At 61.0% G+C, this 41878-nt stretch carries 35 protein-coding genes; 30 read left to right on the plus strand and 5 right to left on the minus strand.

The features are described from left to right. The coding region (locus tag RWM61_RS12315; RefSeq protein ID WP_314001126.1) for a ComEC/Rec2 family competence protein at nt 1-2611 on the plus strand (2611 nt) is incomplete at its 5' end. Nucleotides 2612-2780: 169 nt separating this feature from the next. On the opposite strand, the gene RWM61_RS12320 is transcribed toward RWM61_RS12315, so the two are convergent. Then, on the minus strand, nt 2781-3500 hold the full coding sequence (locus RWM61_RS12320; protein ID WP_314001128.1) for a 3-ketoacyl-ACP reductase: 720 nt from the start codon (nt 3498-3500) through the stop codon (nt 2781-2783). Nucleotides 3501-3775: 275 nt separating this feature from the next. Between RWM61_RS12320 and RWM61_RS12325 the strand changes: the two genes are divergently transcribed. The 3 genes from RWM61_RS12325 (at nt 3776) to holA (ending at nt 6858) form a co-directional block, all read left to right on the plus strand. Continuing rightward, on the plus strand, nt 3776-4324 hold the full coding sequence (locus RWM61_RS12325) for a sigma-70 family RNA polymerase sigma factor (protein ID WP_314001130.1): 549 nt from the start codon (nt 3776-3778) through the stop codon (nt 4322-4324). Next, nucleotides 4321-5610 carry a zf-HC2 domain-containing protein gene (locus tag RWM61_RS12330; protein ID WP_314001132.1) on the plus strand — a complete coding sequence of 430 codons (1290 nt, stop codon included), beginning with the start codon at nt 4321-4323 and terminating at the stop codon, nt 5608-5610. Before RWM61_RS12325 ends, RWM61_RS12330 begins: the two co-directional genes overlap by 4 nt. A gap of 228 nt (nt 5611-5838) precedes the next feature. After that, nucleotides 5839-6858, plus strand: coding sequence for a DNA polymerase III subunit delta (gene holA, locus RWM61_RS12335; RefSeq protein WP_314001134.1), 1020 nt, complete (start codon nt 5839-5841; stop codon nt 6856-6858). A 119-nt stretch (nt 6859-6977) separates the two neighbouring features. Here the strand turns inward: holA and rpsT are convergent, their stop codons facing one another. Beyond that, nucleotides 6978-7250 (minus strand): 30S ribosomal protein S20, encoded by a 273-nt coding sequence (gene rpsT / locus RWM61_RS12340; protein ID WP_314001137.1) that lies wholly within the window; start codon nt 7248-7250, stop codon nt 6978-6980. Between the two features lie 225 nt (nt 7251-7475). On the opposite strand from rpsT, the gene gpr reads away from it, so the two are divergent. The 18 genes from gpr (at nt 7476) to deoC (ending at nt 25151) form a co-directional block, all read left to right on the plus strand. Continuing rightward, complete coding sequence (gene gpr, locus RWM61_RS12345; RefSeq protein WP_314001198.1) at nt 7476-8483, plus strand: GPR endopeptidase; 1008 nt, start codon at nt 7476-7478, stop codon at nt 8481-8483. Nucleotides 8484-8660: 177 nt separating this feature from the next. Next, complete coding sequence (locus tag RWM61_RS12350) at nt 8661-9965, plus strand: stage II sporulation protein P (RefSeq protein ID WP_314001139.1); 1305 nt, start codon at nt 8661-8663, stop codon at nt 9963-9965. A 6-nt stretch (nt 9966-9971) separates the two neighbouring features. Beyond that, nucleotides 9972-10403, plus strand: coding sequence for a hypothetical protein (locus RWM61_RS12355; RefSeq protein ID WP_314001142.1), 432 nt, complete (start codon nt 9972-9974; stop codon nt 10401-10403). Nucleotides 10404-10642: 239 nt separating this feature from the next. After that, nucleotides 10643-12457, plus strand: coding sequence for a translation elongation factor 4 (gene lepA / locus RWM61_RS12360; RefSeq protein WP_314001143.1), 1815 nt, complete (start codon nt 10643-10645; stop codon nt 12455-12457). A gap of 84 nt (nt 12458-12541) precedes the next feature. Then, a complete protein-coding gene (hemW, locus tag RWM61_RS12365; protein WP_314001145.1) occupies nt 12542-13717 on the plus strand; it encodes a radical SAM family heme chaperone HemW in 1176 nt (391 codons plus the stop codon). A 107-nt stretch (nt 13718-13824) separates the two neighbouring features. Continuing rightward, nucleotides 13825-14286 (plus strand): N-acetyltransferase, encoded by a 462-nt coding sequence (locus RWM61_RS12370; RefSeq protein WP_314001200.1) that lies wholly within the window; start codon nt 13825-13827, stop codon nt 14284-14286. Nucleotides 14287-14430: 144 nt separating this feature from the next. After that, entirely contained in the window at nt 14431-15456 is a 1026-nt protein-coding gene (gene hrcA / locus RWM61_RS12375) for a heat-inducible transcriptional repressor HrcA (protein WP_314001147.1), read from the plus strand. Between the two features lie 45 nt (nt 15457-15501). Continuing rightward, nucleotides 15502-16119, plus strand: a complete 618-nt coding sequence (grpE, locus tag RWM61_RS12380) for a nucleotide exchange factor GrpE (RefSeq protein WP_314001149.1) — start codon at nt 15502-15504, stop codon at nt 16117-16119. A 53-nt stretch (nt 16120-16172) separates the two neighbouring features. Beyond that, on the plus strand, nt 16173-18008 hold the full coding sequence (gene dnaK / locus RWM61_RS12385) for a molecular chaperone DnaK (RefSeq protein WP_314001151.1): 1836 nt from the start codon (nt 16173-16175) through the stop codon (nt 18006-18008). Between the two features lie 110 nt (nt 18009-18118). After that, nucleotides 18119-19246 (plus strand): molecular chaperone DnaJ, encoded by a 1128-nt coding sequence (gene dnaJ / locus RWM61_RS12390; RefSeq protein ID WP_314001154.1) that lies wholly within the window; start codon nt 18119-18121, stop codon nt 19244-19246. Between the two features lie 154 nt (nt 19247-19400). Next, entirely contained in the window at nt 19401-19562 is a 162-nt protein-coding gene (locus RWM61_RS12395) for a YfhD family protein (protein ID WP_314001156.1), read from the plus strand. A gap of 18 nt (nt 19563-19580) precedes the next feature. Continuing rightward, nucleotides 19581-19781 carry a hypothetical protein gene (locus tag RWM61_RS12400; protein ID WP_314001158.1) on the plus strand — a complete coding sequence of 67 codons (201 nt, stop codon included), beginning with the start codon at nt 19581-19583 and terminating at the stop codon, nt 19779-19781. 196 nt (nt 19782-19977) lie between these two features. Beyond that, complete coding sequence (gene prmA, locus RWM61_RS12405) at nt 19978-20952, plus strand: 50S ribosomal protein L11 methyltransferase (RefSeq protein WP_314001160.1); 975 nt, start codon at nt 19978-19980, stop codon at nt 20950-20952. Nucleotides 20953-20956: 4 nt separating this feature from the next. After that, on the plus strand, nt 20957-21631 hold the full coding sequence (locus RWM61_RS12410; RefSeq protein ID WP_314001162.1) for a site-2 protease family protein: 675 nt from the start codon (nt 20957-20959) through the stop codon (nt 21629-21631). A 66-nt stretch (nt 21632-21697) separates the two neighbouring features. Further along, nucleotides 21698-22471: a 16S rRNA (uracil(1498)-N(3))-methyltransferase gene (locus RWM61_RS12415; RefSeq protein ID WP_314001164.1), complete on the plus strand. Its 774-nt coding sequence runs from the start codon at nt 21698-21700 to the stop codon at nt 22469-22471. A gap of 2 nt (nt 22472-22473) precedes the next feature. Then, complete coding sequence (mtaB, locus tag RWM61_RS12420; protein ID WP_314001166.1) at nt 22474-23835, plus strand: tRNA (N(6)-L-threonylcarbamoyladenosine(37)-C(2))-methylthiotransferase MtaB; 1362 nt, start codon at nt 22474-22476, stop codon at nt 23833-23835. 154 nt (nt 23836-23989) lie between these two features. Beyond that, the gene (locus RWM61_RS12425) at nt 23990-24427 is read left to right on the plus strand and encodes an NUDIX domain-containing protein (protein WP_314001168.1); all 438 of its coding nucleotides are present in this window, start codon (nt 23990-23992) and stop codon (nt 24425-24427) included. Then, nucleotides 24420-25151 carry a deoxyribose-phosphate aldolase gene (gene deoC, locus RWM61_RS12430; protein WP_314001170.1) on the plus strand — a complete coding sequence of 244 codons (732 nt, stop codon included), beginning with the start codon at nt 24420-24422 and terminating at the stop codon, nt 25149-25151. The genes RWM61_RS12425 and deoC overlap by 8 nt, the downstream gene beginning before the upstream one ends. On the opposite strand, the gene RWM61_RS12435 is transcribed toward deoC, so the two are convergent. Further along, nucleotides 25075-26067, minus strand: a complete 993-nt coding sequence (locus RWM61_RS12435) for a Na/Pi symporter (protein ID WP_314001172.1) — start codon at nt 26065-26067, stop codon at nt 25075-25077. The genes deoC and RWM61_RS12435 overlap by 77 nt on opposite strands. Nucleotides 26068-26244: 177 nt before the next feature. Between RWM61_RS12435 and RWM61_RS12440 the strand changes: the two genes are divergently transcribed. Continuing rightward, the gene (locus RWM61_RS12440; protein WP_314001175.1) at nt 26245-27657 is read left to right on the plus strand and encodes a class I SAM-dependent rRNA methyltransferase; all 1413 of its coding nucleotides are present in this window, start codon (nt 26245-26247) and stop codon (nt 27655-27657) included. A 92-nt stretch (nt 27658-27749) separates the two neighbouring features. On the opposite strand, the gene RWM61_RS12445 is transcribed toward RWM61_RS12440, so the two are convergent. Further along, nucleotides 27750-28685 (minus strand): glycerophosphodiester phosphodiesterase family protein, encoded by a 936-nt coding sequence (locus RWM61_RS12445; RefSeq protein WP_314001177.1) that lies wholly within the window; start codon nt 28683-28685, stop codon nt 27750-27752. A gap of 194 nt (nt 28686-28879) precedes the next feature. Between RWM61_RS12445 and addB the strand changes: the two genes are divergently transcribed. The 3 genes from addB (at nt 28880) to RWM61_RS12460 (ending at nt 37483) form a co-directional block, all read left to right on the plus strand. Next, nucleotides 28880-32485 (plus strand): helicase-exonuclease AddAB subunit AddB, encoded by a 3606-nt coding sequence (addB, locus tag RWM61_RS12450; protein WP_314001180.1) that lies wholly within the window; start codon nt 28880-28882, stop codon nt 32483-32485. Next, nucleotides 32469-36644, plus strand: coding sequence for a UvrD-helicase domain-containing protein (locus RWM61_RS12455; RefSeq protein ID WP_314001202.1), 4176 nt, complete (start codon nt 32469-32471; stop codon nt 36642-36644). The genes addB and RWM61_RS12455 overlap by 17 nt, the downstream gene beginning before the upstream one ends. Nucleotides 36645-36763: 119 nt before the next feature. Beyond that, nucleotides 36764-37483, plus strand: coding sequence for a hypothetical protein (locus RWM61_RS12460; RefSeq protein ID WP_314001182.1), 720 nt, complete (start codon nt 36764-36766; stop codon nt 37481-37483). A 101-nt stretch (nt 37484-37584) separates the two neighbouring features. On the opposite strand, the gene RWM61_RS12465 is transcribed toward RWM61_RS12460, so the two are convergent. Then, nucleotides 37585-38916 carry an FAD-dependent oxidoreductase gene (locus RWM61_RS12465; protein ID WP_314001184.1) on the minus strand — a complete coding sequence of 444 codons (1332 nt, stop codon included), beginning with the start codon at nt 38914-38916 and terminating at the stop codon, nt 37585-37587. 244 nt (nt 38917-39160) lie between these two features. Between RWM61_RS12465 and RWM61_RS12470 the strand changes: the two genes are divergently transcribed. From RWM61_RS12470 to RWM61_RS12485, 4 genes are all read left to right on the plus strand, one after another. Continuing rightward, nucleotides 39161-39517, plus strand: coding sequence for a histidine triad nucleotide-binding protein (locus RWM61_RS12470; protein WP_314001186.1), 357 nt, complete (start codon nt 39161-39163; stop codon nt 39515-39517). 86 nt (nt 39518-39603) lie between these two features. Next, on the plus strand, nt 39604-39777 hold the full coding sequence (gene rpsU, locus RWM61_RS12475) for a 30S ribosomal protein S21 (RefSeq protein ID WP_005547957.1): 174 nt from the start codon (nt 39604-39606) through the stop codon (nt 39775-39777). Nucleotides 39778-39792: 15 nt separating this feature from the next. Next, a complete protein-coding gene (locus RWM61_RS12480) occupies nt 39793-40236 on the plus strand; it encodes a GatB/YqeY domain-containing protein (RefSeq protein WP_314001193.1) in 444 nt (147 codons plus the stop codon). A gap of 158 nt (nt 40237-40394) precedes the next feature. After that, the gene (locus RWM61_RS12485) at nt 40395-41822 is read left to right on the plus strand and encodes a nodulation protein NfeD (RefSeq protein WP_314001196.1); all 1428 of its coding nucleotides are present in this window, start codon (nt 40395-40397) and stop codon (nt 41820-41822) included. Nucleotides 41823-41878: the final 56 nt, after the last annotated feature.

Genomic DNA, 41878 nt, shown 5'->3' on the forward strand with positions numbered 1-41878 from the left:
GGCCTACGCCGTCGCCGCCGGGCAGCGGGCGTGGACGGACGCCCGCAACGTCACCGCGCTCGCCGACCTTGCGGAGGCGGCGGCAAGCGGCGGGCGCGCGCCGATGGTCGTGGCGGTGGGCACGATCGTGTCCGCGGTCGACATCGACGGCGACCGCGTCAGCTTTCGCGCGGACCTGGCGACCGTCCGCGTACAAGGCGCCGCGCCGCGCGGGCTCCGCGAGCGCGTGCAGGTGCAGGTCCGGCTCGCGGAGCGGCCGGAGCTGCAGACCGCCGCCCGCTGGAAGCGCGGCGACAGGCTGCGGCTGTCCGGCATGCTGGAGCGTCCGGCGCAGGCGACCAACTTCGGCGGCTTCAATTACCGCCGCTACCTGTACGGGCAGCGCATTCACTGGCTGCTTAAAGCGGACGGCGCCAAGTCGGTCGCTATCGCCGGACGGGAGCGTTTGTCGACGGCTGCGCTGCTGCGGCCGTTCGATGCAGTCCGGGCCCGACTTGGCGCGGGCATGGATGTTTTGTTTCCGGTGGAACAATCCGGTTACATGAAGGGACTTGTGCTGGGCGTGCGGGCCGATATCGATCCGGAGCTGTTCCGGCAGTTCTCGCAGCTTGGGCTCACGCATATATTGGCGATCTCGGGCTTGCACGTCGCCGTTTTTCTTTTTGGACTGGGCGGCTTGCTTCGCTTTATGCGGCTTTCCCGTGAAGCCGTTTATGAGCTGCTCTGTTTTGCCGTGCCGGTATATGTTCTGCTGTCCGGAGCGTCCCCGTCGGTTGTCCGAGCCGGCGTGATGGCCGTTCTCGGACTTACTGCGGCACGCTTCAACCGCCTGAAGGACGGTCTGCATGTGCTGTGCGCCGCCGCGCTTTTCATGCTGATCTGGAATCCCTACTACCTGACCGACGTCAGTTTTCAGCTTTCGTTCGCAGTGACTGCGGGACTGATCCTCGGCGTTCCGCCCGTCCGCCGTATGCTGCCGAGGCCGAAGCGGGGCGGGGCGCTGCTTGACCTCATCGCCGTATCCGCGGTCGCCCAGGCCGTGTCTTTTCCGCTGTCCATTTATTATTTCAATCAATTTCATTTGCTTTCGCTTCCGGCCAATATCGTGCTGGTGCCGTTCATCAGCTTTATCGTCATGCCGGTCGGCGCCGCGGCTTTGTTTGTCTCTTATGCGTGGCTGCCTGCGGGGAAACTGCTTGCCTTCGGCGCCGATGCGGCAAACGCGGCAACCTTTGCTTTTACCGATTGGCTGTCGCGTACCGAGTCTTTGCGGACCATCTGGCCTTCGCCGCCCGTGTGGTGGATTATTGCTTGGTATGCGGGACTAGGTATTCTGCTCCGGCTGCTTCCGGCATTACCGCTCGAACAGCAGAATCCCGGGACGGATAACCCGAAAAATCCGGCAGGAGACACAGAAACGCAGCCGCTTGGCTCGCAAAGCCGTCCGAATAGTCCGCCACATGTACAGCCCTGCAGCCTGTACACATTGCCGGACAGAGTCCATGCTTCCGATTCAGGTTGGCGCGGCTTGTTGAAGCCCATCATGGCCACGGCAGCGCTCGCCGGCTTGCTCATATACGCTTATGCACCCGACCGGTTCGACCGCTCCGGTCGGGTGCAGTTTCTGGACGTGGGCCAAGGCGATGCGATTCACATCCGTACGCCGGGCGGCAAGCAGCTGCTCATCGACGGCGGCGGCGCGATCCGTTATCGCAAACCGGACGAGGCTTGGCGGGAGCGGCGGGATCCGTTTGAAGTCGGAAGAAAAACGGTCGTTCCGCTTCTGTTAAAACGCGGCGTTCATGCCATCGATTTGCTTGTCGTGACGCATCTGGACGCCGATCATATCGGGGGGTTGAAGGAGGTGCTGAGATCGATTCCGGTTAAAGCGATATTATGGAACGGCACGCTGAAGCCCGGTGCCGAGTCGAAAAATCTGCTCCGCGAGGCGGCCCGGCGGAAAATCCCGGTCATAGCGGCCGACTCCGCTTTGCCGGTTTACCGCCCGGACGCCGATACGTCGCTGCGCATCCTTTGGCCGCGTCCGGCCGCGCCGGCGCGTACGGGAGGGCTGCCTGTCCTGGAAAAACAGAATGATCTAAGCGTGGCCGTGCAGCTCACGATGTATGAACGCACGTTTGTGCTGGCCGGCGATATGGGATCGACGACCGAGCGGTCGATTCTGGAAAGCTTTCCGGATACAAGCATGCTTGATTCCGGGGACGATGACGAATCTGGCCGTTCCGCCGTCGACGGCAGACGGCCCCCGTCGTCCGCGTACCCCGCCGTCGCCGATGCCGCCGATGTCGCCGTCACAGCCCCGATCGACGTGCTGAAGCTGTCGCATCACGGCAGTAAAAACTCCTCAAGCGCGGAGTGGCTCTCCTACTGGCGTCCCCTGGAGGCGGCCGTCTCGGTGGGGCGAAACAATTTCTACGGCCATCCGAATCCCGACACGCTGCAACGGGCCGCCAGGATCGGCGCGACGGTGCGCCGCACCGACGAGGACGGAGAAATCCAATACGACGTCGGCCGCGGCTACCTGCGCGTTCGCACGAAAATCACAAGGCCGCAACGGGCAAGCGGTAATAAGGCCATGATACAACGCTAATACGGCGTGGAGGGGATTATGCTGTCGGCTATCTTAATATTCGGCCTCGTTTCCTGATAGTTGCAGCCGCAGTTGCGAGTAAAGCCGAAGGGGCCGGCCCTGAGTCATCCGCGATGACCAAGGGCCGGCCCCTGCTTTTTTCACATTTCATGATCCATACTGCCAGCGGCTATTGAGGGTTCGTGGTCCAAATCCCCGCAGTCTTCAGGAACACCCTTGGCGGCAGCTTCAAGCCTGCCAGGATCAGCTCGGCCACATCCTCGGGCTGCATCATCCGGTCCTCGTCGCCGATCGGCAAGCCCGCGTTCGCGGCAAGCTCCGTATTTACCGTGCTCGGCGACAAAGCCGTGACCCGAATGTTCGATTTCCGGACCTCCTGCATCAGCGCCTCCGTCATGCCGAGCACGGCAAACTTGGAGGCGCAGTAAGCGGAGCCCCTGGCGAAGCCGCGTTCGCCGGCGGTCGACGCGACATTGACGATGGAGCCTGCATTCTGCTCAAGCATGGTCGGCAGAACGGCCCGGGTGACGTAATACGTGCCCATGAGATTGACCTGAATGATCCGCTCCCATTCGGCGGGATCCATCTCGAGCAGCGTGCCGAATGTGGCCGTGCCGGCATTGTTGACCAGAATATCGACGGAGCCCAGCCGGCCGATGAGCGCTTCGACCGCCTTGCCGACCTCGCCCTGGCTGGTGATGTCGGCTTCGGCCGCATGCACCCGAACGCCGAATTCGCCGGACAGCTGCTCCTGCACCGCTTTAAGATCCGCGCCGCTTCTGGCGATCAGGCCCAGATGCACGCCTTCCCGCGCCAGAGCGGCAGCCGTCGCTTTGCCTATGCCTTTTCCGCCGCCCGTAACGATTGCCGTTTTGTTCGTTAACGACATTCTCTCATTCACTCCTCTTCGAAAACCATTTTTACTAACTTCATTATAGTCAACCTGCCGGCGCCGCACAAATCACAAATTACGAGCAAAACTACCAGGCCGGAATCCGTATACGCCCCGACCGATTTCTGTTATCCTTAAGACTGGACTACTTTGGTCTTTTGTCCTATATTTCTTATCCGATTCTTAAAATTTCCTAAAATAAGCCGACGGAAAAAGTGCAACCTTTCCCCCGACAATCACGTCTGGAAGGTTGCAAGAGAGGGGGATCCTTCGTGGTGGAGCCTGGTCTCATACGAGCCGCTCAATCGGGCGATCGCGACGCCCTAATCACTCTATTGCGCGAAATAGAAACCCACGTGTACCGAACCGCCTACTACATTCTCAACAACGAGCAGGACGCGATGGACGCGGCGCAGGAAGCGCTCATCCGCATATACACCAGAATCAATTCCTATGAAGAAAAGGCTCAGTTCAAGACGTGGGTGCAGCGGATCGTTACGAATATCTGCATCGACAAGTTTCGCCGCAGCAAGCCGACCGTATCGATCGAGGAGCACGATATGGTATTCCGCGAGAAGCAGAGTGTGGAAGAGGAAGTGCTGTCCACTTATGCGGCGAAGGATATTCGGGAGGCCATCGAGAAGCTGCCCGAGCATCATCGGGCGGTTGTGGTGCTTCGATACTTGCAGGACTTTTCGTATAACGAAATTGCGGATTCGCTCGACCTGCCGTTAAACACGGTGAAATCTTATTTATTCCGGGCAAGACAACAGCTTCAATCGCTGCTTCAAGATTATCAGAAAGGGGGTGTCCGAGGATGACATGTCAAGAGGTGATGGACTATATGCAACGCCATTTGGATGGCGATCTAGACGAATACGAAACCGAAATCCTGAAGGAGCACACCAGGCATTGTCCCGATTGCGCGGCCATGTACGAACGGCTGAAGCTTCTGTCCGCCGAGCTGGAGAGCTTGCCGAAGGTCATGCCGCAATACAGCCTCGTTGACGCCATCCTGCCGCAATTGGAGCGAATCGAACCGGCCGTCCACGCCGATCCGCATTCCGGACCTTCCAAGCCGGTGCCGCTCATGCCTGTCGTGCTTCCCGGTGACCTCGATCCGCGCCGGGCCGCGAAGCGGCCGACGCGGCGCTGGACGGAACGCATCTCGGTGCGGGCGCTCGCCGGCGTCGTCGCCGCCGGCCTGGTCGTCGGCCTGTTTCTGGTCACGTACAATCCGAATGCGGCGAACGATCTGTTTACCGGCGGCGCCGCGATGGATTCCGCGGATTCAAGCTCGTCTTCGGACGCGGCCGGTGACGCCGCCGCGACCGATCAAGCCGGCCCGCTGTTCAACAAGGAAACAACCGGCAAGAACGATGCCAGCCCCTCGTCTTCTTCCGGCAACGACGCATCCGCAAATTCTGCGGATACGGCTGACCCTGCGCTGGAGATCGCCCAGCCGGCGCCGTCCGATAACGGCGCGGAGCGGGCGGACAACGGCAGCGGTCAAGCGCCCGAGCGTCGGAGCGGGCAGAGCGAGCCTGCGCCGGCTTCGCCCCCGAAGAAGGAGCAGGAGAAAAGCGCCGCCGCGGTTGTGCCGGTCGAGCCGGACAATGACGGCGCTTCGAGCTTCTCTGCAGGCGCCGCGGACGGTTCGGCCGACGGTTCGGCGAACGGCAACGGTTCCGCCGGTTCGGGCAATGCCGCAGACAGAAATACCGGTGCGGCAGATGCAAAGGCGGATAACCGAACGCCTGCGGGGGAGAACCGATCCGGCGCCGAGGAAAACGTCCCGGCGGGGGAGTTGGAAGATTCCGCAGAGAGCCAGAGAGACAAAATGGGAACCATGACGGCACCTTCCTCCGCGGAGCATTCGGTTTCGCCGGACGGCGCGTATTCGGCGCATGTTGCGGAGTCGAAGCTTACCGTCTATGACGGGGCAACCGGCGCAATCCTGTTCCAGAGCCGGGAATGGACCGGGGAAGCGGTTCTGGGCGTCTGGTCGGATGACGGCCGGTTTATCGAATACGAGGTTCACCGAAGCGACGGCACCGTCGAGCGGTTCCGGGTGAACGTCGAAGAAGGCACCGAAACGAAAATTTAACGTAAATTAACGAAAAACGACCCGATCTCCGCACACTTTCCGCTCTGCCGCGTACATTATAGAAGCAGGGGTTACAGAGCGAGAAAGCCTTGATCTTCGTATGACCGTCCGCGGCAGGCGCCATGGACCTGCGGCCGACGTTTATATAGATCATCGAGGACAAAGGGATGAAGCCTTCCCGGGCATCATCCCTTTGTTGCGCGTTTGGCGGGCGAAGGGAGCGAGAGCATGAACCCGAGCGTTGCGGCAAAAGAAATCAACAGCGGCCAGGTTAGGCCGTTCTATGTGCTGTTCGGCAAGGACAGGTACCGGATGCAGGAATTCGTTTCCTATTTGACGGAAAGACTGCTCGGCCCGGATGAGCGCGAGCTCGGCGTGGTGAAGTTCGACACGGCGGAGACGCCGGTGGAAGAAGCGGTGCTGGAAGCGGAGACAATGCCGTTCTTCGCCAGCCGCAAGCTGGTGCTTGTCCGCGACCAGTCGGTATTCGCCTCAGCGGCAAAGGAGGGCAAAATCCAGCACGACACGGATCGGCTGCTCGCTTATGTCAAACAGCCGTCGGACACGAGCGTGGTCGTGTTCGCCGTTCACCACGACAAGTTGGACGAGCGCCGCAAAATCGTCAAAACGCTGAAGGAAAAAGATGCCGTCATCGCTTTTCCGGAGCTTGAAGGCGCCGAGCTTACCCGCTGGGTCGTTCGCCGCGCCAAAGGCCAGAACCGCACGATGTCGGAAGCGGCGGCGGAGCGGCTGATCATTCGGGTCGGCTCCAACCTGCAGGCGCTCTCGCAGGAAACGGACAAGCTGTGCCTGCATGCCGGCGACGGCGGCACGATCGAAGCGGAGCAGGTCGACGCGCTGACGACTCCGACGCTGGAGGAGGATGTGTTCGCGCTGATCGACGCGATGGCGTCCTCCCGCATAGACAGGGCGCTGGCGCTGTACCGGCACCTGCTCGTCCGCAAGGAGGAGCCGATCAAAATCGCGGCGCTGATCGCCCGGCAATTCCGGATCATGCTGCAAATCAAGGAGCTGGAGCAGCGCTCCTATTCCCAGCAGCAGATGGCGTCGCAGCTTGGTCTGCATCCCTATGCGGTGAAGCTGGCGGCGGAGAAGGCGCGCGGCTGGACAACCGAGCGGCTGGGCGGCCGGCTGGAGCAGGCGGCCGAGCTCGATTACCGGATGAAAACCGGCCAGATCGACAAGGAGCTGGGACTGGAGCTGTTCCTGCTCTCCCTCGGCGCCTGAGCGGGCCGGCATAGCGGTCGGTTCACCGGATCCGCAGCGAAGCGCAAAGAAAAGCCCGCAGTCGCGATCGATCGATCGCGTGCGGGCTTTTGCATGTATACAACGGTTCCGCTCGAACCTTATGCTTGAGCCGAAAGGGCGTTAAGCTTCTTGGCAAGACGGGATTTTTTGCGGGCGGCCGCATTTTTATGGATCAGGCCTTTCGTTACGGCTTTGTCCAATTTCTTGGTAGCCGCGACGAGCGCTGCTTTGGCGGCTTCGGCGTCGGTTCCCGCGATCGCTGCGTCGGCTGCTTTAACGGCCGTACGAAGTGCGGATTTCTGCGAAGCGTTAAGCGCACGGCGTTTTTCGCTCGTTTTGACGCGCTTGATGGCGGATTTAATGTTTGGCATGTGGTTCACCTCCTGAAAGCGGAAATACCCAATACTGCTTTTAACAACAACTTGAAATATTCTATCACGGCGCAACCCAAAATGCAATAGCGTCACAGGCCGCATCACACGCCGCGCAACAGGCCGCGCAACAGGCCGCCGCTATGCCCCGGAATCGCCGCATAGAAACGTCCCCCGCCGCGCATGATAATGCAAAAACAGCCTTGGGAGGATTTGCCGGCCATGATGGAACATGAACTTGATTTACGGCAGTATAATGTACGGACGGACCTGGCGCTGGAGGCCAAGGAGCTTGCCGAAGCCTCCGGTAACGCAGCGCTTCAGGGCGTGCGGACCGAGACCGTTCAGGAAGAGGGCGTCACGATTACGCGCATGAGCATCGAGAACGAAATCGGGGCCAACGCCATCGGCAAAATGATCGGGCAGTACGTCACGCTCGAGGTGCCCGGCCTGCGCAACCAGGACACCGGGCTGCAGGATCGCGTCGCCACGCTGTTTGCCCGGGAATTTGAAGCGTTCCTGCAAAGGGTGGGCGTCGGCAAAAACGCCAAAACGCTGATCGTCGGCCTCGGCAACTGGAACGTAACGCCGGACGCGCTCGGTCCGCTCGTCGTCGAGAATACGATGGTGACCCGCCATTATTTCGAGCTCATGCCCGATCAAGTGGCCCCCGGCTATCGCCCGGTCAGCGCGGTGGCGCCGGGGGTGCTCGGCATAACGGGCATCGAGTCGAGCGAAATCGTGCAGGGCATCGTGCAGCGCACCGGGCCGGACCTGATTATCGCAATCGACGCGCTTGCCTCCAAAGCGATCGAGCGTGTGAACACGACGATCCAGATCGCCGACACGGGCATTCATCCGGGCTCGGGCATCGGCAATAAACGCAAGGGCCTTACGCAGCAAATACTGGGCGTTCCCGTCATCGCGATCGGCGTGCCGACGGTCGTCTATGCGTCGACAATCGTCAATAACTGCATCGAGCTGCTGTCCGAGCATTTCAAGCGGCAAACCGACAACGCGGGCCCGATCATGGGAATGATTCAATCGCTGCCGGAAAATGACCGGCTTCAGCTGGTGCGCGAGGTGCTGCAGCCTGTAGGCAACGATTTGCTGGTTACGCCGAAGGACGTCGACCAGTTTATCGAAGATATCGCCAACATTATCGCCAGCGGCCTGAACGCCGCTCTTCATGACGCGATCGACTCCAACAACGTCGCCGCGTATACGCACTGACCTTTTCCGCGGTTTCCTGAGAGGCTGCACGCGTATATACACTGACCTTTCTACGATTGCAATCCGCGATTCTAGCAAAACGGCTTCTATCGGTTCTAGTTCTAGCATTCCCGACTCTCTCATAAGCTGGTAGTGACCGGTGGCAAGAGAATGCGCGGAATGAGGAGGAACCGAACCTTGAAACGAATCGTCGCCCTGTTGGATGGACCACGCAGCAGTGAAGCTGTTCGACGGTTGCTCGCCAGCGGACGCGCCTTCGCGGCGCTGACCGTATGCTCAATGCTGTTCTTCGTAATCGCCGGGTTCGCCGGCTTGGCCTACAAGCAAGCCTCGTCTTCCCCCGTCACCTCGATGAAGGGGTTTGCGGCGGCCGTGTCCAGCGGCTTTTTTATCGGCATGCTCGGCATGGAGATGCCGGCCCTTCAATCGACCGATTCGGCCGGAGCCGTATCCGGCACGGAAACCGCTTCGTTTCTCGTGCGGCTGCTGACCGGGATTAACCCGAAGGACCCGCACAGCCTCCTCGCCGGGGAAATGCCGGGCTTCCAGAACGGCGACGCGATTCTGCTGCGCAGCGGCAGCGGCAGCGGCAGCGACGTTGCGGCCGGTCCGGAGGAGCACCAACCGATTCCGCAGCCCGAAGCCGTGGAGGAAACGGAGCCGAGCGGAAGCAGCGGAGCGGACGGGAACACGGATGCCGGCCCGGCGGACACGCCGGCGGACGACGGCGCCGTTCCGGAGGAAGCGGAGGACGCCGATCCGCCCGGGCAGCCCGAAGCGCCGGCGAAGCCGACGACAGGCGGTCGCAAGGTCGTGTTCATCTATCATTCCCACAACCGGGAATCGTGGTTTCCGGAACTGAAGGCGGGCACGAAAGACCCGAATTCAAGCCGGAAGAATATTACGCTCGTCGGCAAAAGGCTGGCGCAGCGGCTGGAGGCGCGCGGAGTGGGCGCGGAAAGCTCGAGCATCGATTATCCGACCGCCATCAAAGACTTCCGTTGGGAGCTGTCGTATAAGTATTCAAAGCAGACGGTCGTCGAGGCGATGGCTAAAAACGACGATTTCACGTTCTTTTTCGACGTGCACCGCGATTCCCAGACCCGTAATCTGACGACCGCCACAATCGACGGCAAAGACTACGCGCAGGTTTACTTCGTTATCGGGAACCGCAATCCGAATTGGCGCCGGAACGAGGCGTTCGCCACCAAAATCCACGAGGGGCTGGAGCGGAAATATCCCGGCATTTCGCGCGGCGTTTGGGGCAAATCCTCGAAAACGGGCAACGGCGAGTACAATCAATCGCTGTCTGCCGAGAGTCTCATCATTGAAGTCGGAGGCGTCGACAATACGCTCGAGGAATCTTACCGGACGGTCGACGCGCTGGCGGACGTCATCTCGGACATTTATTGGGAGTACGAGAAGGTTAACGCGAACCCGGCGGAGAAACCGGCGGTTTTACTGGCGGAAAGGGAAGGATGATCGGGAATGTGGAAAAAAAGACCGTGGAAATACGCGCTGCTCGGCGGCTTGGTTGTGACGGCGGTGCTGTACGGCATTGAATGGTCTTCTCAAGGGATCGGCGAAGTCTACGGACCTTTGGACGATCAGGCGGAGCTCCGGGCCGAAAGCGAAACGTCGACGCCGGAGACGGAGACCCCGCTGATGACGGACGGATACGACGAACGGATGCAGACCGCGCGGCTTGAAGCGGAACGCCGCTTGCGGGAAGCGCAGGAGGATTTGAACCGGCTGTCCGCGACGATTGAACAGAATCCCCGGGAGCTCCCCGGGGTGCCGGCGGAGTTCGAACAGCCGAGCGTCAACAAGCTGGCTGACGGCACGGCGGGCTTGCTGCGAGCCGTGGCGAACGGCGGCATCCGGTTTATCGTCTCCGTCTTCGACACGGTTACCGATTGACAGACGGACCGAGCTTCCGATCGCCCGGTCGATCGACGGACCGTTTCAAATCCGCTCCGCACTTCTTGATGCTTTCCTTTCCCGATTGGCGAGAAAAACTTTTTTACTTCCGAAGTCGGGTTGCCCCGGAATCCTGGAAGTTGTTCATCTGCGTATGTTCATCTGCGTATTGACTTCGATAGAAGTTTTTCTCATAATGGATAGAATGACTAGCATTTAGGGGCGGTGTAGGGGATAGCATGACTGACGTTCGCAAACGACAAGAGAAAATCCGTAATTTTTCCATCATTGCGCATATCGACCATGGCAAATCGACGCTGGCCGACCGTATTCTGGAGTTTACCGGCGCGCTGTCTTCCCGCGAGATGCAAGACCAGGTGCTGGACCAGATGGATTTGGAGCGGGAACGCGGCATCACGATCAAGCTGCAGGCCGTCCGCCTGAGCTACCGTGCGGACGACGGCGAGGATTATATATTGAATCTGATCGATACGCCGGGGCATGTTGACTTTACGTACGAGGTGTCCCGCAGTATGGCGGCCTGCGAAGGCGCTCTGCTCGTCGTGGACGCGGCCCAGGGCATTGAGGCGCAGACGCTGGCCAACGTCTATCTGGCATTGGACAACAACCTCGAAATTTTGCCGGTCATCAACAAGATCGATTTGCCGAGCGCCGAGCCGGAACGGGTGAAGCAGGAGATCGAGGACGTCATCGGCCTGGACGCCAGCGAGGCGGTGCTTGCTTCCGCAAAGGCCGGGATCGGCATCAAGGAAATACTGGAGCAGGTCGTGCAGAAGGTTCCGGCGCCGCAGGGCAATCCGGACGAGCCGCTTAAAGCGCTTATTTTCGACTCGCATTACGATCCGTACAAAGGCGTCATCGTGTACGTGAGAATAATCGACGGCAGCATCAAGGCAGGCAAAAAAATCCGCTTCATGGCCACCGGCGCCGAATTCGAGGTCATCGAGGTCGGCGCGTTCAAGCCGCGGATGGGGCTTGTGGACGAGCTTGCGGTCGGCGACGTCGGCTTCGTCGTCGCAGGCATCAAGAACGTGAAGGACACCCGCGTCGGCGACACGGTGACCGACGCGAAGAAGCCCGCTGCCCAACCGCTGCCCGGCTACCGACGGATCAATCCGATGGTATTCTGCGGCCTGTATCCGATCGAGACGCAGGATTACAACGACCTGCGCGAGGCGCTGGAGAAGCTGGAGCTGAACGACGCTTCGCTCCGCTACGAGCCGGAGACGTCGTCCGCGCTCGGATTCGGCTTCCGCTGCGGCTTCCTCGGCTTGCTGCATATGGAAATCATCCAGGAGCGGATCGAACGGGAATTCAACATCCCGCTCATCACGACCGCCCCGAGCGTGGTATACCGCGTTACCTTGACCAACGGAGATGTGCTCGACATCGACAACCCGTCCAACTATCCGGAAGTCGGCAAAATCGACCACGTGGAGGAGCCGTTCGTCAAAGCGTCGATCATCGTGCCGAACGATTATGTCGGGGCGATCATGGAGCTTTGCCAGGGCAAGCGCGGGGAATTCATCAATATGGAGTATTTGGACGCCAACCGCGTCACGCTTACGTACGACATTCCGCTGTCCGAAATCGTCTACGATTTCTTCGACCAGCTGAAATCGAGCACCAAAGGGTATGCGTCCTTCGACTACGAGCTGTCGGGCTACAAGTGCTCGAATCTGGTCAAAATGGACATCCTGCTCAACGGCGAGCAGGTCGACGCGCTGTCCGTCATCGTGCATCGCGACCGTGCTTATCAGCGGGGACGGGTTGTCTGCGAGAAAATGAAGGACCTCATTCCGCGCCAAATGTTCGAGGTGCCGATCCAGGCGTCGATCGGGACGAAGGTCATCGCCCGGGAGACGGTCAAGGCGATGCGCAAGAACGTGCTCGCGAAATGCTACGGCGGCGACATCAGCCGGAAGCGGAAGCTGCTTGAGAAGCAGAAGGAAGGCAAGAAACGGATGAAGCAGGTCGGAAGCGTCGAGGTGCCGCAGGAAGCGTTCATGGCGGTCCTCAAGATCGACGACTGAGCCTGACGATAATGATCGTGCCGTCCCGGGGCTTTCGCTTCGGGACGGCTTTGCTTTTTTCTACGAATGAAAGAGGGTGCAGGCATGACGAAGCGTAAACAATCGCCGAAGGCGTTATATATTCATATCCCTTTCTGCACGAACAAGTGCTACTATTGCGACTTCAATTCGTTCGTGCTGAACGGTCAGCCGGTCGACGCTTATCTGGCCGCGCTCGAGCGGGAGATGGAGCGGACCGTGAAGCTGCTTCCGCCCGAGCGGGTCGATACCGTGTTCGTCGGCGGCGGAACGCCGACGGTGCTGACGCCGGCGCAGATGAGCCGGTTCCTCGCGTCGGTGAAGCGTCATTTTCCGGTATCGGGGGATGCGGAGTTCACGATGGAAGCGAACCCCGGCACGACGGAGGCGGACAAGCTGCAGGCCATGCGGGAAGGCGGCGTCAACCGGATCAGCTTCGGCGTGCAGTCGTTCGATAACAGGCTGCTGGAGCGGATCGGCCGCATTCACAGCGTCGACGATGTGTACCGGAGCCTGGAGCTGGCTCGTGCCGCGGGCTTTGCGAATCTGTCGATCGACCTGATGTTCGGGCTGCCGGGCCAGACGCCGGAGCTGCTGGAGGGCAGCGTGGAGCGGGCGCTCGCGCTCGATCTGCCGCATTATTCGCTGTACGGGCTGAAGGTGGAGGAGAACACGCTTTTCCACACGCTGTACGAGCGCAACGAGCTGCCGCTTCCGTCCGAGGAAGACGAACTGGCGATGTATGTGCTGATCATGAACCGTCTGAAAGCGGCCGGCCGGCGGCAATACGAAATCAGCAATTTCGCTCGGCCGGGCTTTGAGAGCCGGCACAATATCACCTATTGGCGCAATGAGCCGTATTATGGGCTGGGCGCCGGCGCGCACGGCTACGCGCATGGCCTGCGCCACGTCAACATCAAGGGCGTGCAGCCGTTTATCGACGCTGCGGCAGGCGATCTGCCCCGTTTGACGGAAGAGCAAATACCGGATAACGAAGCGATGGAGGATTTCATGATGGTCGGCCTGCGGATGCTGGACGGCGTTCGGAATGCGGATTTCGCCGCCCAATTCCCGGACAGCACGATCGACGGCGTTTTCGGAACGGTTCTGCGGCCTCTGTTGGATGCCGGCCTGCTCGAGCGAGTGGAGGAGACGGACGGTTACGGCTACAGGCTTACGGAGCGGGGGGTGCCGCTCGGCAATGAAGTGTTCGGCGCGTTTATCGCCGTGGCGGAAAGCTGACGAACGCCGTTATAAATTTCCCTTGAGTGATCATACGAATTATTGTATATTTATTCATATTCAGATTGAGATCGCCGCGGGAACGAAGGGGAGCTAAGGTGAAGATCATGGAAGCGGTTTGCAGAAAAGCGACGTCCGGTGATGTTGAAGCTTTATATGCGTTAATCGAAGGCTATGCGCGGAAGGGCATCATGCTGCCCCGCTCACGGGAAACGCTGAACCGCCAGATCGACACGTTCGTCGTTGCGGAGGTGGAGAACCGGATCGTCGGATGCGGCTCGCTCTGCAGACTGGGCGGCGAGCTGGTGGAAATTCGTTCGCTCGGCATATCGGAGGGCTACAAAGGGCTCGGCATCGGAAGCAGGCTGGTGGACAAATTGGTTGACGAGGCGAAGGAGCAGGGCATCCCGAAGGTGATGGCGCTCACCTACGAGGTCGCTTTTTTTCGGAAAAACGGCTTTGAGGTCGTCGACAAAGAGATCTTTCCCGAGAAGGTTTGGACCGATTGCGTGAATTGCGCGAAGCAGCATTGCTGCGATGAGATAGCGGTGCTTAAAATGCTGAACTGACTTGACAATCGTCAAGCCGGTTTGGTATTTTTGTAGTAACGGCTAGCACTCAACGGTAACGAGTGCTAACACAACTGGGCGCCATAGGCACGCTGCTGCACGAGTTCCATCGGCAGCCTGTCAGCGCCGCGGGGAGGGTTCGGCATGTTAACGGAACGTCAGCGTATGATTTTGAATGCGATTGTGGATGATTATATTCGTTCGGCCGAACCCGTCGGCTCGCGGAGCATTTCCAAGCATGGCGGCATCGGCTTCAGCCCGGCGACGATCCGCAATGAGATGGCGGATCTTGAGGAACTCGGTTTTCTGGAGCAGCCGCATACGTCGGCAGGGCGCATTCCATCGACCAAAGGCTACCGCTATTATGTGGACCATCTGGTCAAGGTGGGCGAGCTCGGTGAAGAGGAGCTGGCGCACGTGCGCTCTTACTTCGCGAAGCGGATGAATCAGATGGAACAGATCATCCAGCACGCCGCGATGATTCTTTCGAATATAACGAATTACACGTCGATCGTGCTCGGACCGGAAATGTTCAGCAACTCGCTGAAGGCGTTTCAGCTCGTTCCGCTTAACGACCGCGCCGCCGTCGCCATCGTCGTGACGAACACCGGCCATGTCGAGAACCGGACGATCTCGATTCCGCCGGATTTCGACATGTCGGAGATGGAGAAGGTCGTCGGCATATTGAACGCGAAGCTGGCCGGCGTCCCTCTGCACCGGCTGCAGTCGAAGCTGTACAGCGAAGTAGGCGAGGAGCTCAGCCGTTATGTCGATCATTGCGAGTCGATCATCGATTCGCTCGGCAAGGCGCTCGAAACCGATCAGGAGCATCGCGTGTTTCTGAGCGGAGCTTCGAATATGCTGACACAGCCGGAGTTCAAGGACGTCGACAAGGTGAAAATGATCCTGGATTGGCTGGATGAAACGCCGACGCTCATGAAGGCTTTCGCTTCCGCGCCCGCGGGCATTCAGGTCAGGATCGGCACCGAGAACGACGACGACGCGATCCGCAGCTGCAGCCTGATCACGGCCAGCTACTCGGTGGACGGCAAGTCGCTCGGGACGATCGGCCTGCTTGGGCCGACCCGGATGGATTACGGCAAGGTGATCGGCCTGCTGGACGTGTTGTCCAAAGATCTGGCGCTCGTATTGGCGCGCTGGTACAAATAGAAGGCAATTCGGGGAATTGTACCAGCTTAAGGAGGTGAACGTTACGTGACGGCAAAAGATGCGGCTACTGAATTTACGGAAGAAAACGACAATCCCTCGTCCGGCGATCCGGAAACCGCGCAAGCGGCGGAAGGCGCTGAAGCGGGTGTGGACATAAACGGGGAAACTTCGCATGCGGAGCAGCCGGTCTTGGAAGAAGCGGAGCAGCCGGCCGGAGGGCGCGCCGCCGAACTGGAGCGTCTTCTGGAGGAGCAGCAGCAGCGTTTGCTGCGCGCACAGGCGGATTTCGACAACTTCCGCAAAAGAACGATCAAGGAGAAAGAGGAGCTCGGACAGTACGCTTCGATGAAGCTTGTCGGGCAGCTCCTGCCGATTGTCGACAATTTCGAGCGCGCCATCGGCGCATCGAAGGAAAGCGGCGATTTCGAATCGCTTTCCAAAGGCGTGGACATGATCTTCCGGCAGCTCAGCCAGCTGCTCGAGCAGGAAGGCTTGAAGCCGATGGAAACGGTGGGCCAGCCGTTCAATCCGGAATTTCATCAGGCGGTCATGACGGTGGAGTCGGATGAATTCGAGGAAGGCATTGTTGTCGAGGAGCTGCAGAAAGGTTATGTATTGAAGGAGAGGGTGCTGCGGCCCGCGATGGTGAAGGTCAGCGGCTGACGCAAGCCGTGAGTTTTGCATAAACATACGTATCGCAAAGGAGGAGCTCGCTTATGAGTAGAGTAATCGGCATTGACTTGGGTACGACAAACTCTTGCGTCGCCGTGATGGAAGGCGGAGAAGCGGTCGTTATTCCGAACCCGGAGGGCAACCGTACGACGCCTTCCGTCGTAGGCTTCAAGAAGGACGGCGAGCGGATCGTCGGCGAGACGGCGAAGCGCCAGGCGATCACGAATCCCGAGCGCACGATCATTTCGATCAAGCGCCATATGGGTACGAGCCACAAGGAAACGATCGACGGCAAGGATTATACGCCGCAGGAAATTTCCGCAATCATTTTGCAGAAGCTGAAGTCCGATGCGGAAGCTTACCTGGGCCAGCCGGTCACGCAGGCGGTTATTACGGTGCCGGCTTACTTCAACGACAGCCAGCGCCAGGCGACGAAGGACGCGGGCAAGATTGCCGGCCTCGACGTGCTGCGTATCGTCAACGAGCCGACCGCGGCGGCGCTTGCCTATGGCCTTGAGAAATCGGAAGACCATACGATTCTCGTGTATGACCTCGGCGGCGGCACGTTCGACGTGTCGATTCTCGAGCTCGGCGACGGCTTTTTCGAGGTTAAGGCGACGAGCGGCGACAACAAGCTGGGCGGCGACGACTTCGACCAGGTGATCATCGACTGGCTCGTTTCCGAATTCAAGAAGGAGCAGGGCGTGGACCTGTCCAAAGATAAGGCGGCCGTCCAGCGTCTGAAGGATGCCGCCGAGAAGGCGAAGAAAGAGCTGTCCGGCGTCATGACGACGACGATCTCGCTGCCGTTCATCACAATGTCCGACGGCGTGCCGCAGCACCTGGAGATGAACCTGACGCGCGCGAAATTCGAGGAACTGACGGCGCCGCTCGTAGAGCGCACGCTCGGCCCGACGCGACAGGCGCTCAGCGACGCCGGCCTGTCGGCAAGCCAGATCGACAAGGTCGTGCTGGTAGGCGGTTCGACGCGGATTCCGGCCGTCCAGGAAGCGATCAAGAAGCTGATCGGCAAAGAGCCGCACAAAGGCGTCAACCCCGACGAAGTAGTTGCGCTCGGCGCCGCCGTGCAGGCGGGTGTCCTGACGGGCGATGTGAAGGACGTCGTCCTGCTTGACGTCACGCCGCTGTCGCTCGGTATCGAGACGGCAGGCGGCGTATTCACGAAGATGATCGAACGCAACACGACGATTCCGACGACGAAGTCGCAGGTTTTCTCGACTTACGCCGACAACCAGCCGAGCGTGGAAATCCACGTTCTGCAGGGCGAGCGCGAGATGGCTGCCGGCAACAAGACGCTCGGCCGCTTCATGCTGGGAGACATCCCGCCGGCGCCGCGCGGCGTGCCGCAAATCGAGGTTACGTTCGACATCGATGCCAACGGCATCGTGAACGTGTCCGCGCTTGATAAAGGCACCGGCAAATCGCAAAAAATTACGATCACGTCCTCGAGCGGCCTGAGCGAGGAAGAGATCGAGAAAATGATGAGGGATGCGGAGCTGAACGCGGAGGAAGACCGCAAGCGCCGCGAGCTGGTTGAAGCGAAGAACGGCGCCGACCAGCTGGTCTACTCGGTCGACAAGACCCTGAAGGATCTCGGCGACAAAGCCGATGCCGAAGAAGTCCGGAAGGCTGAGGAAGCGAAGGAAAAGGTCAAGAAGGCGCTTGAAACCGACAATATCGAAGAGATCAATAAAGCGGTTGAGGAGCTGACGCAGGTCGTGCAGCAGCTGTCCGTGAAGCTGTATGAGCAAGCGGCGCAGCAGCAGGCCGCGGGCGCGAACGATGCGGGCGCGGGCGAAGCCAAAGGCAAGGACAATGTGGTCGACGCCGACTACGAAGTCGTCGACGACAAGAAATAAGCCGGCGGGCCATGCGCCCGGACGGAGCGGGGGTCAAAGCCGGGCTTTCCGGCTTTGGCCTTTCGTTGTGATTCCATGAATTAAGGGAGTACTACCTCGGGGGTGAAGGCGTGGCGGAGAAACGGGATTATTACGAAGTGCTCGGGATCGGGAAAGACGCCTCTGCGGAAGACGTCAAGAAGGCTTACCGGAAGCTTGCCAGGCAGTACCATCCGGACGTCAACAAGGCGGCGGATGCGGAGGACAAGTTCAAGGAAGTGAAGGAAGCCTACGATGTGCTGAGCGACGACCAGAAGCGGGCGGCTTACGACCGTTACGGTCATGTCGACCCGAATCAGGGTTTCGGCGGCGCCGGCGGACAGGATTTCGGCGGCTTCGGCGATATATTCGATATGTTTTTCGGCGGCGGGGGCGGCCGGCGGGATCCGAATGCGCCGCAGCGCGGCAACGATTTGCAGTATACGATGACGATCGAATTCAAGGAATCGGTGTTCGGCAAGGAGACGGAAATTACGATTCCGCGCACCGAATCGTGCGATACTTGCCATGGCTCCGGCGCGAAGCCGGGAACGAAGCCGGAGACGTGTTCCGTCTGCCGCGGCTCGGGCCAGCAGGAGGTCGTCCAGAACACGCCGTTCGGACGGATCGTCAACCGGCGCGCCTGCACGAACTGCAGCGGCACGGGACGCGTCGTCAGGGAGCGCTGTGCGGCTTGCCACGGCTCGGGCAAAGTGAAGAAGCAGCGCAAAATCAATGTGCGCATTCCCGCCGGCGTCGACGAAGGCGCGCAAATCCGGATTTCCGGAGAAGGGGAAGCGGGCGTCCGCGGCGGGCCTCCCGGCGATTTGTACATTGTCCTGCGCGTGAAGCCGCACGATTTCTTCGAGCGGGACAAGGACGACATTTATTGCGAGGTGCCGCTAACGTTCGCGCAGGCGGCGCTCGGCGACGAGATCGAAATTCCGACGCTGACGGAGAAGGTGAAGCTGAAAATACCGGCAGGCACCCAGACCGGCACCTATTTCCGGCTTAAAGGCAAAGGCGTTCCCCGCTTGCGCGGATACGGCCAGGGCGACCAGCACGTCAAGGTGACGGTGGTGACGCCGACGAACCTGAGCGAAGAGCAGAAGGAACTGCTGCGCCGGCTGTCCGGCTCGATGGGCGGCGGCGTGAGCGGTGAACAGGAGCATCATGAAACGATATTCGAGCGGATGAAAAAAGCGTTCCGCGGCGACTGACGGCAAGCCGGCCCGAGCGGGGGAGAACCCCGCCGTGCCGGCTTTTGCTTTTCGACGCTTCCGAACGGATTTGTATAAATCATGCCGCACGGCGAATGCTAATCTTTGAGTCGACTGCGTATGACGCTTGTTATCGAAGGAGGGATTTCATTTGGTGAATAAACGCAACCGCCCGGATGACCGGCCGGCAAGAGGGAGACTGCCGATCGGAACGAACGAGGATGTGGAGTTTTCCGAGGAGCTGGCTGACGAAGACGACCGTGAGGCCCGGCGTAGAGCGGAAGCGGCCGATTGCAGGGCGGGACTCGACGGGTAGCGGCGAGGAGGAGCCATGATGGCAGAGTTCGAATTGAACGCTTCGTTTCCCGAGGAACGGACAGCCCGCGAAGCGCAGCGGAAGCTTCAGGCTTTGCGAATTACGAGTGTGACGGCCGGTGAAGACGGCATGTCGTTCTCCGCGTGTGTGGAGGACGGCGTGATCGAGAGGGCGGCGCATCTGATTCGCGAGACGGGCGGCACGGCAAATTGGCATTGAATACCAGGGCCGATTTCTGTTAAATTGATCGGCAAAGGCATCCCGGATCGACCCTCACGCAGGCGGTGATCCGGGATGTTTTTTGTACTGCATCCGGATCTCCTTCCCGTGAACGGGAGGGAGACGTTTTTGTGCTGAGCCGCCATCTGTTGTAAAATGATTGCATGCGTTGGAGATGCAGGGGAGGCAAATATCGTTGAAATGGCATGAATGGACGATCTCGACGACCGAAGAGGCGATCGAGATGATTACGAACGTTTTGCATGAATTGGATGCGGACGGCGTGTCCGTCGAGGAATCCGGCTCGCTTAACCGGCCGCGGGACACGTCGCTCGGACAGTGGTATGAGACGCCGCTGAACGATATACCGGAAGGGCATGCGGTCATCAAGGGCTATTTTCTGGAAGGCTCCGATCCGGAGCGGATTCGCGCCATTCTGACCGCAAGAATCGATGAGCTTCGCGGCTTCGACATCGATCCGGGAGAGTACCGCATCGAAGAGGCGATCGTCGACGAAGAGGACTGGGCGAACGCTTGGAAGCAATATTTCAAGCCGATCCGGGTATCCGGGCGGCTGACGATCAAGCCGACATGGGAGGAATACGCTCCGTCGGCGGAGGAACGGATCATCGAGCTCGATCCGGGGATGGCGTTCGGAACGGGCACGCATCCGACCACCGCGCTCTGTCTGCGGACGCTCGAATCGGTTGTCCGCGGCGGTGAAGAGGTGATCGACGTGGGCACCGGCTCGGGCATATTGGCGATCGGCGCCGTCCGTCTGGGAGCGAGCCGCGTGCTTGCGCTGGACCTGGATCCGGTAGCTGTGTCCAGCGCCGCCGAGAACACCCGCTTGAACGGGCTTGAGGAGCAAATCCAGGTGCATTTGAGCGATTTGCTCGGCGTCCTCCGCAGCGGAGCGGCGGGCGAACAAGCGCTCAATGTGACCGTGCCGGTTGATGTCGTCGTGGCGAACATCCTGGCCGAAATCATCCTGTTGTTCACAGGCGACGTATACGAGGCTCTGAAGCCCGGCGGCATTTATATCGCCTCCGGCATCTACGAGAACAAGGAACGGGACGTCGCGGACGGACTGGCCGCGGCCGGCTTCGTCATCGAAAGCCGCAGCCGCGAGGACAAATGGATCGCCTTCACGGCGAGAAAGCCGGGGTGAGCGAATGGAGTGGCTGGAAAGACTTTTATGGTTTCCGCTCGATGAATTTCCGTTTGTGGTCATCAGCCTTGTGCTTGCCTTCACGATTCATGAATTCGCGCATGCTTACAGCGCTTATAAGTTCGGCGACAATACCGCGTACGATGCGGGCCGGGTAACGCTGAATCCGGCGGCGCATCTGGACGTTATCGGCACGATTCTGATTTTTCTCGTCGGCTTCGGATGGGCGAAGCCCGTACCCGTCAACCGCGGACGGTTCAAATACCCGAGGCTCATGGGGATCGTCGTTTCGGCCGTCGGGCCGCTGAGCAATTTGTTTCTCGCCGCGGTCGGGATTCTGCTCGCCGTGCTCGTTTTTCAGACCGGTTGGCTGATCGATGCGTCCATCGGCGTACAGAACGCCGTCGAAACGTTTCTTCGGTATTTGATCGTGCTCAACATCGGCCTTTTTCTATTTAATCTGATTCCGCTGCCGCCGCTCGACGGTTACCGGATCATTGAGGATCTTGTCCCGCACCGCATCCGCCTGAAAATGGACCGGAACGTTCAATGGGGCATGTTCCTTTTTCTGTTGATCGTCTTTATCCCGCCCCTGCGCGCGGTGACGCTCACTCCGCTGTTCAATCAGACCGAGGCGATCATTTCGAGCATCGCTCGTTTTTACGGTTTTTTCTATTAACGGGAAACGGCAAACACTCTGGCGATTGCGCCTTAAAACGTGTATGATGAAGGTTGGTAGACGGACATGCAGCGATATTTTGTGGCGGCGGAATCGTTCGGGGAGCACACGGTTGCGCTGGAAGGCGAGGACGCCCATCACCTGGCCAGGGTGATGCGGATGAAGCCGGGTGACGAAATCATCGTCAGCGATGGAGAGGGCCGCGAGGCCGTCGCCAGGCTGCGCGCGCTTGCGCCCGGCCGGGTCGAGGCGGATATTCTGGAGCTTCGCCCGGTATCGGGCGAGCCGGGCTGGTCGGTGACGGTCGCGCAAAGTTTGCCGAAAGGCGATAAGATGGAGCTCGTTATCCAGAAGGGTACCGAGATCGGTGCGGCCGCATTCGTGCCGTTCCAATCCGAGCGGATGGTCGTGCAGTACGACGAACGCAAGGAAGGCAAGCGTCTGGAGCGCTGGCGCAAAATCGCGAAGGAAGCGGCCGAGCAGGCGCACCGCAGCGTCATACCGGCGGTGAAGCCGGTGCTGAGCTGGAGCGGGCTTGTCGCCTCGCTGGCACAGTATGACGCCGCTTTTTTCTGCTATGAGAAGGAAGGCGGCTCATCCGGCTGCGGGCTGCGGGACGCCTTGCAGGCCGCGCTGGCGCAAGCCGTCGACCCGTCGGCGCTGAAGCTGCTGGTGGTCGTCGGCCCCGAGGGCGGTTTTACGGAACGGGAAGCGTCCGAGGCGCAAGCGGCCGGCGCCGTGACGGTCGGTTTGGGCAAGCGGATTCTGCGCACCGAGACGGCCGCCATGGTTGCGCTCGCGTGCCTCATGTACGAATCCGGAGAGATGGGAGGAAAATAACGATGCCATCCGTGGCGTTTTATACATTGGGCTGCAAAGTCAATTTTTACGATACGGAAGCGATCTGGCAGCTGTTCAGGAACGCCGGCTACGAGCAGGTCGATTTTGAGACGGCGACGGCCGATGTTTATCTGATCAATACGTGCACGGTCACGAATACGGGCGACAAAAAGAGCCGGCAGATCATCCGGCGCGCCGTACGGCGCAATCCGGACGCGGTCATCGCGGTTACGGGCTGTTACGCGCAGACGTCGCCGGCCGAAATCATGGCCATTCCCGGCGTCGACCTCGTGATCGGCACGCAGGACCGCGACAAGCTTATGACTTACATCGGGGACATTCAGAACGACCGCAAGCCGGTCAACGCGGTTCGCAACATTATGAAAACACGCGAATTCGAGGAGCTCGACGTGCCGGATTTCTCGGACAGGACGCGCGCTTTTCTGAAAATACAGGAGGGCTGCAACAACTTCTGCACCTTCTGCATCATTCCGTGGTCGCGGGGCCTCTCTCGCAGCCGCGATCCGCAGAGCGTCATTGCGCAGGCCCGTCAGCTTGCGGCGGCCGGCTACAAGGAAATCGTGCTGACCGGTATCCACACCGGCGGCTATGGCGACGACCTGGAGAACTACGATCTCGCCGACCTGCTGTGGGATCTCGACAAGATCGAAGGGCTGGAGCGCATCCGCATCAGCTCGATCGAGGCGAGCCAGATCGACGCCAAAATGATCGACGTGCTGAACCGCTCGGGCAAAATGTGCCGTCATCTGCACATTCCGCTCCAGGCAGGAGATGACACGGTGCTCAGGCGCATGCGCCGCAAATACACGGTCGACGAATTTGCGGCCAAAATCGAACAGCTTCACGAGGCGATGCCGGGCGTGGCGATTACGACGGACGTGATCGTAGGCTTCCCGGGCGAAACGGGCGAGATGTTCGAGAACGGCTACCGGTTCATGGAGCGCATGAAGTTTGCGGAGATGCACGTATTCCCTTACTCCAAACGGACCGGTACGCCCGCCGCGCGGATGGAGGACCAGGTCGAGGAAGACATCAAGAACGAACGGGTGCACCGTTTGATCGACCTTTCCGAGCGGATGCAGCTTTCCTACGCGAAGCCGTACGTCGGGCAGACGCTGTCCGTCATTCCGGAGCGGGATTACAAGGGCGCGCCGGGCACCGGCTTGGTGATGGGCTACTCGGACAACTATCTGCAGGTCGTGTTCAACGGCGACGAGTCGCTGGTCGGCCGGGTGTGCCGCGTCCGGATTACGGAAGCGGGCGTCAACGAGTGCCGCGGCGAGCTGGCCGGCGCAGAGGATTCAATCGATACGGGGGCCGATAAAACAACGGCGGCGGTCTGACCGGCCGCCGGGCAGCAGGGATTTCATCCGGCGGTTCGGTTTGCCATCGGACGAAGTCCTTGTTGCCTATCATCGGGAGTGTGTCGCTTTTTGTTCGCCGCGTTCCGGCAGGCTTAACGGCTTGAGGCGGGCAAAGCGCAAAGGGGGAGCGGTAATGAAGGAAATATCAGCGGGAGGCGTCGTCTATCGGACGACGGAGTCGGGGCTGCAAATTCAGCTTATCCAGGACCGTTACGGTAAAATCTCGCTTCCGAAGGGAAAGATGGAGCCCGGCGAGACGGTCGAACAGACCGCGCTGCGCGAAATCGAAGAAGAGACGGGCCTTACCGGGCGGATCGTCGCTCCCATCGACCAGATCAAATACCGGTATCTGCACGATTTGAAAGGTCCGGTCGATAAAGAGGTCCATTATTATCTGGTCGAAGCCACGGGAGGCACGCTCCAGGCGCAGGTGGAGGAAATCCGCGGCGTCGAATGGTTCTCTCCGCAGGAGGCATGGCGGCGGCAGAGGCAATCGGGCTACGGCAATAACGACCGCATCCTGGCGGGAGCTTTGAAACTACTTGGAATAGAGGTGGAAGGGCATGCTTGAGCATTGGAAGCAGGGCGGGAATATCGCCCGATTCATCGATCACACGATGCTGAAGGCCGGCGCCACGGAGGCCGAGATCGGAAAGCTGTGCGAAGAAGCGCTGCAATACGGGTTCTACAGCGTATGCGTCAACGGCGGATGGGTCGATTTTTGCCGGGAGCGGCTGGCCGGCTCTCCCGTTAAAATCGCAGCCGTCGCCGGCTTCCCGCTGGGCGCGAACGCGTCGAAGGCGAAGGCGTTTGAGGCCGCGGCGGCGGTGGAGGACGGCGCGGACGAGATCGATATGGTGCTGCCGGTGGGACTTGTGCTGCAGGGGCGGTTCGGGGCGGTTTCGCAGGATATTTCGGCAGTCGTCCGGGCGGTGGAAGGCCGCGCCATCGTGAAGGTTATTCTGGAAACCGGCATGCTGGACGACTTGCAGATCGCGGAAGCGTGCCGCGTATCGGAAGCCGCCGGCGCGCATTATGTGAAGACGTCGACCGGCTTCGGTCCGGGCGGCGCGACGTTGGCGCATGTGCGGCTGATGCGCGAGTCCGTGTCCAAAGGGATCGGCGTGAAGGCTTCCGGGGGGATCCGCGACGCCGAAACGGCGGTCCGCATGCTGGAGGCCGGCGCCAACCGGCTCGGCACCAGCGCGGGCGTCGCCATTACAAGCGGAGCGGCCGGCGGTTCCATACCGGCAGGTAGCAAAGCGGAAGGGCGGCAAGAGAAGACACCATATTGAAGATCGTCTGAGCGTGCGCGATCTGGGCTGCCGGCGAATCGGTAATCCAGCCTACAGCCGAGGTCAGTTCGCCGACGAACGGCGCGAACAATACGGTTCCGCCGACGTTCAGCGCGATGTGGGCATAAGCGACGAACCGGCCGGCCGGCGTCCCGCCCATGGAGGCGAGCAGCGCGGTGAAGCAGGTGCCGACGTTGGCGCCCAGCACGGCCGCGATGCCGATCTCGACCGGCACGGCCCCGAAGGCGGCGAGGCCCATCATCATGGCGATCACGGCGGCGCTGCTGTGAACGGCGGCCGTGATCGCGGCGCCCGCCGCGATGCCCCACAGTACGCTGTCTCCGGCCCGATCGATGAACCATCCGAACATCGGCATCGCTTCGACCGCCGGTGCGACCGACTGCATGACGTTCATGCCGAGCAGCAGCAGGGAGAAGCCGAAAACGGCCACGGAGCCGTAGCGCAGCGGTGTGAACCAGCCCGGTTGCGAGGCGGCGGGGCCGAGCGAGGCGGTCCGGTGCGGCGAAGCTTCCCAGAGCAAGGCGGAAGCCAGCCAGCCGATGAAGGAAAGCGCCATAAGCGGCACGGCGAGCCGGCTGAGATTGAGTCCGATGAGCTCCGTCGTCAGAACCGTGCCCACGTTCGATCCGAGCACGATACCGAGCGTTCTCGGAAACGTCAGGAGGCCGGAATTGACGAGGCCGATCGTAATAACCGTGACGGCGGTGCTGCTTTGCAGCGCCGCCGTCGTCACCGTACCGACGGCGAAGCCGCGTATCGGCGTGGCGGTCGCCCGTTCGAGGGTCGCGCGCAAGTAAGGGCCGGCCCACCGGTGCAGCGCAAGCTCCATCAGCTTCATGCCCGCCATAAAAACGGCAAAGCCGAACAGCATCGGCAGCAAAAGGTTCGCGAGCATCGTTCGTCTCCTTCCGTGGAATAGGGCGGCCGGGTTATCGGCGGTCATGACGGATAATCCCATGATATGCGGCCTCGGGGACGGGCATGACAAGCATGCCTGCGTCATACAATGAAGACGCGGGTGGTAAAGCCGCCGCCCGACTGCGCATGAACAACCCGAAAGGATGATGAATCCGTGAACGCTACCGTTTATTTACATAAAAACCGCAAAAAGCGGTTGGAGCAGGGCCATCCTTGGATTTACGGCAATGAGATCGAACGGATGGAAGGCGAGGCGCAGCCCGGCGACCTGGTAGCCGTCCTCGACCATCGGGGCAAGCTGCTGGCCACCGGCTACTGGAACCCGCAGTCGCAGATAACGGTCCGCGCAGTCGCCTTCGGCCCGCTTGAAGCGATGGACCGCGCTTTTTTCGTGCAAAGGCTCGAAGCCTGCAAGCGACACCGCGAGCGGTTCGTCGAAAACCCGCGGGATTGCCGGCTCGTATACGGCGAAGCCGATTTTCTGCCGGGACTGGTCGTCGACCGGTTCGGGGGTGTGGTCGTCGTGCAGCTGCTGACTCTGGGGATGGACGTTCGGCGGGACATCATCGTGGAAGCCCTTGTCGAGGTGTTCGCACCGCAGAGCATTTATGAACGATCCGACGTGGGCGTCCGCTCGCTGGAAGGGCTGGAGCAGCGGACCGGGACGCTTTACGGGGAAACGCCGGGCATCGTCACGATCGTTGAGAACGGCATTGCGATCGAGGTGGATGTCGCAGGCGGCCAGAAAACGGGCTATTTCTACGACCAGCGGGAGAATCGGGCGGCGATCGCCCCTTTGATGAAGGGCTGGGGAGCGCGCGGCGGCATTCGCCTCGATTGGCGGGACGCGAACGGCTTGCCTGAGGGCGTCGAACCGGTCGAAACAAGGGAAGGGCGGGCGCTTGTCCCCGTCAACGCGAACGGCAATGTCGTGACCTTCCCTTATTGGGACGGCGCGACGGTGCTGGAATGCTTTGCCCACACGGGCAGCTTTACGCTGCATGCCTGCAAGTACGGGGCGAAAAAGGTGACCTGCCTCGACGTGTCGGAGCATGCGGTCGAGACGGCGAAGCGCAATGCGGAGCGCAACGGCTTCGCCGACCGGGTGGAGTTCGTCGTTGCGGATGCGTTCGATTATTTGCGGGTGCAGGCGAAGGGGCTGGATGAGCGCGCGGAGCGGGCGCAGGCGGGAGAGGGCGGCAAGAAGATCGATACGTCGAAAAAGCTGTCCGGGCATGGCCGCACCTGGGATGTGGTCATTCTCGACCCGCCGGCGTTCGCCAAGACGAAGGGCGCGGTGCCGGGCGCATGCCGCGGCTACAAGGATATTAACTTGCAGGGCATGAAGCTGGTGAACGACGGCGGCTATCTCGTGACGGCAAGCTGTTCATATCATATGCGGCCCGACCTTTTTCTCGAGACGATCGGAGAGGCGGCGGCCGACGCGGGCAAAATGTTGCGGCTCGTCGAATGGCGCGCGGCGGGCAAGGATCACCCGCACATTCTCGGCGTGCCGGAGGGGCATTATTTGAAATTCGCGGTATTTGAGGTGCGTAACCGCGTGTAACGGGACGAAGCAACGAAACGAAATAACGAAAAGCGCTTTGGACCCTTAGGCCGAGCGCTTTTTACCGTATCGGAATTCGACGGAAGTTTTTCTCACCGTATCGCCGCCGGGCCGCCGCGCTTGTCCGCAGGCAGGTGTATGTTCCGGGGATCGGACGTAATGACGCCGTCCACGCCGGTCCGGAGCAGCGCGGATATTTCATGCTTCCCCTCGGCATCCCACGCGATCACCTTCAGGCCGTAACGATGAGCCCGCTCAACGAAAAAGCTTGTGAGTCCCGCCGCTTTCGGGTGGAGCGCGTCGGCGAATGTACGGTATTCCAGCAGGCGGTCCGCCGTTACCCGTCTCGGATTCTTGATCAGTACGGCGACGGGAATCTGCGGCATGAGTTTTTTTATTTTTTTTAATGACCGCTTGTCCGTGGATTGAATGAGAACGCCGCGTTGCCCCGGACGGTCCAGTCCCCGCGCTTTGACCGCCCGCGCTACAGCGGCCTCAATGCCTGGGTACAGCCGGGGCGATTTCAGATCGATCAGCAATCCGGTTGTGCCGCCGAATGCGGCGAGAACTTCATCCAGGGACGGAATTCTCTCGCCGCGGTAGGCGGTATCGAACCACGAGCCGGCGTCGAGCGCCCGCAGCCGGCGAAACGTCAGCCTGCGGACCTTGCCCCTGCCGTTCGTCGTCCGGTTCACTTTCGTATCGTGGATGACGACGAGCGTTCCGTCCTTGCTCATCTGAACATCGCATTCGATCATGTCGGCGCCGAGCTCGACCGCCTTGCGGAACGCGGCCATCGTATTCTCGGGCGCCCGCTTCGATGCGCCGCGGTGCGCAACGGTAATGAGGCCCGCCGAAGGCGCCGCAGCCGAGGCCGCAGCGGAAACCGTCGCGTATACGGGAGACGGTGCGCCCGTGCGGTGCGGGCCGGTTGAGGAAAGCACCGCCGCCAATGAGAGCGACAAGGCAAGGACGGCGGCGGTGAATGCGGCAACCCATATGAGGATGCGCCGGTTGTTGGATTGCATGTTGAGCCATGCCTCCTTTAAGGGAGAAGCGGCCTTTTTGGTTAGGATTTTCATGGCGGGACCGCGTTATGCGGAAGGCGCCGGCAATTTTTTCAAAAGGACGGGTAACGAACAGATGTTTGTTTTTTGGGTAGGAAGGTTAGCGGGTGTGTGATAGAATAATAGCATATACGGACTGGCGGGAGGGATGACGGATGGCGCTGCGTTTTATATTGGGACGCTCGGGCGCGGGCAAAACCCGGTTCTGTCTGGATGAGATCCGCGCCGAGCTGCGGGAGCGTCCGGACGGCGCGCCGCTCATCATGCTGGTGCCCGAGCAGGCGACGTTTCAGACCGAGTACGCGTTGGCGCGCACGCCCGGGTTCGCCGGCTCCATTCGGGCGCAAGCCTTGAGTTTCAGGCGGCTGGCGTTCCGGATCATGCAGGAGACGGGCGGCACCGCGCTAGTGCCGATCGGAGAGAACGGCAAGAGCATGATGCTGTACAAAATCGTGGAACGGCTCGGCGCGCGGCTGCAGCTGTTCCAAGGCGGCGCGGCGCGGCACGGCTTCATCGAACGGTTGAACGAGCTGTTGACCGAATTCAAGCGCTACGGCGTTACGCCTTCCGGTTTGGAGGCTTATTCGGACATGTACGCCGCTTCGTCGGGATCGACGCTGCTGGACCTCAAGCTGCATGATGTGCGGCTTATTTATAACGAGCTTGAATCGGCGCTGGCCGGGCTTTACATAGACGCGGAGGATTGTCTCGATTGGCTGGCGCGGGGGTTCGCCGACGTGCCTGCGCTGCGTGAAGCGACGGTCTGGGTGGACGGCTTCCACGGCTTTACGCCGAAGGAGTATGAGGCGCTGGCTGCGATTATGCGCGGCGCCCGCGGCGTCTCGGTCACGCTTACGCTCGACAGGCCTTACGGACCGGGGGAGCGGCCTCATGAGCTCGACTTGTTCCGCTCGACTGCGGAAACCTGCATACAATTAAGAGAGCTGGCGGATCGGTGCGGGGTTGACGTGCTGCCCGCCGCGGAGCTGTACCGGGAGCCGACGCACCGTTTTGAGGGCAGCCCGATGCTGGCGCATCTGGAGCGGCACTACCGCAATCGGACGCCGATGCCGGTGCCGGATAAAACGGCGTACGAGCCGGCCGACCCGCGCTGCGGGGTTTCGCTGCAGGCGGCCGTTCACCGGCGCGCGGAGGTGGAGGCGGTTGCGCGCGACATGCTGCGGCGGATGCAGCAGGGCGGCCTGCGGTGGCGGGATATCGCCGTCATGGCGCGCAACGCCGCCGATTACAACGATTATATCGAAGCCGTGTTCGCCGATTATGGCATCCCGTATTTTCTCGACCAGAAGCGGAGCGTGACGCATCACCCGCTTGTCGAGCTGATCCGTTCGGCGCTTGAGACGGTGACGCAGGGCTGGCGCTATGAGGCCGTATTCCGCTGCGTCAAGACGGAGATGCTGCTGCCGAATGACAGCGATATGACGCGCGAGGAGCTTGACCGGCTGGAGAATTACGTGCTGGCCGCGGGCATCGACGGCTGGCGTTGGCTCGACGAAAAAAGCTGGCAGCCTCTCATGCAGGGCGCGCTCGAGGACGATCCGGCCGACGCTCGCGCGGTTGATCCCACCGGGTTTGAACGGCTGCTTGCGTGCCGCGATACTGTGGTGAGGCCGCTGCTTAGGTTCGAACAGGCGCTTAAGAAAGCGGCCGACGTGCGGGAGATGTGCGAAGCGTTATATAAGCTGCTCGACGGCATCGACGCCGCCGACCGGCTGGAGCGCTGGAGCCGCGAGTCGCTGGAAAGCCGCGATGTGCGCTGCGCCCGGGAGCATCGCCAATTGTGGGACGGCGTTATGTCGCTTCTGGATCAGCTTGTCGAGATGGCTGGCGAGGAGACGATGCCGGCCGAGCTGTTTGCCGGCATCGTGGAGACGGGACTTGACAGCCTGAAGCTGGCCTCCGTGCCGCCGGCGATCGATCAGGTGCTCGTCGGCAGCATGGACCGGACGCGCTCGGGCACCGTTCATGTCTGTTATGTGCTGGGCGCGAACGACGGTGTGCTGCCGATGCGCGTGCAGGAGGACGGCATTCTGACCGAGGAGGAGCGCGAACGGCTGGCGGACGGCGGCATCCGGACGGCGCCCGGCGTGCGGAGAAGGCTTTTGGATGAACGATTCCTGATCTACAACGCCTTGACGACACCTTGCAAGCATTTGTGGATCAGCTACGCGCTCTCGGACGAAGAGGGCAAAAGCCTGCATCCGTCCGAGGTGATACGCCATATCAAGCTGCTGTTTCCGGGCATTCCGGAAGGGATGGAGACGGGTGAGCCCGCCGTGCGGATGGCGGAGGACGAGCAGCTCAAGTTCATCCGCCATCCGGAGCGGACGCTGTCGTTTCTCGTAGCCCAGCTGAGCGCCTGGAAGCAAGGAGCGCCGATGGCGGGGCTCTGGCGGGATGTGTACAACTGGTATGCGTCGCGTCCGGAATGGCGCCGCCGGCTGGCGGTCGCCGCGGCGGCTTTGACGTACCGCAATGAAGAAACGTACCTGTCGAGAGAAACGGCGCGGCAGCTGTACGGCGATCATTTGCAGGCAAGCGTATCCCGTATGGAGCGCTTCGTGTCATGTCCGTTCCAGCATTTTGCGATCCATGGGCTGCGGCTGAAGGAGCGGCAGCTGTTCCGCCTGGAGGCGCCCGATATCGGACAGCTGTTTCACGCCGCTTTGACGCGGCTGGTGGCGGGGCAAGGCGACGGGTTCGGCGCGCTGCCGCCCGAGTCGGTGCGCGCCGCCGCCGCCGCCGCGGTCGACGAGCTTGTGCCGCGGCTGCAGTCGCAAATTTTGCTTAGCAGCAACCGGTACGGATATATCGCGCAGAAGCTGAAGGCCATCGTCGCCCAGGCGGCGTTGATATTGGGCGAGCATGCGCGGCGCGCCCATTTCAGGCCCGTCGGCCTCGAGGTCGGCTTCGGGCGGGACGGCGTTCTGCCGCCGCTTGTTTTGCCGGCGGGCGGCGGACGGACGATGGAGCTGATCGGCCGGATCGACAGGGTCGATGCGGCGGAGACGGACGAAGGCTTGCTGCTGCGCATTCTGGACTATAAATCGTCGGCGACGTCGCTGCGGCTTGAGAACGTGATGCATGGCCTGACGCTGCAAATGCTGACCTATCTCGACGTGGTGCTCACGCATGCCGCCGGCTGGCTCGGCAAGCCGGCGCTGCCTGCGGGCGTGCTTTATTTTCACGTGCATAATCCGCTGCTCTCGGCGCCGAACGGCTTGACGGAGCCGGAGGCGCGGCAGCAAATGCTGAAGCGGTTCAAGACGAAAGGCCTGCTGCTTGCCGAGGAGAATGCGGTGCGCTTGATGGACGGCGCGCTTGAGAGCGGGCATTCGGAGCTGCTTCCGGTCGCCTTGAAGAAGGACGGCGGCTTTTACGGCACCTCCTCGGTCGTTACCCGCGACCAATGGGAGGTGCTGCGCCGCTCGGTGCGCCGCACGATCACCCGGATCGGCGGGCGGATCATGGACGGCGAGGTGGCGATTGCGCCTTATCGGCAGGGGAACAAAAGCCCGTGCCGGTTCTGCTCTTACAAGCCGGTGTGCCATTTTGACCCGCTGTTCGACGGCAACGGCTATGTGAAGCTTGCCAAGCCGCCGAAGGAACAGATTTGGGAGCAGCTGCGGAAGGACGCGCTTGCGCATGACGGACGGCACGGGGAGGAAGGATCGGCCGAAGCCGACGGACAGAAGGAACACCAGAAAGGAAGGAGCGGAAGCGATGGAGCCGATCATTGAGGAGCTGAAGCCGGCGGGCAGTACGTGGACGGATGACCAATGGCGCGCGATTGTAGGCGGCGGGAGGAATATGCTCGTTGCCGCTGCGGCCGGATCGGGCAAAACGGCGGTGCTCGTCGAGCGGATCATCCGCAAAATCTCGCGCGATACCGACGTGGACCGGCTGCTCGTCGCCACCTTCACCAAGGCCGCCGCTTCGGAAATGAAGGAGCGGATTCGGATCGCGCTGGAGAAGGCGCTCGACGCCAATCCCGATTCGGACCATCTGCGCCGCCAGCTGGCGCTCATGAACCGGGCGTCGATTACGACGCTCCATTCCTTCTGCCTTGACGTTATCCGCCGGTTCTATCCGCTGATCGGACTCGATCCCGGCTTTCGGATCGCGGGCGAGACGGAAGCCGAGCTGCTGCGGATCGAGACGATGGACGATCTTTTTGAAGAGCGTTACGCGGACGCCGGCGCCGGCGGGGATTTTGTGCTGCTTGCCGACGCGTTCGGCGGCGAGCGCGGGGACGAACCGCTGGCAAAGCTCGTTCATGAGCTGTACGACTTCTCGCGAAGCCATCCCTGGCCGGAGCTCTGGCTGCGCGAAGCGGCCGCCGCCTTCGACGTTCCGGACGCGGGGGCACTTGAGCAAAGCGAGTGGGTGCGGTGCTTGAAGGGAGACGTCCGGTTGGCGCTGGAGGGCGCCGCCGCGCTGCTGGAGCAGGCGATGGAGGCTGCCCGCAAGCCGGGCGGCCCGGCTGCGTACGTCGATACGCTGGCCGGCGATCTGGCGGAAGTACGCAAGCTGCTGCGGACGGTCCGGGAGGAGCCGTGGACGGCGTGTTCGGCTGTATTTCAATCGGCGGCATTCGGGAAGCTGAAGCCGGTTAAAGGCGACGACGTCGATAAGGCGCTGCAGGAGCGCGTCAAGACGCTGCGCGAGCAGGCGAAGGACGCCGTCTCCGCGCTGGGCGAGGAGCTTTTCCGGCGGACGCCGGACGAGTTCGCGGCGGAAATGCGCGAATTGGCGCCCCTGATGGGCGCGCTTGCCGAGCTGGTCATCGGCTTCGGAGAGCGGTACGAGGCGGCAAAGCGCAGGAAAGGCCTGCTCGATTTCGGCGATCTGGAGCATTACTGCCTGCGCATACTGCGCGATCCGGCTTCGACGGCGGAGGCGGCGGTTCCCTCGGCGGCGGCTGAGGAATACCGCCGGCAGTTCGACGAAATTTTGCTCGACGAGTATCAGGATACGAACATGGTGCAGGAGGCGATCGTCGAGCTGATCAGCCGTCCGGGCCCGGGCAACCGGTTCATGGTCGGCGACGTCAAGCAGAGCATTTACCGGTTCCGGCTGGCCGAGCCGAATCTGTTTCTCGCCAAGTACAAGGCTTACGGCGGAGGCGGTGCCGGCAATATCGGCAATATCGGCAATATCGGCAGTATCGGCGATGGCGTTGGCGATGGCGGGCAAGGCGCTGAAGGCGCTGGCGCTGGTGATGGCGCTGCCGGCGTATGCGCGGAAAGCGGCGGCGATGCGCGGGAAGGCATCGGAAGCGATCGCGCCGCCCTGCGGGACGGTGCGGGAGACGGCGCCGAACGGCAGCAAGGCATGCGCATCGATCTGGCCCGCAATTTCCGCAGCCGCGCCGAGGTGGTGAACGGTGTGAACGATGTGTTCCGCTCGATCATGCACGAGGCGGTCGCCGAAATGACTTACGACCGCAGCGCGGAGCTCGTATGCGGAGCACGCTATCCGGCGGCCGACGCCGCCGCCGGCGACCGGTTCGAGGTCGAGTGCGCGCTGATCGACCGCGGCTCGTCCGCCGTGGCTGAAGATCGCGCGGAGGATGATGCCGATGACGGAGAAGAAGCGGCCGATCGTTCGGCGGCGGCGGAAGCGGCGGCCGATATGCAGACGGCGCAGCTGGAAGCCCGCTGGATCGCCCGGCGCATCCGCACGTTGATGGAAGGCAATTCGGGAGGCGAGAAGCCGTTCCGTGTATACGACGGCAGACTGGGCGCTTACCGGAAGCCGGCTTGGCGCGATATCGTCATTCTGCTTCGCGCGACTCAGCAATGGGCTCCCATATTGGTGGAGGAGCTGCAGGCCCACGGCATTCCAGCATACGCCGAGCTGAACACCGGTTATTTCGAGGCGACCGAGGTCGAAATCATGCTTTCGCTGCTGCGGGTGATCGACAATCCGTTCCAGGATATTCCGCTCGCCGGCTCGCTCCGTTCGCCGATTTTCGGGTTGACGGCCGAGGAGCTGGCGAAGATTCGGGTGTATGCCGGCGATGGCTCCTATTACGAGGCGGTGCGCAAGGCTGCGGACGATTTGCTTGTGGAAGAAGGAATCCGGGGGAAGCTCGCTTCCTTTCTCGACCGGCTGGAGCGCTGGCGCAACGAAGCCCGTCAGGGCTCGCTCGCCGAGCTGCTGTGGGGGATTTGCCGGGAAACCGGCTTTTACGACTTCGTCGGCGGCTTGCCGGGCGGCGTGCAGCGCCAAGCGAATTTGCGCGCGCTGCATGACAGGGCCAGGCAATACGAAGCGACCTCGTTTCGCGGTTTGTTCCGTTTTCTCCGGTTCATCGAACGGATGAGGGACAGCGGAGGCGATCTCGGCACGGCGCGCGCGCTGGGCGAACAGGAGGACGTCGTTCGGATCATGTCGATCCACAAAAGCAAGGGCCTGGAGTTTCCTGTCGTGTTCGTCGCAGGCCTGGGCAAAACGTTCAACATGCAGGATTTGAACGGCCCGTTTCTCCTCCACAAGCAGCTCGGCTTCGGCCCCAGGCTGGTCGATGCCGGCCTTCGGGTCAGTTATCCGACGCTGCCGTATTTGGCCGTCCGCCGGCGGATGCGGATGGAGACGCTGGCCGAGGAGATGCGGGTGCTGTACGTCGCGATGACGCGGCCGAAGGAGAAAATGTTCCTGCTCGGCACGGTCGCCGACGCGGACAAAGCCGTCGACCGCTGGAGCGGCGTTGCGGAAGCGGTCGCAACGGCCGGACGGCTGCCGGATCATCAGGCGGCATCCGCACGCCGGTTTCTGGACTGGATTATGCCGCTGGTCGTGAGACGGGGCGCGCCGCTGCAGCAGTCGATCGGAGAAGCGGCGGAGACGGTGAACGCCGGCGGCGATGGCGCCGACAACGATGACGGCTACGGTGGCGGCCAGGATGACGGACACGGTGATGTCCATGGTGAGGCGGCTGCCGTAAAAGGCTGGCGCTTCGGCGTTGCGCCGGCCGCGCTGCTCGGCGTCGAAGCGGCGGCGACTTCCGAGCCTGACAAGTCGGCTGAGGCGGCGATTCGCGAACGGCTTGGGGCGATCGAAGCGGCGGTGCCGCTGCCAGGAACCCCGGCTGCAGGGACGGTTGAGGAACGGCTGTCCTGGCGTTATCCGCTGCAGGCGGCGACCGCCGTCGCGGCGAAGACGTCTGTGACCGAGATGAAGCGGATCATTGCGGAAGCGCAGCATGAAGCCGATGCGGAGCGCTATGAGGAGGCGGTAACGGAATGGACGTCCGCGAATCGGCCGCCGCTTGCCGGAAGCAGGTCGTCCCCCGGCGACGGTTCATACACGTTCAGGCTGCGCCGGCCGCGGTTCATGGAACGGAAGGCGCTCACGGCGGCCGAGAAGGGCACCGTGAGCCATCTGGTTATGCAGTCGATTCCGGTGGGGGGCCCGAAGGATGAGGAGTCGATACGCGCTTTCGTGGAAGGAATGGTCGGCCGTTTGCTGTTGACTCCGGCGCAGGCCGAGGCGGTCGATACCGCATCGATCGCCGCGTTTTTTGCCGGAGAATTGGGCAGCCGGCTGGCCGGCGCGATGTGGGTCAAGCGGGAGCTGCCTTTCAGCTGCACCCTGCCTGCAGGCCGTGTGCATCGGGCGGCGGCCGCGGACCCGTCTGTGTCCGGGGAGCCGGTGTTCATTCAGGGCGTTGTCGACTGCCTGTTCGAGGACGAGCGGGGCCTTGTGCTGTTGGATTACAAGACGGACCGGATTTACATGAAGGACTGGGAACAGACGGCTGAGCGCCATCGGTTCCAGCTGGAGTTATACGCCGAGGCGGTCGGCCGTATTCTTGGACGGCCTGTGACGGAATGTCACGTCTTTTTCTTCGATGGCGGGCAATCGGTTCGATTGTGCCCCTACCCGTCGGAATAACGGCTGCGGGAGCTGCTGACCGTCGCCCCGCCGCGCCCAGCCTTCCGGAGCGGGAAGCCGCGTAAGGCTGGAAACGATGCAGCCGGCGTGGTACACTGCTGTAGGAAGGGGAGAAACAGATGGGTGCGAACGGTACGCAGAGAGATGAAAATCAAGTCGCGGTTGAACCGAGAGCGGTCGACGCCGGCCGATCCGGCGAACCGGCGAGACGTTACGCCGACGCGGACAACAAACGATCGATTTTTACACCGATCTTCCTGATACTGCTGGTCATCAGCCTGATGGGCAATGTATCGCTATTTGCTAAATATTTACAAAACGGCGCCGATCGGCAGGCCGACGCGGGGCGCGGGATTATCGAGACCGGCACCTTCCTCCGGAATGATCTCGCGGACATCCGATCGGAACTGGACCGATTGGCCCGGGATCTTTCCCTGGAGGATCGAATGCTCACCAAGCAAAATCTTGCCCGGCTTACGATGAATGCGGCCGAGCGTATGACCGGATTGCTGTCGGCCGCGGACGGACAGAACGGACGTGAGCCGCTCGGCGGCCGTCTGGACAAAGCGGCCGCTTTCATGAACGGGGCAAGCGAGGCGCTTATCGGAATCGGCAATCATTCGGAGCCGTTCACGGCGGAAGAACAAGCCTACATTGCGATGCTCCGGCAATCTTTTAAGACGCTGAACGAGACCGCAGGGCCTTTGGTTTTCAAATCGGAGTCCGGTTCTAACGAAGCCAGGCAAGTCGCGGCAGGCGGAGATTGGGTGGACGTCGCCTACGGGCTTGCCGACGCGATTAGCGCAAACGCGCTGCCGCCGTACCAGGCTGCCGAATAGCCGCGGCAGCAAACACGCAAACGGGACTTTCCCCTGGGGGAAGTCCCGTTTTATCATTTGAACGCGCCCGCTCATCATCGAGAGGATCGATGGAGGTTTTCTCACCGCGTGCCTACAGCCTGTTTGTGCAGGTTCAAATCCGCCGCAAGCAGCTCCGCCGCGCGGCGGGCGCTGGAGAATGCGCGCTCCGCAAGCTCGCCTTTGCCTTCGCAGCCGTCGCCGCAGAAATAGAACGGGGCGCTTTCGACGCGAATCGGCAGCAGCCGGTTGCCGGCCACATTTTTGACGCTCTGCACCATCGCTTTCTTCGAGACCCGCTTGACCGCCACCGCGTCCCGCCAGCCGGGATAATGCTTGTCGAACAGCGCTTCCATTTGCGCCGTCCGCTCTTCCAAATAAGCCTTGCGGTCGGCCTCGTCCGGGAACGATTCGTCGGACAGATAAGCGATGCCTTGCAGCAGCTGGCCTTCTTCCGGAACGAGCGTGTGGTCGGTCGCGGATACATCGGTGATGAACATTTTGTTGTTCATGTCGCTGATATAGCTGAACGGCCGGCCGACGACCCGGCTCAAGCCGACGTCATACACCATCACCTCTGTGGCCCGGTTGTTCTCGTACGGCGCCATGAATGGCTCCCACGGGGTGCCCTTCAGCAATTTGATGATCTGCTGCACCGGCATCGCGAAAATAATTTTGTCGAACGTCTCTTCGCGGGTTTTCGTCTTCAGCAGGTAACGGCCGTTCTCGTAACGGATGCCGTCGACGCCCTCCTGAAGCGCGAGCCGCCAGCGTCCGGACGTCTCCATTTTCAGCTTCAGCTGGTCCGTAATGACCGCCCAACTGCCGAGAATGTAATTCACCGGCCGCTGGGAGAGGAACAGGTTGTGATAGTAGGCGCTGATCACATGACCGGGCACCTTGCGCGCGTCCTCGGGCGTAATGAAGAAGTTGGAGCATACGAGATGCTCCCACAATTCCTTGACCTGCTCGTCGGCGCCGGATTCGGCCAGGTACTCGCCCAGTGTGGCGTAATTTTTGACCTGATGGATATTGGCGATAATCGCCGCGATTTCCGCAGCGAAACGCACCTTTTCCTTGGCGTTCAGAATATCGGTTTTGACGAGATTGATGAAATCGAGCGGCGCCGGCGTCAGCCGGTCGCCTTTCTCGTACATGACTCGGCGCTTGTCTACCTGGCGGCTGCCGAACGACAGGCCGAGCTCCTTCTCCAAGCTGGAAATGGTGTGCCGGTCCAAGCCATAAATGGCATGCGCCCCGTAATTGAGCGTAAAGCCGGCTTTCTCATATGTAAACGCGCGGCCTCCGAGCTGCGGACTGCGTTCGAACAGCACGCCTTCGATACCGGACTGCTCCGATAAATAAGCCGCCGCGGTCAGGCCGGCAAGGCCTCCGCCGATGACTGCCACTCTCATCTGCTTTCCTCCAATTATCAATTCTGCTTATATCCTCGATTACTTTCAATTATAATCGCGGCATCAACCGCAATCCATGCCGATTTAGACTGATAGTCTGATCAAAATGAGAACGATCGCGCCGCCGCCGGCCTGTCGCAGCGAGTGGAATGTTGGACGAGGGTTCTCTTTTTCGGCTACAATGTGAGGGAGATAACCGCTTGCGGCAGCGCAACGGTTTACATAATCGGAAGGAGGCTGTGTCATGACGGAATGTATTTTTTGCAAAATCGTCGAGGGGACCGTCCCTTCGAAAAAGGTGTATGAAAACGATACGGTGCTCGCGTTTCATGACATTCAGCCGGCTGCGCCGGTCCATGTGCTGATCATTCCGAAAAAGCATATTCCGACAATGAACGAGGTCGGGGAGTCGGATGCGGCGCTGATCGCCGAGCTATTTGCGGCCGCGCGCCATATCGCCCGGGAGCTCGGCATTGCGGAGGCCGGCTACCGGCTTGTGAACAATGTCAACAAGGACGGCGGCCAGGTCGTCTATCATCTGCACGTCCATTTGATCGGAGGCCGCAAGCTGGGGACGCTGGTGTCCGGCGATGTGAGTTGACACTGGCTTTTGCAATACCATATAATGAAGTTTGATAACCGTGTTTATTGTTCTGGAACGGTCTGTTTCGGAGGGAGGGAAAACTGGTGTCTGAAACAAAAGTTCGCAAAAACGAGACCATTGATGCTGCACTTCGTCGCTTCAAGCGTTCCATCGCGAAGGACGGCGTTTTGGCCGAGGTCAAAAAACGCAAGCATTATGAGAAGCCTAGCGTCAAGCGCAAGAAGAAGTCCGAGGCTGCGCGCAAGAGAAAGTTTTAGGAGGATCCTCTCACGATGAACCTTACCGAACGATTAAGCGACGATATGAAGCAGGCGATGAAGAGCCAGGATAAATTCAAGCTCTCCACGATTCGGATGGTTCGGGCGACGATCAAAAACCAAGAAATTGAGTTGAAGCGGACGCTCGACGACAACGAGGTGCTTGATATCTTAAGTCGCGAGATCAAACAACGTAAAGATTCCCTCCAAGAATTCCGGAAAGCGGGCCGCGAAGACTTAGCGGAGAATGTGGCCGCCGAAATAGATATTATTAGTGTATACCTTCCCGAACAATTGACGGAAGAAGAAGTGAAAGAGATCGTAAAGCAGACCATCCAGCGAACCGGTGCTTCTTCCAAAGCCGATATGGGAAAAGTCATGGCAGCCTTGATGCCTCAGGTGAAAGGCCGCGCTGACGGTAAACTAGTAAATCAGCTCGTGCAGCAGTTTCTTCCATAACATCGCAAGCAAAAGCACTTCCGAAAGGAGGTGCTTTTCTGCGTATTTCGACGAGATTCGAGTGTGTTCCGCGTTTTCGGCAATGGAATGTTGAAACGGTGGAAAGCATAGGACGTATTAGAGGGAGCAACAAAGTCGCGTCTTGAGGGGGGCAAAACGTGCGGAGATTGCCGGCGGCAAGACTTGTGCTGCTCATGGCGGCATTATGGATGACGGCTGCGGGAACGGGAGCGCTTGCGTCGGGAGTTTGGGCGGCAGCGGATGCGGAAGCGGTTGTGGGCGCGGCGGACAAAGCGGACAACGGTTCCGGGGCTGAAGGCTCAGCGGGAACGGCCGTCTATGTCGTGCCGATCAGGCAAACGGTCGAATCGGGACTTCGGTCGTTTCTGGAAAGGGCTTACCGCGAAGCGGAGGAGGCCGATGCCGAACGGATCGTACTGGTGATCAATACGCTCGGCGGGCGGGTGGACACGGCGGGCGACATCGGTGAGTTGATTCGGGGCAGCAAAGTGCCGACGGTCGCTTTTGTCGAGGGCAAGGCGATTTCGGCCGGCACTTACATCGCGCTGAATGCGGAAACGATCGTCATGCAGCCGGGCAGCACGATCGGCGCGGCGGCCGTAGTAGACGGAAGCGGCGAGCTGGTCGACAATCCGAAGACTGTTTCCTATTGGGCGGGAGAGATGCGCAAAGCCGCCGAGTTCCGCGGCAGGGACCCGGATGTCGCGATTGCGATGGCGGATCCGGGCCAGCGGATCGAGCTCGAGAAGCTGGACACGACGAAGGAGCGGGGAGAGATTCTGACGCTTACCGCCTCTGAAGCGCAGAAGATCGGCTACGCCGACTATCTGGCGGCAACCGTGGAAGAGACGATTGCGTGGCTCGGTCTGGAGAACCGGACGACAGTCGAGATCGATCCGACGGTGTCCGAACGGATCGCCGGCTGGCTGACGAAGCCTGAGGTCATGTTCATTCTCTTCTTACTGGGCATCGCCGGCCTTGCGATCGAATTGCTTGTACCGGGCTTCGGCGTGCCGGGCATCGTCGGGCTGATCGCGTTCGGCCTGTACTTTTTCGGCCAATATGTCGCGGGGTTTGCGGGGATGGAATCGATCGTGCTGTTCGTGGCCGGGGTGGCGCTTTTGATTCTCGAGCTGTTTGTCCCGAGCTTCGGCATCCTGGGCATCCTGGGCGTCGTCTCGCTCGTCGGCGGGGTGGCAACGGCCGCTTACGATACCGGAAGCGCGGTGCAATCGCTGACGTTCGCCTTCGTGCTGGCGGCGATCGTCGTTGCGGTTGTGGCATATGTGTTCCGGCGCCGGGGCATATGGAACAAATTTATTTTGCGGGATCGGCTGACGACGGAAGAAGGGTATGTGTCCGGAGATTCCCGCCCGATGCTGGCCGGACGCCAAGGCGTGGCGGTGACGACGCTCCGTCCGGCCGGAACGATCGAGATCGACGGGGAACGGATCGATGCCGTGACCGAAGGCACCTTCATCGCGAGCGGCCGCCCGGTTATCGTGTCCAAGGTGGAAGGAACGCGCGTGGTCGTCAGAGAACTGCGCAATGACTACAATGAATAATAATGAGGAGCCATTCCTGTAATGAAGTAATTTGAGCTTTGAGCAAAAAAGCGCCG

Source organism: uncultured Paenibacillus sp., from assembly GCF_963515335.1.
GTDB lineage: Bacteria > Bacillota > Bacilli > Paenibacillales > Paenibacillaceae > Paenibacillus_I.

Coding starts and splice junctions, on each gene's coding strand:
- holA (WP_314001134.1), top strand. CDS start 5,839: ATGAACCCGAGCGTTGCGGCAAAAGAAATCAACAGCGGCCAGGTTAGG.
- RWM61_RS12435 (WP_314001172.1), bottom strand. CDS start 26,067: ATGCTCGCGAACCTTTTGCTGCCGATGCTGTTCGGCTTTGCCGTTTTT.
- RWM61_RS12465 (WP_314001184.1), bottom strand. CDS start 38,916: ATGAGAGTGGCAGTCATCGGCGGAGGCCTTGCCGGCCTGACCGCGGCG.
- lepA (WP_314001143.1), top strand. CDS start 10,643: ATGACTGACGTTCGCAAACGACAAGAGAAAATCCGTAATTTTTCCATC.
- RWM61_RS12355 (WP_314001142.1), top strand. CDS start 9,972: ATGTGGAAAAAAAGACCGTGGAAATACGCGCTGCTCGGCGGCTTGGTT.
- gpr (WP_314001198.1), top strand. CDS start 7,476: ATGGAACATGAACTTGATTTACGGCAGTATAATGTACGGACGGACCTG.
- RWM61_RS12400 (WP_314001158.1), top strand. CDS start 19,581: ATGGCAGAGTTCGAATTGAACGCTTCGTTTCCCGAGGAACGGACAGCC.
- RWM61_RS12370 (WP_314001200.1), top strand. CDS start 13,825: ATGGAAGCGGTTTGCAGAAAAGCGACGTCCGGTGATGTTGAAGCTTTA.
- RWM61_RS12455 (WP_314001202.1), top strand. CDS start 32,469: ATGGAGCCGATCATTGAGGAGCTGAAGCCGGCGGGCAGTACGTGGACG.
- RWM61_RS12425 (WP_314001168.1), top strand. CDS start 23,990: ATGAAGGAAATATCAGCGGGAGGCGTCGTCTATCGGACGACGGAGTCG.
- RWM61_RS12480 (WP_314001193.1), top strand. CDS start 39,793: ATGAACCTTACCGAACGATTAAGCGACGATATGAAGCAGGCGATGAAG.
- hemW (WP_314001145.1), top strand. CDS start 12,542: ATGACGAAGCGTAAACAATCGCCGAAGGCGTTATATATTCATATCCCT.
- mtaB (WP_314001166.1), top strand. CDS start 22,474: ATGCCATCCGTGGCGTTTTATACATTGGGCTGCAAAGTCAATTTTTAC.
- RWM61_RS12460 (WP_314001182.1), top strand. CDS start 36,764: ATGGGTGCGAACGGTACGCAGAGAGATGAAAATCAAGTCGCGGTTGAA.
- hrcA (WP_314001147.1), top strand. CDS start 14,431: ATGTTAACGGAACGTCAGCGTATGATTTTGAATGCGATTGTGGATGAT.
- RWM61_RS12320 (WP_314001128.1), bottom strand. CDS start 3,500: ATGTCGTTAACGAACAAAACGGCAATCGTTACGGGCGGCGGAAAAGGC.
- RWM61_RS12330 (WP_314001132.1), top strand. CDS start 4,321: ATGACATGTCAAGAGGTGATGGACTATATGCAACGCCATTTGGATGGC.
- RWM61_RS12445 (WP_314001177.1), bottom strand. CDS start 28,685: ATGCAATCCAACAACCGGCGCATCCTCATATGGGTTGCCGCATTCACC.
- RWM61_RS12415 (WP_314001164.1), top strand. CDS start 21,698: ATGCAGCGATATTTTGTGGCGGCGGAATCGTTCGGGGAGCACACGGTT.
- deoC (WP_314001170.1), top strand. CDS start 24,420: ATGCTTGAGCATTGGAAGCAGGGCGGGAATATCGCCCGATTCATCGAT.
- addB (WP_314001180.1), top strand. CDS start 28,880: ATGGCGCTGCGTTTTATATTGGGACGCTCGGGCGCGGGCAAAACCCGG.
- RWM61_RS12470 (WP_314001186.1), top strand. CDS start 39,161: ATGACGGAATGTATTTTTTGCAAAATCGTCGAGGGGACCGTCCCTTCG.
- rpsT (WP_314001137.1), bottom strand. CDS start 7,250: ATGCCAAACATTAAATCCGCCATCAAGCGCGTCAAAACGAGCGAAAAA.
- dnaK (WP_314001151.1), top strand. CDS start 16,173: ATGAGTAGAGTAATCGGCATTGACTTGGGTACGACAAACTCTTGCGTC.
- RWM61_RS12410 (WP_314001162.1), top strand. CDS start 20,957: ATGGAGTGGCTGGAAAGACTTTTATGGTTTCCGCTCGATGAATTTCCG.